The organism is Methylocapsa palsarum, assembly GCF_900114285.1.
Taxonomy (GTDB): Bacteria; Pseudomonadota; Alphaproteobacteria; order Rhizobiales; family Beijerinckiaceae; genus Methylocapsa; species Methylocapsa palsarum.
Window position 1 is genome coordinate 1 of the sequence record NZ_FOSN01000015.1, and the last position, 56,739, is coordinate 56,739.

52 protein-coding genes and 1 tRNA gene are annotated in these 56,739 nt (G+C 62.9%); 22 read left to right on the forward strand and 31 right to left on the reverse strand.

The annotated features are described in order from the left end of the window. Positions 1 to 683: 683 nt before the first annotated feature. Positions 684 to 1,718, reverse strand: coding sequence for an aspartate-semialdehyde dehydrogenase (locus BM177_RS14795; protein ID WP_091685214.1), 1,035 nt, complete (start codon positions 1,716 to 1,718; stop codon positions 684 to 686). Between the two features lie 288 nt (positions 1,719 to 2,006). Between BM177_RS14795 and BM177_RS14800 the strand changes: the two genes are divergently transcribed. From BM177_RS14800 to BM177_RS14820, 4 genes are all read left to right on the forward strand, one after another. Next, the gene (locus tag BM177_RS14800) at positions 2,007 to 2,828 is read left to right on the forward strand and encodes a hypothetical protein (RefSeq protein ID WP_139223644.1); all 822 of its coding nucleotides are present in this window, start codon (positions 2,007 to 2,009) and stop codon (positions 2,826 to 2,828) included. A 128-nt stretch (positions 2,829 to 2,956) separates the two neighbouring features. Beyond that, on the forward strand, positions 2,957 to 3,307 hold the full coding sequence (locus BM177_RS14805; RefSeq protein WP_091685049.1) for a hypothetical protein: 351 nt from the start codon (positions 2,957 to 2,959) through the stop codon (positions 3,305 to 3,307). A gap of 423 nt (positions 3,308 to 3,730) precedes the next feature. Continuing rightward, on the forward strand, positions 3,731 to 4,390 hold the full coding sequence (locus BM177_RS14815) for a phosphoribosyltransferase (protein WP_139223645.1): 660 nt from the start codon (positions 3,731 to 3,733) through the stop codon (positions 4,388 to 4,390). Next, on the forward strand, positions 4,381 to 5,061 hold the full coding sequence (locus BM177_RS14820; RefSeq protein ID WP_091685057.1) for a hypothetical protein: 681 nt from the start codon (positions 4,381 to 4,383) through the stop codon (positions 5,059 to 5,061). Before BM177_RS14815 ends, BM177_RS14820 begins: the two co-directional genes overlap by 10 nt. Before the next feature lie 196 nt (positions 5,062 to 5,257). Here the strand turns inward: BM177_RS14820 and leuB are convergent, their stop codons facing one another. The 3 genes from leuB to acnA form a co-directional block, all read right to left on the reverse strand. Beyond that, complete coding sequence (leuB, locus tag BM177_RS14825) at positions 5,258 to 6,370, reverse strand: 3-isopropylmalate dehydrogenase (protein ID WP_091685059.1); 1,113 nt, start codon at positions 6,368 to 6,370, stop codon at positions 5,258 to 5,260. Between the two features lie 351 nt (positions 6,371 to 6,721). Next, positions 6,722 to 8,155: a DUF1254 domain-containing protein gene (locus BM177_RS14835; protein WP_091685064.1), complete on the reverse strand. Its 1,434-nt coding sequence runs from the start codon at positions 8,153 to 8,155 to the stop codon at positions 6,722 to 6,724. A gap of 98 nt (positions 8,156 to 8,253) precedes the next feature. After that, positions 8,254 to 10,983, reverse strand: coding sequence for an aconitate hydratase AcnA (gene acnA / locus BM177_RS14840; protein ID WP_091685067.1), 2,730 nt, complete (start codon positions 10,981 to 10,983; stop codon positions 8,254 to 8,256). A 130-nt stretch (positions 10,984 to 11,113) separates the two neighbouring features. On the opposite strand from acnA, the gene ccmA reads away from it, so the two are divergent. The 13 genes from ccmA (at position 11,114) to BM177_RS14910 (ending at position 24,044) form a co-directional block, all read left to right on the forward strand. Beyond that, positions 11,114 to 11,719: a heme ABC exporter ATP-binding protein CcmA gene (gene ccmA / locus BM177_RS14845; protein WP_091685069.1), complete on the forward strand. Its 606-nt coding sequence runs from the start codon at positions 11,114 to 11,116 to the stop codon at positions 11,717 to 11,719. A gap of 26 nt (positions 11,720 to 11,745) precedes the next feature. Then, on the forward strand, positions 11,746 to 12,432 hold the full coding sequence (ccmB, locus tag BM177_RS14850; RefSeq protein WP_091685216.1) for a heme exporter protein CcmB: 687 nt from the start codon (positions 11,746 to 11,748) through the stop codon (positions 12,430 to 12,432). Positions 12,433 to 12,531: 99 nt separating this feature from the next. Beyond that, positions 12,532 to 13,332, forward strand: a complete 801-nt coding sequence (locus tag BM177_RS14855) for a DUF2092 domain-containing protein (RefSeq protein ID WP_091685072.1) — start codon at positions 12,532 to 12,534, stop codon at positions 13,330 to 13,332. A 68-nt stretch (positions 13,333 to 13,400) separates the two neighbouring features. Beyond that, positions 13,401 to 13,988: a hypothetical protein gene (locus BM177_RS14865; protein WP_139223646.1), complete on the forward strand. Its 588-nt coding sequence runs from the start codon at positions 13,401 to 13,403 to the stop codon at positions 13,986 to 13,988. Positions 13,989 to 14,221: 233 nt separating this feature from the next. Then, entirely contained in the window at positions 14,222 to 14,998 is a 777-nt protein-coding gene (locus BM177_RS14870; RefSeq protein ID WP_091685076.1) for a heme ABC transporter permease, read from the forward strand. After that, the gene (locus BM177_RS20100; RefSeq protein ID WP_175492627.1) at positions 14,995 to 15,210 is read left to right on the forward strand and encodes a heme exporter protein CcmD; all 216 of its coding nucleotides are present in this window, start codon (positions 14,995 to 14,997) and stop codon (positions 15,208 to 15,210) included. Before BM177_RS14870 ends, BM177_RS20100 begins: the two co-directional genes overlap by 4 nt. Before the next feature lie 17 nt (positions 15,211 to 15,227). Beyond that, on the forward strand, positions 15,228 to 15,815 hold the full coding sequence (locus BM177_RS14880; protein WP_091685217.1) for a DsbE family thiol:disulfide interchange protein: 588 nt from the start codon (positions 15,228 to 15,230) through the stop codon (positions 15,813 to 15,815). Between the two features lie 131 nt (positions 15,816 to 15,946). Beyond that, positions 15,947 to 18,595: a magnesium-translocating P-type ATPase gene (gene mgtA, locus BM177_RS14885; protein WP_091685078.1), complete on the forward strand. Its 2,649-nt coding sequence runs from the start codon at positions 15,947 to 15,949 to the stop codon at positions 18,593 to 18,595. 61 nt (positions 18,596 to 18,656) lie between these two features. Then, positions 18,657 to 18,980 carry an LPS translocon maturation chaperone LptM gene (lptM, locus tag BM177_RS14890; protein WP_139223647.1) on the forward strand — a complete coding sequence of 108 codons (324 nt, stop codon included), beginning with the start codon at positions 18,657 to 18,659 and terminating at the stop codon, positions 18,978 to 18,980. 23 nt (positions 18,981 to 19,003) lie between these two features. Then, positions 19,004 to 20,272, forward strand: a complete 1,269-nt coding sequence (lysA, locus tag BM177_RS14895; RefSeq protein WP_091685083.1) for a diaminopimelate decarboxylase — start codon at positions 19,004 to 19,006, stop codon at positions 20,270 to 20,272. A gap of 128 nt (positions 20,273 to 20,400) precedes the next feature. Then, positions 20,401 to 23,055 carry a TIGR02302 family protein gene (locus BM177_RS14900; RefSeq protein ID WP_244532364.1) on the forward strand — a complete coding sequence of 885 codons (2,655 nt, stop codon included), beginning with the start codon at positions 20,401 to 20,403 and terminating at the stop codon, positions 23,053 to 23,055. A 73-nt stretch (positions 23,056 to 23,128) separates the two neighbouring features. Next, complete coding sequence (locus BM177_RS14905) at positions 23,129 to 23,323, forward strand: twin transmembrane helix small protein (protein WP_091685085.1); 195 nt, start codon at positions 23,129 to 23,131, stop codon at positions 23,321 to 23,323. Positions 23,324 to 23,456: 133 nt separating this feature from the next. After that, positions 23,457 to 24,044 (forward strand): cob(I)yrinic acid a,c-diamide adenosyltransferase, encoded by a 588-nt coding sequence (locus BM177_RS14910; RefSeq protein WP_091685087.1) that lies wholly within the window; start codon positions 23,457 to 23,459, stop codon positions 24,042 to 24,044. On the opposite strand, the gene BM177_RS14915 is transcribed toward BM177_RS14910, so the two are convergent. The 4 genes from BM177_RS14915 to BM177_RS20725 form a co-directional block, all read right to left on the reverse strand. Further along, on the reverse strand, positions 24,045 to 25,634 hold the full coding sequence (locus BM177_RS14915; protein WP_091685089.1) for a peptide ABC transporter substrate-binding protein: 1,590 nt from the start codon (positions 25,632 to 25,634) through the stop codon (positions 24,045 to 24,047). Beyond that, positions 25,631 to 26,464: a carbon-nitrogen hydrolase family protein gene (locus BM177_RS14920; RefSeq protein WP_091685091.1), complete on the reverse strand. Its 834-nt coding sequence runs from the start codon at positions 26,462 to 26,464 to the stop codon at positions 25,631 to 25,633. Before BM177_RS14920 ends, BM177_RS14915 begins: the two co-directional genes overlap by 4 nt. A 92-nt stretch (positions 26,465 to 26,556) precedes the next feature. Beyond that, the gene (locus BM177_RS14925; RefSeq protein WP_091685093.1) at positions 26,557 to 27,081 is read right to left on the reverse strand and encodes a DinB family protein; all 525 of its coding nucleotides are present in this window, start codon (positions 27,079 to 27,081) and stop codon (positions 26,557 to 26,559) included. Next, entirely contained in the window at positions 27,078 to 27,242 is a 165-nt protein-coding gene (locus tag BM177_RS20725; protein ID WP_244532365.1) for a hypothetical protein, read from the reverse strand. The genes BM177_RS14925 and BM177_RS20725 overlap by 4 nt, the downstream gene beginning before the upstream one ends. 486 nt (positions 27,243 to 27,728) lie before the next feature. Between BM177_RS20725 and BM177_RS19600 the strand changes: the two genes are divergently transcribed. Next, positions 27,729 to 28,070 carry a hypothetical protein gene (locus BM177_RS19600; RefSeq protein WP_139223648.1) on the forward strand — a complete coding sequence of 114 codons (342 nt, stop codon included), beginning with the start codon at positions 27,729 to 27,731 and terminating at the stop codon, positions 28,068 to 28,070. Positions 28,071 to 28,199: 129 nt separating this feature from the next. On the opposite strand, the gene BM177_RS14940 is transcribed toward BM177_RS19600, so the two are convergent. Then, a complete protein-coding gene (locus tag BM177_RS14940; protein ID WP_091685221.1) occupies positions 28,200 to 28,811 on the reverse strand; it encodes an alpha-ketoglutarate-dependent dioxygenase AlkB family protein in 612 nt (203 codons plus the stop codon). A 61-nt stretch (positions 28,812 to 28,872) separates the two neighbouring features. After that, a complete protein-coding gene (locus tag BM177_RS14945) occupies positions 28,873 to 29,529 on the reverse strand; it encodes a 2,3-bisphosphoglycerate-dependent phosphoglycerate mutase (RefSeq protein ID WP_175492628.1) in 657 nt (218 codons plus the stop codon). Between the two features lie 113 nt (positions 29,530 to 29,642). On the opposite strand from BM177_RS14945, the gene BM177_RS14950 reads away from it, so the two are divergent. Together BM177_RS14950 and BM177_RS20730 are read left to right on the forward strand one after the other, a co-directional pair. Further along, the gene (locus BM177_RS14950) at positions 29,643 to 30,830 is read left to right on the forward strand and encodes an acetyl-CoA C-acyltransferase (RefSeq protein WP_091685101.1); all 1,188 of its coding nucleotides are present in this window, start codon (positions 29,643 to 29,645) and stop codon (positions 30,828 to 30,830) included. 87 nt (positions 30,831 to 30,917) lie between these two features. Beyond that, positions 30,918 to 31,352 carry a DUF6460 domain-containing protein gene (locus tag BM177_RS20730; RefSeq protein ID WP_244532366.1) on the forward strand — a complete coding sequence of 145 codons (435 nt, stop codon included), beginning with the start codon at positions 30,918 to 30,920 and terminating at the stop codon, positions 31,350 to 31,352. A 35-nt stretch (positions 31,353 to 31,387) separates the two neighbouring features. Here BM177_RS20730 and BM177_RS20105 read toward each other — a convergent pair whose 3' ends face one another. The 19 genes from BM177_RS20105 to BM177_RS15050 all read right to left on the reverse strand — a co-directional run bounded on the left by BM177_RS20105 (position 31,388) and on the right by BM177_RS15050 (position 53,975). Continuing rightward, positions 31,388 to 31,543 carry a hypothetical protein gene (locus BM177_RS20105; RefSeq protein WP_175492629.1) on the reverse strand — a complete coding sequence of 52 codons (156 nt, stop codon included), beginning with the start codon at positions 31,541 to 31,543 and terminating at the stop codon, positions 31,388 to 31,390. 305 nt (positions 31,544 to 31,848) lie between these two features. Then, positions 31,849 to 33,639 carry a cell division protein FtsZ gene (gene ftsZ, locus BM177_RS14960; RefSeq protein WP_091685103.1) on the reverse strand — a complete coding sequence of 597 codons (1,791 nt, stop codon included), beginning with the start codon at positions 33,637 to 33,639 and terminating at the stop codon, positions 31,849 to 31,851. Positions 33,640 to 33,749: 110 nt separating this feature from the next. Then, positions 33,750 to 35,066 carry a cell division protein FtsA gene (ftsA, locus tag BM177_RS14965; protein ID WP_091685108.1) on the reverse strand — a complete coding sequence of 439 codons (1,317 nt, stop codon included), beginning with the start codon at positions 35,064 to 35,066 and terminating at the stop codon, positions 33,750 to 33,752. Continuing rightward, the gene (locus BM177_RS14970; RefSeq protein ID WP_244532367.1) at positions 35,063 to 36,013 is read right to left on the reverse strand and encodes a cell division protein FtsQ/DivIB; all 951 of its coding nucleotides are present in this window, start codon (positions 36,011 to 36,013) and stop codon (positions 35,063 to 35,065) included. The genes ftsA and BM177_RS14970 overlap by 4 nt, the downstream gene beginning before the upstream one ends. 8 nt (positions 36,014 to 36,021) lie before the next feature. Beyond that, complete coding sequence (locus tag BM177_RS14975; protein WP_091685114.1) at positions 36,022 to 36,945, reverse strand: D-alanine--D-alanine ligase; 924 nt, start codon at positions 36,943 to 36,945, stop codon at positions 36,022 to 36,024. 124 nt (positions 36,946 to 37,069) lie between these two features. After that, positions 37,070 to 38,044 (reverse strand): UDP-N-acetylmuramate dehydrogenase, encoded by a 975-nt coding sequence (gene murB, locus BM177_RS14980; protein ID WP_091685224.1) that lies wholly within the window; start codon positions 38,042 to 38,044, stop codon positions 37,070 to 37,072. A gap of 38 nt (positions 38,045 to 38,082) precedes the next feature. Then, entirely contained in the window at positions 38,083 to 39,492 is a 1,410-nt protein-coding gene (murC, locus tag BM177_RS14985) for a UDP-N-acetylmuramate--L-alanine ligase (RefSeq protein WP_091685116.1), read from the reverse strand. Further along, entirely contained in the window at positions 39,489 to 40,598 is a 1,110-nt protein-coding gene (gene murG, locus BM177_RS14990; protein ID WP_091685118.1) for an undecaprenyldiphospho-muramoylpentapeptide beta-N-acetylglucosaminyltransferase, read from the reverse strand. Before murG ends, murC begins: the two co-directional genes overlap by 4 nt. After that, positions 40,598 to 41,740 carry an FtsW/RodA/SpoVE family cell cycle protein gene (locus BM177_RS14995; RefSeq protein WP_091685120.1) on the reverse strand — a complete coding sequence of 381 codons (1,143 nt, stop codon included), beginning with the start codon at positions 41,738 to 41,740 and terminating at the stop codon, positions 40,598 to 40,600. The genes murG and BM177_RS14995 overlap by 1 nt, the downstream gene beginning before the upstream one ends. 10 nt (positions 41,741 to 41,750) lie before the next feature. Next, positions 41,751 to 43,145 (reverse strand): UDP-N-acetylmuramoyl-L-alanine--D-glutamate ligase, encoded by a 1,395-nt coding sequence (gene murD / locus BM177_RS15000; protein WP_091685122.1) that lies wholly within the window; start codon positions 43,143 to 43,145, stop codon positions 41,751 to 41,753. A 3-nt stretch (positions 43,146 to 43,148) separates the two neighbouring features. Continuing rightward, the gene (mraY, locus tag BM177_RS15005) at positions 43,149 to 44,231 is read right to left on the reverse strand and encodes a phospho-N-acetylmuramoyl-pentapeptide-transferase (RefSeq protein ID WP_091685124.1); all 1,083 of its coding nucleotides are present in this window, start codon (positions 44,229 to 44,231) and stop codon (positions 43,149 to 43,151) included. A gap of 3 nt (positions 44,232 to 44,234) precedes the next feature. Continuing rightward, the gene (locus BM177_RS15010) at positions 44,235 to 45,692 is read right to left on the reverse strand and encodes a UDP-N-acetylmuramoylalanyl-D-glutamyl-2,6-diaminopimelate--D-alanyl-D-alanine ligase (RefSeq protein ID WP_244532368.1); all 1,458 of its coding nucleotides are present in this window, start codon (positions 45,690 to 45,692) and stop codon (positions 44,235 to 44,237) included. After that, positions 45,689 to 47,149, reverse strand: a complete 1,461-nt coding sequence (locus tag BM177_RS15015; RefSeq protein WP_091685128.1) for a UDP-N-acetylmuramoyl-L-alanyl-D-glutamate--2,6-diaminopimelate ligase — start codon at positions 47,147 to 47,149, stop codon at positions 45,689 to 45,691. Before BM177_RS15015 ends, BM177_RS15010 begins: the two co-directional genes overlap by 4 nt. After that, on the reverse strand, positions 47,146 to 48,957 hold the full coding sequence (locus BM177_RS15020) for a peptidoglycan D,D-transpeptidase FtsI family protein (RefSeq protein WP_175492630.1): 1,812 nt from the start codon (positions 48,955 to 48,957) through the stop codon (positions 47,146 to 47,148). Before BM177_RS15020 ends, BM177_RS15015 begins: the two co-directional genes overlap by 4 nt. Before the next feature lie 13 nt (positions 48,958 to 48,970). Continuing rightward, positions 48,971 to 49,381, reverse strand: a complete 411-nt coding sequence (ftsL, locus tag BM177_RS15025; protein ID WP_091685130.1) for a cell division protein FtsL — start codon at positions 49,379 to 49,381, stop codon at positions 48,971 to 48,973. Then, a complete protein-coding gene (rsmH, locus tag BM177_RS15030) occupies positions 49,365 to 50,423 on the reverse strand; it encodes a 16S rRNA (cytosine(1402)-N(4))-methyltransferase RsmH (RefSeq protein ID WP_091685133.1) in 1,059 nt (352 codons plus the stop codon). Before rsmH ends, ftsL begins: the two co-directional genes overlap by 17 nt. Beyond that, positions 50,420 to 50,911, reverse strand: a complete 492-nt coding sequence (locus BM177_RS15035) for a division/cell wall cluster transcriptional repressor MraZ (protein WP_091685135.1) — start codon at positions 50,909 to 50,911, stop codon at positions 50,420 to 50,422. The genes rsmH and BM177_RS15035 overlap by 4 nt, the downstream gene beginning before the upstream one ends. Positions 50,912 to 51,327: 416 nt before the next feature. Then, on the reverse strand, positions 51,328 to 51,501 hold the full coding sequence (locus tag BM177_RS20110) for a hypothetical protein (protein ID WP_175492631.1): 174 nt from the start codon (positions 51,499 to 51,501) through the stop codon (positions 51,328 to 51,330). A gap of 62 nt (positions 51,502 to 51,563) precedes the next feature. Then, entirely contained in the window at positions 51,564 to 53,975 is a 2,412-nt protein-coding gene (locus BM177_RS15050; protein ID WP_139223649.1) for a PAS domain-containing sensor histidine kinase, read from the reverse strand. 246 nt (positions 53,976 to 54,221) lie between these two features. On the opposite strand from BM177_RS15050, the gene BM177_RS15055 reads away from it, so the two are divergent. After that, positions 54,222 to 54,298 (forward strand) — tRNA-His (locus BM177_RS15055). 156 nt (positions 54,299 to 54,454) lie between these two features. Continuing rightward, complete coding sequence (locus BM177_RS15060) at positions 54,455 to 54,829, forward strand: response regulator (RefSeq protein ID WP_091685144.1); 375 nt, start codon at positions 54,455 to 54,457, stop codon at positions 54,827 to 54,829. A gap of 104 nt (positions 54,830 to 54,933) precedes the next feature. Here the strand turns inward: BM177_RS15060 and BM177_RS15065 are convergent, their stop codons facing one another. Both BM177_RS15065 and BM177_RS15070 read right to left on the reverse strand, forming a co-directional pair. Beyond that, positions 54,934 to 55,728, reverse strand: coding sequence for a hypothetical protein (locus BM177_RS15065; protein ID WP_091685146.1), 795 nt, complete (start codon positions 55,726 to 55,728; stop codon positions 54,934 to 54,936). Between the two features lie 230 nt (positions 55,729 to 55,958). Then, the gene (locus BM177_RS15070) at positions 55,959 to 56,570 is read right to left on the reverse strand and encodes a Pycsar system effector family protein (protein ID WP_139223650.1); all 612 of its coding nucleotides are present in this window, start codon (positions 56,568 to 56,570) and stop codon (positions 55,959 to 55,961) included. Positions 56,571 to 56,739: the final 169 nt, after the last annotated feature.

The window sequence follows — 56,739 nt, forward strand, 5'->3', positions numbered from 1 at the left end:
GCGACGTCGGCGGCCAAGGCCGCCTGTCCCCCCGGCAGGAGGGCCATGCCAGCGCACAGCGCCTGCAAAGCCAAAAATTTGCGCATTTTAGACATGTCTGTGCTCCTAGTGTTCGATCGGTTGGCGCCAGCACACGCCGCCAGAGGCGCGTTGCCCGAGCCTCGCTCCCACCGAGAAAGTCGATGCGGCTGTTTATTCCGCGATCTTCAAACTACAGGCGGAGGCTTGTGACTCGACTGATTGCCCGATGCCAGCTTCAACATTGCTGACGCAATCAAAGGGGATCAAGTGGAACTGTTCTAGTTTGGCGCTCGAAACAGCAATGATCTTCTCGGCGACACTTAAATGCAACACAGGGCAAGATTATCCGGGAGGCACTTCGCATATTTGCTATACAAAACGCGCCGCGAAGCGCCATTCGCACTGGTTTTTAATCAACAGGAGGGGGGAAGTTGTTCCGGCGGAGCGACCTTGGCGGACGCCTGTAGCGACGACTTACGCCTGCCGCGAGTCGCCGCGGCGAGGCAGGCGCCTCCGCCGTAAGCCTAGTTCACCGCCGCCCTGAGGCGAAGGCCTGTTCGAGGCTCTCCACGGCGGCCGGAACGCGCGCCGTCCGCAAATGAGCGCACAGCCGTTTCTTGGCGCCGTGGGAGCCGGACGAATGAAACCGCTATTTTTCGGGTTTACGCGGCCTTCTTTTTCGGCGCGATGAGTTTGCGGTTGATCAGCGCCTCCGCGATCTGGATCGCGTTCAGGGCCGCGCCTTTGCGAAGATTGTCTGCGACAACCCAGAGCACGAGGCCGTGCTCGACCGTGGCGTCCTCACGAATGCGGGAAATATAGGTCGCGTCCTCGCCGGCGGCCTCATGCGGCGTGATGTAGCCGCCGCGTTCGCGCTTGTCGATCACAAGGCAGCCCGGGGCTTCACGCAGAATGTCGCGCGCTTCGTCGGCGCTGATCGGATTTTCGAACTCGATATTGACCGCCTCGGAATGGCCGATGAAAACGGGCACCCGCACGCAGGTTGCGGTGAGCTTGATCTTTGGATCCAGAATTTTCTTCGTCTCGGCCATCATCTTCCATTCTTCCTTCGTAAAGCCGTCCTCCATGAAGACGTCGATTTCCGGAATGACGTTGAAGGCGATCCGCTTGGGAAAGTTCTTGGTTTCGACGGAATCCGACACGAAGATCGCGCGGGTCTGGGCGAAAAGCTCGTCCATCGCCTCCTTTCCGGCGCCCGACACCGATTGATAGGTCGACACCACGACCCGCAGAATCCTGGCCTTGTCGTGCAAGGGCTTCAGCGCGACGACAAGCTGCGCCGTCGAGCAATTCGGGTTGGCGATGATGTTCCTTTTGGAAAATCCGACAATAGCGTCGGCGTTGACCTCGGGCACGATGAGAGGAACGTCAGAATCATAGCGCCACGCGGACGAATTATCGATCACGACTGCGCCCGCGGCGCCGATTTTTGGCGACCATTCCTTGGATACGGCTCCGCCCGCAGACATCAGGCAGATATCGACGCCGCTGAAATCATAGGTCTCTAGCGATTTGCACTTCAAGATCTTGTCGCCGAACGAGACCTCCGTTCCAAGCGAGCGCGAGGAGGCGAGCGCGACGACTTCGTCGGCCGGAAAGCGGCGCTCCGCGAGAATATCCAGCATTTCGCGCCCGACATTGCCTGTCGCGCCGACGACGGCGACCTTGTAACCCATTTTGTTCTCCCTCCGGCCTCCCGGCCGTCCAGGTTGGCTTAACCAACAATCAGTTTTGACCTGAATAAGCCATGCAACTCCATGCCGCAACGCGCGGGTTGTCGTCTCGCCAGAGGGAATCATGCTTAACGCCAAAGCGCGCGGTTCTTAACGGGAAGCTTTTCCGTAAAGGCCGCGTTCAGGCTGTTTGCAATCGCCGCAGCTGGTTAAGGACCCGCGCAAGGTTCGCGGCATAGATTGTGTCGAAGTCTTTTGCGCTCGCGGGGCGCGGTGATCGGACGTGGCGGCATGACCTTCCAGACGCCTTTATTTGTCGCGGACATCCTCGAAAGGGGCGGCTTCGAGAGCGGTTTTGACGCCCGCTCTTTGCCCCCGTCGCGGGCGAAAAGGTCAAGGAGTTTCGCTTTCCGTCTGCTCCTCGTGAGCGGCGCGGGGCTTACCCTCGCGGCGGCGATCATGAGCGGCGCGCTGGATCGCGCCTCGACCGGCGGCGCCGTTCCCTCAGCCCCTTCGCCGCCGCCTCCGGCATGGGTGGAACTCGCGCCGGTTCCAGACATGTTCCGACTCGACGCCCCCGAGTTCCTCAGAGAACCAAGTCTCCGGGAAGCCAGGCGGCATCGAACCGGCGGCGGGCGGCAGGACATGTGGATTTTCGGGGACGCGAAGGGCGTCTCGCCGTTCTTTCGCCTGATGATTTACAAGGTCGGAGACGAAATCGCGCCCGCTGCGACCTTCTTCGTCGATCTCGCCCGAAGGGCCGCCGAAATGGGGCATGCGATCGCGAAATTCACCCAGCCGGCGGCGATGACGACGCGGTTTGGAAATTTCGAGGTCGCCGACCTTAATCTGATCCGGACCGGCGCGGTCGAGACGCCCTGCCTCGGGTTCCGTTTCGCGGCCGAAGCGCCAAACCTGCGGATCACCGGCTTTACGTGCGGGGGGGACGCCTCGACCGGCGCGAAGCTGATGTCCCGAGCCGCGCTCGCCTGCCTGATCGACCGCCTCGTCCTCGCAGCTCCGACCGAAAATCGCGAGTTTGACAGGCTTTTCGCGAGACCGTCCCGACGCGATCCCGCTTGCGGGCGCGGGAGCCCGCTCGCAGCGCGCTGAACCAGTTTTTCCGACGGTAAAGCCGGGTCATCCTTTGGGTTAAGTCGGCCTCTCGCGATTTTTTGGCAATTCGATTGAACCAAAGCGCGACCATTGCGTTGTGACAGGTGATAGCAAAGGATTTTCTCATGTTCGGTAAATCAATTTCGCTCAGTGTCGCCGCCGCGGCGTTAGCCGCCATGACCGTGACCGCAACGGCTCAGACCAAGCCGCAGCGCCATTATCGCCAGACACTGGCCCAGCAATATTCGGATGAGAGGCCTCCGCTGACCGTCAACCGACGCAGCTTTCTCGATCCGGGACCGGTCGTTCCGGTTGGCAGCATGTCGAATTACGTAACGGCGAACACGGTCTTCGTTCAGACGTCCGACCAGAACTACGCGCGCTCGAAATACGGCAACGCGGAGCTTCCGCGTCCGCTCGAGGTGCCGGGGCGCCCTCAGCCGGTTCTGGAGTTTGAAACACCGAGGCTCGACTGATCGCCTGATCGCCGTCCGGGCGATGGCTTGGAGCGCCCGTCTCAAGCCATTGCTTGATCGCAAGCTCTCTAATGATTGAGCGAAAAGACAATTGCCGAGAAGGCTTCGAAGCCGCGTTGTCCGCAACGCGGCTTTCCGCCGTTCAGACCCTTTGGCGCAGGCGGGCCCTGGCGCAAGCGGGTTTCCTGGCGGAGACGGACCTTCTTGGCTGAGACTTTCTGGCGGAGGCCGCCTTTCTCCTTGGGCAGGCTTTGCCTTGCGCGCTCCCATTTTTCGCGTTGCACAAAATATCACGCCTGATAACGCTAGCTTGGCGTATAAAGTGGCGCGCTCGCCTGCCCGGCGCTCAACGAAACGCTCGAATTCCGGGGCGGGTGCGGACCTCCCCATCCTTGAGGCTTGTTCAAGCACAGGAGCAAATGGATGCAGGATCTAGACGCGATGAATGCTCTGGACGAAAAGTACATTCGCGCCCCAAATCATACCCTTCACATGACGATCGAGGAAGCCGAGAACCTGTCGAGGCTGCTCGCCCGACGCATCAAGGAAACAGTCGGCCAGCCTGATCTCCTTGTCGGGATCGCCAACGGGGCCCTGATGACGACGAGCCTCTGCAGCGACGAGTTAGGAGCGCCCTCCCATATCGTACAGGTCCGGCGGGAGGGGAGCAGGTACAAGCGCCGGCTCCTCAAGATCAAGGAGTTCATCCCCATTCCGTCCTCATGGATCCTGTTCGGGCCGCTGAAGACGTTGTGGGGCAAGTTTCAGAACCGCTATAGCAAACTGGAGGTCGCGGAAGATTCATTCGGCCGGGATGTCGCCGGGTTGAACGTCGTCGTCATCGATGATTGCACCGTCACCGGAAACTCCATCATCTATGTCGCCGACCGGCTGAAGGCGCAGGGCGCGGGAAAGGTCTCGATGGCGGTGCTCTGCTGGACCGAAAAAGACGGCTCTATGGAGCGGCGTCCGGAAGTTTATCTTCATCGCAATATTCAATGGTACCCCTGGTCGAACAATAGCGAGTACTGGCCGGCCTATCTCAATTGGCTGAAACAGAGGAAGATCGAGCAATGGCTTTGAACAGCCATCTTCTCCTCCTCGATCTGGACGGCGTGGTTGTTCTGGAGAGCGGCCCGCCGCTTTGCGAGCAGCTTGAAATACTCGCGCTCCACAGTTCCATTGCGGACCAGATCGCCCGGCTCGACGCGCCGGTGGTCGTCCTCACCCATCGCTCAAGAGCCGAGGCGCGCCGGATTCTGGCCGCGGCGGGGCTGCAGAAGCCAATTCTCTCCGGACTCATGGCGGCCGAGGATCTGTTCCTTTCCGGCTTCAGGCACCGACGCGTGGGACGCCTGTTGCGGGGCGGCCTCCGAAAAAGCCTGATTCTTCCGGAAGTGGAGCGCCGTTATGGCCTCAAAAGAGACCGCATGGCGCTGATCGACGACCGCATCGACAATGTCGAGGACATGATCGGGGCCGGAATCGGGCTCGTGATGCACGCGCCCTCAGCCATCGGGCCGGATCAGAAGTCCATCGAAACGTTCGACTTTGCGTCGGCGCTTGATGTGTTCCGCGGATGGTCCCGCGAGGAACAAGGCGGTCTCGTGATAAATCTTCCGCCCGTCATGCTCTCCGCGGACGTCGTCCGGCGCACCGGCCTCAGCACCGCGCCCGACGCTGATCACTTTTTCAATCGCGCCCGGCGCATCGCCAGCGTTTTCCGGCGGCGTCTGACCAAAACGGAAGCCTGACCGCAACGAAACCTGACCGCCACGGAGAACGTCGGAATGGGGAGCGTCGGAACGATGTTCGGACGCTCCCCTGCTGCTCAAGTTAAAGCGCTTTCCGATCGCATGAAGTCATGCGATCGATCAGAAATCGCTCCAGAGTCAAAGGCTTGAGCATATTCTTCTCGATTGGATTGATTCAATCCGATCGGAATATGCTCTAGCTGTGCGCAGCCTTGAGCTCGGCGAGCACGGCGTCGCCCATCTGCGCCGTCGATAGGATCTGTTTCGCTCCGCCCGCAATATCTGCGGTCCGAAGCCCTTTCTCAAGCACGAGCGAAATGGCGCGTTCGATCCGGTCCGCGAGTTCGCCCATCTCAAATGAATAGCGCAACGCCATGGCAAGCGAGCCGATCATGGCGATCGGATTGGCCATCCCTTTGCCCGCGATGTCGGGCGCCGAACCGTGAACGGGCTCGTAAAGGGCTTTGCGCGATTCGCTCGCGGGGTCTTTTTCGCCCAGCGACGCCGACGGCAACATCCCGAGCGAGCCTGTCAGCATCGAAGCGACATCCGACAGCATGTCGCCGAACAGATTGTCGGTGACGATCACGTCGAATTGCTTGGGGCGCCGGACGAGCTGCATGCCGAGGGCGTCGGCAAGCTGGTGCTCAAGCTCGACGTCGGGGTACTCGCGAACGTGAAGGGCGGAAATGACCTCATGCCAGAGAAGCCCGGATTTCATCACGTTCCGCTTTTCGGACGACGTCACCTTGTTGCGGCGTTTGCGCGCCAGATCGAAGGCGACGCGTCCGATCCGCTCGATTTCGTAGGTGTCGTAGACCTGCGTGTCGATCGCCCGTTTCTGGCCGTTGCCGAGGTCGATGATCTGCTTCGGCTCGCCGAAATAGACGCCGCCGGTCAATTCGCGGACGATCATCAGGTCGAGGCCTTCGACGATCTCCCTCTTCAACGACGACGCGTCGGCGAGCGCGGGATAGCAGATCGCCGGCCGGAGATTGGCGAAAAGCGCGAGGTCCTTGCGCAGCCGCAGCAGGCCCGCCTCGGGACGAACGTCATAGGGAACGCCATCCCATTTAGGGCCGCCGACGGCCGCGAGCAGAACAGCGTCCGCGGCTTTGGCGCGCGCCATGTCGGCCTCGCTGATCGCCGCGCCATGGGCGTCAAACGCCGCCCCGCCGACGAGGCCCTTCTCGATTTCGAATCGCGCAACGCCTTCGCTGTTCAGCCAGGCGACGATTTTCTCGACCTCGGCCATGACCTCGGGGCCGATGCCGTCGCCGGGGAGAACAAAAAGCTTAATGATCGACATGTTTTTGATCGCCGTGTTTGATTGGCCGCAATGATTGGCGGTTTCGCGCGCAAAACGTCGCAATTCACGCTGACCGTCAATATCGAAAAGCAGGATCGCCGCCAAGCGCGATCATCGGCCACGAGCATCGGATTGATTGCTATGAAACGCCGTGCCGGCGCGGCGAAAGGCGCGGACAATCGGAAGCCCGCCTTTCGGGCGCCGCTCGAAGGCGACGCCCCGCCAACTGGCGCGGCGGATGATGCATAACGCCGCGGGTATAGGAATAGCCGCGCGACGGCGAAACCGCGCGGCGTCATCCGCGTCATCCGGCCCTGAAAAAGCCGGCCGGCTCCGGCTCGCTGGCTCTTCTCAATGCGCCTGTTTCGCCACCGGGATTATCCACGTCCCGTTGAGGATCGACGGCGAATGTTCCTTCGGCCAATACATTCGCAGCATGAGGACGAACTTGCCTGTTGGAGCGGGAAGCCAGTTGTTTTCCTTCTCGGCGCCTGGGGATTCATTCTGAATATAGAGGTCGATTGAACCATCCGCATTGGTCTTGAGGTTCTGCCTCGCGCTGATCGCGTAGCGATTGATCGGGTTGGCGACGAAGAAATAATTCGCGTCATACATCGTAATCGACCAAAAGCCGTTCACCGGCGGCAGCTGGCCCTTGGGGAAGTGCATGACGTACTTATTTTTCCCCTCATAGGCGTCGCCCTCGGAATCCTTGAGAGAGGTCGGATATACGGCGTCTTGCGGCCGGTTCGCGCCCAAACCGATCGCTGTAACGAAGGCGCGGTTGAGATAGTCGGTTCCATAAATTCCCGTCTCGGTATCGAACATCCAGCCGTTGACGTTCTTCACCGACTTGCCGACCTTGAACTGAAGCATGATGCGGTCAAAGCTGACCTGCGGAATGCGCTTGACGAAATCAGCATTGAGCTTGCTTGCGTCGAAGTCCTTCCCCGCGACCAGTCCAATCTTTGCGAACTTTGCGAGCTCCGGCGCGTCCGCGGCTGCGGGCGGGTTGCTTTTCATCAGTTGCGCCAGCAGCGTGAAATAGTCCACGGCGTCCAGGGCGTTGACCTGGTCGCGCACCGCCGTCTTCATATCTACGGCGGGATCGACCGTCCCCGCGGGCGGGGCATAAGGCTTGCCATAGGAGCTCAGCGGCGTGAGCGCGCATTGGTCCTGCACTGCATGGACCGCGGCATAATCCTCCGGCGTGCCGGTGCAGTAGATGCGCCCCAAGAGCCAGACGAGGTTGGTCGCCGACTTATATTCCTTGACCCCCGCTGGCAGCGCGCCTTTCCAGCCGGGACCTGTGATCGCGTAGGTCTGCGCCCCGTCGCCGGTCGTTCGCTTGCCGGGGGCCTGAAAAACATTGGTCCAGCCATCAAGCATCGGGAAGAGGAAGTAACGGTCCTTCATGTCCGGAAGATTCAGAACCCATGGCTCCTTGCCAACATCGAGCCAGGCCATCGTGTAAAGGGTGTCCGAGTTCGGCGCCGTCACATCGTGAAAGGACGCATCGGGATACTGGCGAAGCTTGATGAAGTGGCCCATCGGGCCGTGCGTGCCTTCCACTGCCGCCGCATTGGTCATCACCCGGCGCGTCATTTCCATCGTGACGAGCGGGTAGCCGTAAATATAGGCGTCGGATGCTATCCAGAATTCCTCGCCGCCCTCGATAAACTGCGCAATCGGCCCGTCAAATTCGGCATGCGCTCGTGAAAGAGCGAGCGTGGAGACGGCCGCGCCAATGCCGCATGCAAATGCACGCCGACGACTGAAGCCCATAGTCGCGATCCTTTGGAAAAATAGACTGAGCTGTTTGTTTGGGGAGGAACGCGCTCAAGCTCAGCGATTGAGCCCGTTCCCCCTGAACAAACCCGGCCCTACGCCGCCGCGAGCTGGCGCAGCACGTAATGAAGGATGCCGCCATTATTGAAATACTCGAGTTCGTCGAGCGTCGCGATGCGGCAGCGCAGCGGCACCTTTTTCACGCTCCCGTCCGAATATTTGATTTCCGCTTCCATCATCTGGCGCGGCTTCAGTCCCTGGCTGAGGCCGTGGATCGTCACCTGCTCGTCGCCCTTGAGCTTCAGGCTCGCCCAGGTGACTCCGGGCTCGAAGGTCAGCGGCAGAACGCCCATGCCGACGAGATTGGAGCGATGGATACGCTCGAAGGATTCGGCGATCACGGCGCGCACGCCAAGCAGCCGCGTGCCTTTGGCCGCCCAGTCCCGTGACGAGCCGTTGCCGTATTCGGCTCCGGCGAACACGACGAGGGGCGTTCCTTCGTCCTTGTATTTCATCGCCGCGTCGAAGATCGACATCTGTTCGCCGTCGGGCCAATGCTTGGTGAGGCCGCCTTCCGGCACGCTCAGATCATCCTTCTGAAGGATGAAGTTCTTGATCCGGATATTGGCGAAGGTGCCGCGCATCATGATTTCATGGTTGCCGCGCCGCGTGCCGTACTGGTTGAAGTCCGCCTGCGAAACCTGCCGCTCCAGCAGGTACTTGCCGGCTGGAGACGCGCCCTTGATCGAGCCCGCCGGAGAAATATGGTCGGTGGTGATCTTGTCGCCGAAAAGCGCCAGAATGCGCGCGTTTTCGATGTCCGTGATCGGCTCCGGCTCCATCTTGATCCCCTCGAAATAGGGGGGATTGCGGACATAGGTCGAGCCGATGTCCCAGGAATAGGTTTCGCCGACGGGAACCCTGACCTTGCGCCAGTTCACATCGCCGTCGAACACATTGGCGTAGCGGGATTTGAAAACCTTCTTGGTCACGAATTCCTCGATCAGGGCGGCGATTTCCTCGTCCTCGGGCCAGATGTCCCTGAGGTAGACGGGATTGCCCTTCTTGTCGTGGCCGAGCGGATCGGTCTCAAGGTCGATGGCGACAGTGCCCGCAAGCGCGTGGGCGACGACGAGCGGCGGCGAGGCGAGGTAATTCGCCTGCACGTCGGGGCTGATGCGGCCCTCGAAATTGCGGTTGCCGGACAGGACCGCCGAGGCGACGATTCCATTGTCGTTGATCGTTTTCGAAATTTCCGGGGCGAGCGGGCCGGAGTTTCCGATACAGGTGGTGCAGCCGAAGCCGATCAGATTGAAACCGAGCTTGTCGAGGGACTTTTGCAAACCCGACGCGGCCAGATATTCGGCGACGACCTGGCTCCCGGGCGCCAGCGAGGTCTTGACCCAGGGCTTAACGCTGATGCCCTTGGCGACGGCGTTGCGGGCGAGCAGGCCCGCGCCGATGAGGACGCTCGGATTCGACGTGTTGGTGCAGGAGGTGATCGCCGCGATCACCACATCGCCGTGGCCGAGATCGAAATTCTTGCCCGCGACCTTGAAGCGCTGGCCCGATGCGCCAGGCTTTTTATATTCGGTCTCCAGCGCGTTTTTGAAGCCCGCGCCGACCGAGCCGAGCGGAATTCGCCCTTCCGGCCGCTTCGGACCCGCCATTGAGGGCGCGACCGAGGCGAGATCGAGTTCGAGAGTTTCGGTGAAGACTGGATCGGGCGAGTTTTTTGTCCGGTAGAGCCCCTGCGCCCTGGCGAAGGCCTCGACGAGAGCGACTCTCGCCGGCGTGCGCGCCGACGTCGTCAGATAGGCGATCGTTTCGGAATCGACGGGAAAAAATCCGCAGGTCGCGCCATATTCGGGCGCCATGTTCGCAATCGTCGCACGATCCGCGAGCGAAAGATAATTGAGGCCGGAGCCGTAGAACTCGACGAATTTTCCGACGACGCCCTTCTGCCGCAGCATCTGGGTGACGGTCAGGACCAGATCGGTCGCCGTGATGCCCACGGGAAGCTTGCCGGTCAGCTTGAAGCCGACCACTTCCGGCAACAGCATTGAAAGCGGCTGGCCCAGCATGCACGCCTCGGCTTCGATGCCGCCGACGCCCCAGCCCAGAACCGAGAGCCCGTTGACCATGGTCGTATGCGAATCGGTGCCGACCAGAGAATCGGGATAGGCGACCTCGACGGTCTCCGGCTTCTTGCCTCGGGCCGCAAATTTTTCCTTACGGGTCCAGACCGTCTGGGCGAGGTATTCGAGGTTGACCTGATGGCAAATGCCGGTTCCGGGCGGCACGACACGGAAATTGTCGAACGATCCCTGCCCCCACTTCAGGAAGCGGTAGCGCTCGCCGTTGCGGCTGTATTCGAGATCGACGTTGGTCTTGAACGCCTTGCTGCTGCCGGCGGCGTCGACGATCACGGAATGATCGATGACGAGATCGACCGGGACGAGCGGATTGATCTTCTGCGGATCGCCCCCAAGACTCGTCATCGCGTCGCGCATCGCCGCGAGATCGACGACGGCGGGAACGCCGGTGAAATCCTGCATCAGGACGCGGCTTGGCCTGAACGCGATTTCCCGCTCCGTCTTGCCCTTGTTGACGAGCCAGGCGGCGACGGCCTCGATATCCTCCTTGACGACCGAGCGGCCATCCTCGAACCGCAGCAGATTTTCGAGCAGGACCTTCATCGAAAACGGCAGCTGCGATATGCCGGGAAGCCCGTTCTTCTCAGCTGCCTTCAGCGAGAAATAATGGTAGGTCTTGCGGCCTACGGTGAGCTTCTTGCGGCTTTTGAAACTGTCGAGAGAGGCCATGCAATCGTCCTGCGTACCGGATCGGGAGGAGGGAAACGTCTTGCGTTATAAATAGATTCTGCGCGGAGAGCTACACGCATGATAGACAATCTCGCATCGAACCATTTCGCTTAATCCTTGGTCATTCATCATGCGTCTTGAGGCATCGGAGCTGGCGGTCGAACGCGGCGGCCGGATCGTTTTCTCCAATGTGTCCTTCGCGATCCAGAGCGGCGAAAGTTTGATCGTGACAGGACGCAACGGGGCTGGAAAATCGACGCTCCTTCGAGCATTAGCAGGATTTCTGCCACTCCGGGGCGGCGAGGTCTCGCTCACGCCGCTGCTTGAGGATTCGATCGCCGAGAACATCCATTACATCGGGCATGCCGACGCCTTGAAAGGCGCGTTGACCGTCGCCGAAAACCTGAGTTTCTTCGGCGCCCTGCTGCGATCAGGACAAGGCGGCCTTTCGGTCGAAGACGCGCTCGCCGAAGTCGGCCTCGTGCCTCTGGCGGATCTTCCGGCCGCCTATCTTTCGGCCGGGCAGAAGCGGCGCGCCTCGCTGGCAAAACTGCGCATCGCCCTGCGGCCGGTCTGGCTCCTCGACGAACCGTCGAATGCGCTCGACGCCGCGGCCCAGCAGGCTATGGAGACGGTCATGGCGGCTCACCTCTCGGCGGGCGGCATGATCGTCGCGGCGACCCACGCGCGGCTGGAACTGGCGGGACGCGAACTCCGGCTCGGAGCGGCGACGTGACGTCAGGCGGTGGCGCGCGCGCCAAGATGACAGAATCCCCGATCATGGCCCCGCTTCGAGCGCTGTTCATCCGCGAATTGAAAATCGGCCAGCGCATCGGCGGCGGCGGCCCGCTCGGCGTCGTGTTTTTTCTGATTCTCGTGACCCTGACGCCCATCGCCGTCGGTCCGGACCTCGCTCTCCTCGCCAAAATCGCCCCGGCGATGCTCTGGATCGGCGCATTGCTGGCTTGTCTTCTCGGTCTCGACCGGTTGTTTCAGGCTGATTTCGAGGACGGTTCGCTCGATCTTTTTCTTTTGAGCGGAACCCCGCTCGAACTGATCGTTCTGACCAAATGTCTCGCTCACTGGGCGCTCACGGGACTGCCTCTCGTCGCCGCCGCGCCTTTCTTTGGATTGATGCTGGCCCTGCCCGCAAACGAACTCGGGAGCCTCACGCTTTCCCTGCTTGCGGGAACTCCGGCGCTGACCTTGATCGGAGCGATCGGAGCCGCGCTCACCGTCAGCCTGAGGCGCGGCGGGCTTTTGCTCTCAGTGCTGATCCTGCCTCTCTGCGTCCCCGTGCTAATCTTCGGAACCGCCGCGGCGGGAGCGGCGCCCGGATCGATGATCCCGTTTGCAACGCCGTTTTTGATCGAGTGCGCGCTGACGCTTTTCGCCCTTGTCGGCGCGCCGATCGCCGCCGCCGCCGCATTGCGTCAGATGAGCGAATGACGGGCGGGCTCGCGCCAGCCGGATCGTTTACACTCCTTGAAAAGCTCTTTAGAAGAGCAAAGAAGATGATTCTTTAAGCATTCGGGCGCTGGAGCCATCATGAAAAAGGTTGCGGTCTTATTTTTTGCCTCTGCGTTCGCTTGCGCCGTCGCCGCGACGCCCGCCACGGCCGAATCTACGCCGGCGCCGCAGTCCGGCGACACGTCGCATCCCGCCGTCGACCCGGCCGCTCTTTCCATACTCAAGGCGACGAGCGAAAAGCTGGCTGCGGCGAAAACCATCTCCTTCCATGCGCTCGGAGCGTTCGACGTTCCCGCCCGCAATGGACAGCCGCTGTTTTACTACAACCGTTCAGAGGTGCTGCTCGCGCGCCCGAACAAGCTCCGCGTCATCGTTCCGGGCGACGGCGCTCCATCCGAGTTCTATTTCGACGGCTCGACGGTCGCTGTTTTCCGGCCGAGCGAAGATTTGATCGCGGTCGCGAACGTTCCGGGCAATCTCGATGAAATGCTCGAGAAGATGTACCAAAAGGCCGGCATCTATTTTCCCTTCGTCGATTTTCTTGTTTCCGATCCGTACAAAGCCTTGACCAATGGATTGACGAGCGCATTCGTGATCGGCAAGTCGAAACTTGTCGGCGGCGTGACCACCGACGTCGTTTCTATCTCGGACGAACACGTCCATTTGCAGATCTGGATCGGAGAGCAGGACAAACTGCCCCGCCTGATCTGGGCGAGCGCCGCAGAGGCGGGCGACAGACCGCGTCACATGGTCGAGTTCTCGAACTGGAAGCTCAACGGCTCCGTCGCCAAGGAAACCTTCGCCGCCAGGCGGACGCCGAAGACCAAGGAAATTCCTTTCGCCCGGCCGGAGGAAGCCAGTTCCGCAAAGAAGCCTTGACCCGTACGCGCCGCGACGGCGACGCTTTATTTATGCTGGACGTCAAGCTCGACATTGAGGGTTGAAACATGAACCGCACTCTGCTCACCGGCGCAGCCTTGCTGACCCTTTCTTTCGCAATGACCGCGCCGCAGACCGCTGACGCCTTCCGCGGAGGCGGTTTCGGCGGCGGCGGCGGCTTCCACGCCGGCGGATTTGGCGGAGGCGGAGGCGCCTGGCACGCGGGCGGCGTCGATGGCGGCTGGCATGCGGGCGGCGTGACGGGCGGGGGCACGGCCTGGCATGCGGGCGGCGTCGCGGGCGACGGCTGGCACGGAACCGCCGTCCATGACGGCGACGTTTATCATGCCGGCGGCGCCGCCGGCACCTGGCACGGAGACGGCTGGCACGCGGGCGGATATTACGGCGGAGGATTCCACGGGCCGACCGTCGTTAACAGCTATTATGGCGGCGGATGCTGGGGCTGCGGCGCTGCGGCCGTCGGCGTCGCGGCCGCGGCGTCCGCCGTCGCGATCGGCGCCCTCGTCGCGACAGTTCCCGCCGGCTGCCCGTACCAATATGTCAACGGAGCCAATTATTATGTCTGCGCCGGAACCTGGTATCAACCCTATTACGGCGCGAACGGCCTCTATTACCGCGTGGTTCCGCCGCTCTGACCAAACGCCCTCCTGATTAGAGCGCTTTCCGATCGCATGCAGTCATGCGATCGATCAGAAATCGCTCCAGAGTCAAAAGCTTGAGCGTATTCTTGTCGATTGGAGTGATTCACTCCAATCGGAATATGCTCCAGCGACCGGAGAGACGCGGTCCGCGCTCGCCTTGAAATTTCGCCGCTTTGCGCGGGGGATCGGGCAGGATTGGGATTGAGTTCGCGGACGCGTCGGCCTAGATGACTTTCATGGGCAACTACGCCAACCCGACGAACTTTCTCCGTCTCGCCCGCGTCCTTATCCCGGGTTTGGCGGCGCTGACCTGCGTTCTTCTGACGGTAGGCCTTTATCTCGCTTTTTTTGTCGCGCCCGCCGATTATCAGCAGGGCGAGACGGTCCGGATCATGTATCTCCACGTCCCCGCGGCCTGGCTTGCTCTTTTTGTGTATATGGACATGACGGCGGCGGCGCTCGGCACGCTCGTCTGGCGCCACCCGCTCGCTGACGCCGCCCAGAAGGCGGCCGCGCCTCTTGGAGCAGGGTTCACCTTCCTTTGTCTCGTCACAGGTTCGCTCTGGGGCAAGCCGATGTGGGGAGCGTGGTGGGTCTGGGACGCGAGGCTGACCTCCGTCCTGGTGCTGTTTTTGATCTATCTCGGCCTGCTGGCGCTCTGGCGGACCATCGAAGACCAGGGCAAGGCCGCGCGGGCGGCCGCCATTTTCACCCTGGTCGGCGCCGTAAACATTCCGATCATCAAGTTTTCGGTGGAATGGTGGAACACCTTGCACCAGCCGGCGTCGGTTTTTCGCATCGGCGGCCCCTCGATCTCGGCCTCGATGCTGTGGCCGCTCGTCGTCATGGCGGCGGCGTTTACTTTTTTGTTTGCGACGCTTCATCTCATGGCGATCCGGAACGAGATTTTGAGGCGTCGCCTGCGCCGTCTCTCGATCCTGGCCGCGGACGCCGACGAAGTTTCATTGCGATCCACGCCACCCTCCCTGGAAACGGCGCGTTGACAGAGGATCCGCATTTTGGCTTCGTCGTCGCGGCCTATCTCGTCGGGTTCCTCGTCGTGGGAGGAATGACGGCCGCGGTCATGAAGGATTACGCGAACCTCAAGCGCGCGCTCCAGAAGTTTGCGCCAGGCGCGGACGCCGATCGAAGCCCGGATGGGCCCCGCCCCGCGCAGGGCGCAAACAACGCCGGCGAAAGCTCTCCCCGAACATGACGCAGGCCGGCCCCCCGATGGACGTTAGCGAAACAAAAGAAGCTCAGCGCCGCTCGTTTCTGGTCTATGTTCCTCTGCTTCTGTTCGGTTTTCTGGTCATTCTGTTTCTGTTCCGGCTGTTTGCGGGCGACGCGTCGCGCCTGCCCTCGGCGCTGATCGGCAAACAGGTTCCGGAATTCGCGTTGCAGCCGATCGCGGGCCTTTCGGACAAACCCGGATTGTCGAGCGCGGACCTTCGAGCGGGCCGCGTCACCATCTTGAATATTTTCGCCTCCTGGTGCGTGCCCTGTCATCAGGAGCATGACACGATCCTGCGGCTGTCAAAGGACGCGAAACTCGCGAGCCTCGGCGTGCGCATCGCCGGAATCGCCTACAAGGACGAACCCGCCAATATCCGCCGGTTCCTCGGCGAGGACGGCGATCCCTATGCGCTGGTCGGAGACGACCGGAGCGGACGCGCCGCGATCGATCTGGGCGTTTACGGCGTTCCCGAAACCTTCGTCATAAAAGGAGACGGGAAAATTGTTTACAGGTTCGTCGGACCGATGAGCGAAGAGGCCTACCGCGACACGATTTTCCCTGAAATCGAAAAGGCGCTGCGGTAGCGCGAGAGCTCCGCGGCGATCGCTTGGGTTTGGCGCTGGGGTTTGGCGCCTGATCAATGGACTGATCCCTCGCCTGCCGCGAGCGAAGATGAGCGATATAAGCGGCGGAACACCAAGGATTGGCGCGGCTCATGACGGTCGAACATGTCCCGCGCAAGGCCCATGCCGCGGCGGACGGAGCGGACCTCGCTTTGTCGCGCGAAGTTCTCGCCATCAGCCGCGCCGATCCGGGCGCGATCTGGACATTGCTGCAGACCCGTCCGGAGGGTCTTGACCCCGCCGAGGCCCGGGCGAAACTGGCGTTGGTCGGCCCCAATCTGATCGCCAGGGAGAGCCGCCATAGCGTTCTGAAAGAACTCTGGGGCTGCGCCAGCAGTCCTTTGAACGCGCTGCTGCTTTCGCTCGCCGCCGTGTCCTACGCGCTCGGCGATCTTCGGGCCGCCGTCGTCATCGTGCTGATGGTCGCGCTCGCGATTTCCACCGCCTTTGTCCAGGAACACCGCTCCAATGACGCCGCTGCGAAGCTGCGCGCCATGGTCAAGACAATGGCCAGCGTCAAGCGGCGCGGATTCGTCCCGGCGGACGGAGACGAATCCGGCGGGTTCGGTGAAATACCCATGGAGGAGCTCGTTCCCGGCGATATCGTGCGGCTTTCCGCCGGCGACATGATCCCCGCCGATCTCCGTCTGCTCAGCGCCAAGGACCTTTTCGTCAATCAGGCTGCGCTCACCGGCGAGGCCATGCCCTCCGAAAAGTCGGCGGCGACGCATGCCGGCGACATCGCCGATCCGTTCGAATTGGCGAACTTCTGCTTCATGGGAGCGAGCGTCGTCAGCGGCTTCGGGACGGGCGTGATCGCCCATACCGGAAGAAGGACTTTCTTTGGCCAGCTCGCCGACGAGATCGCCGGAAAACGCGAGCTGACGAGTTTCGATCAGGGCGTCAATCGCTTCACGTGGCTGATGATCAAATTCATGGCCGTGATGGTCCCGGCGGTGTTCCTGATCAATGGAATCACCAAAGGCGACTGGTTCGAGGCCCTCTTGTTCGCCGTCGCGGTCGCGGTGGGCCTCACGCCGGAAATGCTGCCGATGATCGTCACCGTGAACCTCGCCAAGGGCGGGATCGCGATGTCGAAGAAGCGCGTCATCGTCAAGCGGCTGCAGGCCATCCAGAATTTCGGCGCGATGGATGTCTTGTGCACCGACAAGACGGGAACGCTGACGCAGGACCGCATCATCCTAAAGCGTTCTCTCGACATTCGCGGCGACGAGAGCGAACGGGTTCTGGAATTCGCCTATCTGAACAGTCATTATCAGTCGGGTCTGAAAAACCTGCTCGACATCGCGGTGCTCGAGCACGCCGACATCGGCAAGAACCTGCATTTGAAGCACCGCTATGAAAAAGTGGACGAAATCCCGTTCGACTTTGTCCGGCGCCGCCTTTCTGTGGTTCTGTCGCGCGAGGACGGCTCGCACGTCCTCATTTGCAAGGGCGCCGTGGAGGAGGTTTTTTCCGTCTGCAGGCGTTACGAGCTGAATGACAGTTGCGGGTTTCTTGACTCGAGCCATCTGGCCCAGGCGCAGGCGGAAACAAAAGAGCTGAACGAGGACGGCTTTCGCGTCGTCGCCGTCGCCTACAAGGAAATTCCCGATCTCAGCCAGGGCTTTTCGATCGCCGACGAGAGCGATCTGACGCTGCTCGGCTACATCGCCTTTCTCGACCCGCCGAAAGAAACCGCGCGCCCCGCCATCGCCGCGCTGAACCAATCCGGCGTATCGGTCAAGATCCTCACCGGCGACAATGAAATCATCACCCGCAAGATCTGCCGCGAGGTCGGTTTTGACGTCGGCCGCATCGTCCTTGGCGCCGAGATCGAAAAGCTGAGTGAGCCGGCGTTGGCCGGGCTCGCCGAAACCGCCGCCGTGTTCGCCAAGGTGACTCCGGCGCAAAAGGCGCGTGTGATCCGCGCGCTTCACGCCAGCGGCCACGTCGTCGGCTTTCTCGGCGACGGCATCAACGACAGCCCGGCGCTGAAGGCCGCCGACGTCGGCGTTTCAGTCGATACGGCCGTCGACATCGCCAAGGAATCGGCCGACATCATCTTGCTCGAGAAGAGCCTGATGGTGCTTCAGGAAGGCGTCATCGAGGGACGCAAGGTTTTCTGCAACATCACCAAATACATCAAGATGGGCGGGAGCTCGAACTTCGGCAACATGTTCAGCGTCCTCGGCGCCAGCATGTTCCTGCCGTTTCTGCCAATGCTCCCCATTCAGGTGCTGACCAACAATCTGCTTTACGATTTTTCGCAAACCGCGATTCCGACCGACAATGTCGACGCGGAATATCTCGTGGCCCCTCGCAAATGGGACATCGGCAATATCTTCAAGTTCATGATTTTCATCGGTCCGATCAGCTCGATCTTCGACTACGCCACGTTTTTCCTCATGCTTTATGTCTTCGACAGCTGGGCCAATCCGACGCTGTTCCAGACCGGCTGGTTCGTCGAATCCCTGCTGACGCAGACGCTCATCATTCACATCATCCGAACCGCCAGGATCCCCTTCATCCAGAGCCGCGCCAGCGGCGCCCTGATCACGACGTCGCTGATCGTCTGCGCCATCGGCGTCGCCCTGCCCAACATGGCCTGGAGCCGGGAGGCGCTCAAATTCACGCCCTTGCCGACTCTTTACTGGTTTTTCATCGCCGGATTTCTTTTGTCCTACGCCGTACTGACGCACCTCGTGAAAACCTGGTTCGTCCGGCGCTGGGGCATCTGAGCCGGTTTCGACTCGCCGCCGCGGCTGGGCTATAATGCGAGTCGTTCTCCTGGAGCCGCTCTTGCCTCTCTTGCCTTGCTTTTCCCGCCCGCTGCGCCTCGCGCTCACCGCCGCCATTTTTCTGGCGGTCGGCGGCTGCGGACGGCGCGGACCGCTTGAGCCCCCGCCCGGTTCGCCAACGTCGCTCGCGCCGCTGTCGGGCGCTCCCGACCAGTACGCCGCGCCTCGCAGCGTCGCCGATCTGCCGGGAGAGAACGCGGCGGGCGCCGTCGTCACGCAGGGAGCGGCGCCTGGTCAGACCCCGCCGCAGCCAAAGGGCGACAACCCCGTCCCGGTTCAGGCCCCGCGCCCGCCAAGGCCGTTCCTCCTCGATCCGCTGCTCTAGAAGTCCAGAAGTTTCCCCAACCCATGCATCATTTCGAGATCAAGAACGGCGTCCTGCATGCCGAAAACGTCGATCTTCGCGCGCTCGCCCGCGAGGTCGGAACGCCTTTCTATTGCTATTCAAGCGCGACGCTGACCCGTCATTTCGAGGTTTTCAAGGCGGCTTTCGCCGGCGTCGACTGTCTCATTTGCTATGCCGTCAAGGCCAATTCCAATCAGGCGGTGCTCTCGACCCTCGCCCGGCTCGGCGCGGGCATGGACGTCGTTTCCGAGGGCGAGTTCCGCCGCGCCCTCGCCGCAGGCGTTCCAGGCTCGGCGATCACGTTTTCAGGCGTCGGCAAGACAAAGGCGGAAATGGCCCACGCCCTCGACGAGGGAATTCACTGCTTCAACGTGGAATCGGAGCCCGAACTCCACGCCCTGTCGAGCGTCGCGGCGGCGAAAGGCCGGATCGCGCCCGTCGCGCTGCGCGTCAATCCGGACGTCGACGCGAAAACCCACGCCAAGATTTCGACCGGCAAGTCGGAAAACAAGTTCGGCGTTCCGATCAGCGGGGCCAGGGCCGTGTTCAGGCAGGCGGCGCGCCTGCCCGGGATCAAGGTTACGGGCGTCGATCTGCACATCGGCTCCCAGATCACGGACCTTGGGCCTTTCGACGACGCCTTCGCTATCACGGCCGAGTTCGTGGAGAGCCTGCGCGCCGACGGCCACGCCATCGACCATATCGATCTCGGCGGAGGGCTCGGCATCCCCTATCGCGAGGGCGAAGACCCCGAAAGCTACCATCCCGAACGCTACGCCGAAATCGTCAAGGCCCGCCTCGGCCGCCTTGGCTGCCGCCTCATCTTCGAACCCGGCCGGCTCATCGCGGGCAACGCCGGGATTTTGGTGACCAGCGTCCTCTACGTCAAAAAGGGCGAAGCCAAGACCTTCGTGATCGTCGATGCGGCCATGAACGACCTCATCCGCCCGACCCTCTACGACGCCTATCACGAGATCCTGCCGGTTTGCGCCGCGCCCGGCCGTCCCGCGATCGTCGCCGACGTCGTCGGTCCGGTTTGCGAGACGGGGGACTATCTGGCTCTCGGGCGAGCGATGCCGGAGCCGCTCGAGGGCGATCTCCTTGCGGTGATGTCGGCCGGAGCCTATGGCGCGGTCCAGGCGGGAACCTATAATGCGCGGCTTCTCGTTCCCGAGGTTCTGGTGCGGGGCGAAGACTACGCCGTCGTGCGCCCGCGCGGGACATACGAGGAATTGATCGGCCTCGACAAAATTCCGGCTTGGTTGCGATAGAGATTAGCCCCTCGCCTCTGGCGCCGCGGGGCGATCATGCTACCTTTGCGCAGGTGCGGCCATGGCCCGACCGGCTCCCGCGGACGCGGCCGGTTCTTTCCAGCTGACCTCCGCCTCTGGAGACGAGATTGTTCAAGTTTCGACGTCCCGTCGTCTGGCGGAAAGGGAGAAGCAATTCGCCGGCCGGCGCCGCGCCCAAAGCGCCTATCTCCGGGCCGCCGACGCACCGCAGACTTGAGCAGCTTATCCTTCAGGCGCGCGCGATCCTCCTTTTCGAGCGGCTTTGGCGTCTGCTGGCGCCGCCTCTGATGGTGATCGGAGCCTTCGTTTGCCTCTCGTGGACGGGATTCTGGTTCGAAGTCCCGCATTGGGCGCGCGCGGCCGGAACGCTCTGCCTGGCCGTGGGCGTTCTCGCCGCGCTCCTCCCCGCGCTGAAATTCCGTTTTCCCTCGCGCAAGGAGGCGCTCGCGCGCCTTGATCGCGTGTCGGACCATGCGCTGCGCCCGGCGGCCGTACTGGAAGATCGCCCCGCCAACGCCGGCGGCGATCCGACGACGAGAGCCTTTTGGAACCTTCACCGCCGCCGCGCGGAGCGGTCCATCGCCGCCTTGCGGACCGGCGCTCCATCGCCTCGTCTCGCCGATCTCGACCGTTACGCATTGCGCGCCTCTATCATCGTCGGACTTGTCGCGACCGCCTTTTTGGCCGGACCGGAACGATACGCACGGCTCGCCGCGGCTTTTGATTGGCGTCTCGATGGATTTTCCGGCGGCGGACATCGGCTCGACGCCTGGATCGATCCTCCCGCCTATACCGGCAAGACGCCGATCATCCTGCGCGCCGACGCCAGCGCCTCCGGCAGCCCGCAAAGGATCGAGGCTCCAACGGGCTCGATCGTCGTGATCCGCTGGTCCGGAGGACCGCCCGCCATTGAAGTCGAGGGGGCTCTGGAGACGCCCAAAGAAAATCCGGAGACTCCCGCGAAAGCGAAGGACGTCCCGGCGACGCAATTGGTCCTGCGCGGGGACGCCCGCCTGAAACTTGGCGCCTATGGCGCCGGGCCGGCCGTCGCCTTCGATTTCATCGGCGTTCCTGACAAGCCGCCATCGATCGAGCTGACCGATGAGCCCGCGGCCAACGCGCGTGGTTCGCTGACGCTGAAATACCGCATGGCCGATGATTACGGCGTGATCAGCGCCGAAGCGGTTTTCTCCAATCCCTCGGACCGGGACGGAAAACCGTTCAAACGCTCGCTGGTCGATCCTCCGCAGGCGGCGCTCGTTCTGCCTGCCGGCGCCGGCGGCGGCGAGGCGCAGACGATCGTCGACCTTTCGGAACATCCCTGGGCGGGCGCTCGCGTCCAATTGACGCTGGCGGCGCACGATGAAGGCGGAAACGAAGGCAAGAGCCCTCCGATCGAAGTCGTCCTGCCTGAAAAGCCCTTCGCCAAGCCGCTCGCCCGAGCGCTCGTTGAACAGCGCCGCAATCTCGTCCTTTCGCCGGATGACAAGGCGAGAGTCGCGACCGCGCTGGACGCCCTCATGATCGCTCCCGACGCATTCGGCACCAGCGCCGGCGTCTATCTCGGATTGCAGGTCGCCTCGCAGCGCCTCGCCTCAGCCAAAAAGGACGCCGATCTCATCGAGATCGCGGATTATCTTTGGGCGATGGCCCTCCAGATCGAGAACGGCGACCTTTCGGAGGCCGAACGCGATCTGCGCGCCGCCGAACAGCAATTGCGGGAAGCGCTGCAACGCGATGCGCCGGCGGAGGAAATCCAGAAACTCAGCGAAAATCTGCGGGCCGCGATGGACAAATTCGTTCGTGAATTCGCCCAGCAGCAGAAACAAAATGGCGAGCCCGATTCCCCGCAAATGAAAGGCCGCGGCCGCGCGATCAGTCCCAAAGACCTGCAGGCGATGCTCGACAAGATGCAGGCGCTGGCGCGGGCGGGCGATTCCGCCGAAGCTCAGAAAATGCTCGAACAGCTGCAAAACATCCTCGAAAATCTTCGAATGGCGCGGCCGCGCAAGTCCGATCCGCGAGCGCGCGAGTTAAGCCGCGCGATCGACGAACTCGGCCAGATGAGCAAGGAACAGCAGGACTTGCGGGACGACACCTACCAGAGCGGCGAATCCGAAAGGCGGCGACAGCGGCGCCAGCGCGGTGAAATGGGCGCCTCTCGCCTGCCCTTCGAAGATCCGGAGGACAGCCTCGACGACAATTCCGAGGGCGACAACGAGGCGACGCCCCCCAATGCGCCGAATGCGCAGGAGCTCGCCCGGCGTCAGCAGGCGCTCCAGGACAAGCTGGACCGATTGAACAAACAGCTGAAGCAGATGGGTCAGGGGGAGCCCGGACTGAACGACGCGCAAGACGCCATGGGCGAGGCCCAGCGCGCGTTGGGTCAGGGCTCCCGCGGCGCCGGGACTGCGGTCGAGGCCCAGGGTCGGGCATTGGAATCGTTAAGGCAGGGCGCGCAAAAGCTCGGGGAAAACATGCGCAAGCAGGGCGAGGGAGAGCCTTCCGAGTCCGCTCAAGATGAGGGCGAGGGAGAGGGCCAGGCCGAGGACGGCCAAAGCGGCCAGGAAGGAAGCGGCGATCCTCTCGGCCGCAACCGCTCGGGAGGGGAGCGCAACCAGGGCGCCCGCTATAATCCTCTCGGCGTTCCGGCCGCGCAGCGCGTTCATCGCGTGCTGGAAGAGTTGCGACGCCGCCTCGGCGATCCCGCTCGTCCGCGCGAGGAGCTCGAATACCTCGAACGCCTCCTGCGCCATTATTGACGTCAGTCCGTCGCGCCGGCTCGCCAAGCGCGCCTCGACGGCTTCCCCGCACTGCTTGAGGATCGCCAAACCCATGACCAATTTCGGCAATTTGTTCGTCGGGCTAGCGACCGGCGCCGTGGCTCTTGTGCTCGTGCTCGGCCTGATCAACTTGTTGCGCGGGGGCAGTCCGGATCTCTCGCAAAAACTGATGCGCTGGCGAATTGGTTTGCAGCTTTTCGCCATCATCGTAATTATGGGCGTTTTGTGGTTTCGGGCCCGAACGTGAGGGCGAAAGGTGCAATCCGGTTTTTTGACCGGCATCACGCTCTATCTTATCAGTAAGCGACTTTGGATCTCGGAGGGAGCCGCCCAGCTGTTCCGTCCGAGCCTTTGGCTCTAGGCATGATTGTAGGCTTTTCATGGTGGTCTTGAACAAGATCTATACGCGAACGGGCGACGCCGGGACGACGGCGCTCGGCACTGGCGAACGCCGGGTCAAGAACGATTTGCGGATCGAAGCCTACGGCACCATCGACGAGGCCAATTGCGCCATCGGGCTCGCCCGCGTCTCGACCGCGGTCGACCCTGAATGCGCAAGGGTCGACGCCATGCTGCTCTGCGTCCAAAATGATCTGTTCGATCTCGGCGCGGATCTCTGCATGCCCGAACCGGACAAAAAGCCGGAAAAGGACGAGCTTCGCATCGTTCAGTCCCAGGTCGACCGGCTGGAGCGCAAGATCGACGAATTGAATTCTGATCTCACGCCTTTGCTGTCGTTCGTCCTGCCCGGCGGGACGCCCGCGGCGGCGGCGCTGCATCTTGGCCGCACCGTGACGCGCCGGGCCGAACGTTTGATGGTCGCGCTGGCCAACACGCCGGGCGAAAAAGTCGGCGAGCCCGCCCTGAAATATGTCAACCGGCTGTCCGATTTCCTGTTCGTCGCCGCGCGCTATGTGAACCGAAAAGGCGAAGGCGATATTCTCTGGGTGCCGGGACAGAACCGGTAGTCACTTTGGCGCGATCGAGATGTAACGCCCATAATGGTTGGCGAGGGCGTTCGGCTCCCAACCGCGCAGTTTCGGCGACACGAGGTTGCTTGACCGGTAGCTCATTAGCACGGCGTAAGGCGATTCCTCGAGGAGGAGCGCCTCCGCCCGATGCAGGATCTCCGACCGCTTTTGCGGCGCGCGCTCCCTGCCGGCCTCCTCCATCAATGCGTCATAGGCCGCGCTGGAAAAATTCGGGACGTCGAGGCCCTTGTTGGCGGTCTCGGCGAGAAAGAGAAAATTTTCCGCATCCGGAAAATCCGCGAGCCAGCTCGAGCGCGCAACGTCGAAAGCGGTTTTCTCGCGCAGAAAAGCGTAAAAGCTCGTGCCGTCCGTCCCGACGAGACGCGTCTCGACGCCAAGCGCGCGCCACATCGCGGCGACGGCGACGGCGGTCGCGCGGTGGTTCTCCGAATTGTTGAACCTGATCTCGATTTCAAGCTTCTTGCCGCCCTCGCCATAGCCCGCCTCGGCGAGCAGTTTCTTCGCCTGATCCTCCCGCTCGAACAGCGTCATGGCGGCCCATGGCGCTTGCGCGGGCGCGCCGTAGCTCGGAATATCGGGCGGCGCGAAACTCATGCTCGGGGCCATAGCGCCGCCCCAGATGCGCCCGGCCAGAAAATCGCGGTCGATCGCCATCGACAAGGCCTGCCGGACCCGTTTGTCGTCGAAAGGCGGATGGCGGGTGTCGAAGGCGTAATAATAAATCCCGAGGCTCGGCGTGATCTTCAGCGAATCGGGCAGCATCTTCCGAACGAAGGCGAGCTGCTCGGCGGGAACGTCGTCATAGGACTGGATCTCGCCCGCCATGAACCGCAGCAAGGCCGCCGACCTGTCTTCCAGTGAAATGAAGATTTCCTGATCGAGGGCCACCTGCGCGGCCTCGTAATAGAGCGGGTTCTTGACGAGCACGACGCGTTCGTTCGGGGTGAACTCCCGCAGCTTGAACGGGCCGTTGGTCACAAGATGCGCGGGCCGCACGAAATCAGATCCGAACGCCTCGATGGACGCCTGGTGGAGCGGCATCGCCGTGAAATGGGTCAGCTGCTCGAGAAAATAAGGCGCTGGCCGTTCCAGCGCGATTTCCAGAGACGTTTCGCTCAACGCGCGCGCGCCCAGGGCCTCGAGAGGCAATTCGCCCTTGTTGACCCGCGCCGCGTTCTTCAGCGTGTAGAGAATATTGGCGTAGGGCGCGCCGGTCGCAGGCGACATCAGGCGGCGGAACGCATAGACGAAATCGTTGGGCGTGACCCTGTCTCCGTTCGACCATCTGACGCCGGGCCTGAACTTGAACGCATACACGAGGCCATCGTCGGTGGCACTCCAGCTTTCGGCGACGCCCGCAACCAGTTCGCCGCGCGCGTTGCGGGTGAGCAAGCCCTCAAAAAGCTCGGACAGCACATTGCTTTCGATCTGCGTCTGCGCCTTGTGCGGATCGAGCGAGCCAGGATCGCCCGCCGCGCCGCGAAGCCAGACCATCTCAGCGCGCAGGGGCGCGGCGCTCATCAAAGCCAGCGCAACAGCGGCGAGGATCAGATTGAGGCGCGTCATAACGAAGGCGTATCGAACCGGACCTTGTGCCGCGCCACCGGGATTTGCGCGCGGACTTTCCTGACCAGATCTTCGTCGATGCGAGCCGACGCCATTCCGACTCCGTCGGAGGCCTTGGCGATGATATGGCCCCACGGGTCGGCGACGAGCGAATGGCCATACGTGCGGCGCAGCGCGCCCGCCGCCATATGGACGCCGGTCTGCGCGGGCGCGGCGAAATAGGTTTGCGTCTCGATCGCGCGCGCCCGGCACAGCACCTCCCAATGGTCGGCGCCGGTCTGCTGGGTGAACGCCGCGGGCAGAACGATCATCTGCGCGCCTTTGGCCACGAGCGCCTGAAACAAGGCCGGGAAACGAAGATCGTAGCAGATCGCGCAGCCGATGGTCAGGCCTTCGCAGGAATAGGTCACGACCTCGCCGCCCGGCGCGAAGGCGGCGCTTTCACGATATTCCGTCCCGTCCGGCGCGGTGATGTCGAACATGTGGATCTTGCGGTATCGCGCGATTTCGGCGCCGGTCCGGTCGAACACGATTGTGGTGTTGCGGATACGGTCCTCGCCCTCGACCTTCTCGAGGATCGACCCGGCGTGGATGAAGACGCCATGGCGTCTCGCCAGCTCCTGCATGGCGCAATAGGCGGGCCCGCCGGGCAGGCTCTCCGCGGCCGCCATCTTGTCCGTGCGGGCGCCGCCGAGAAAATCGAAACATTCAGGCAGGCCGATCCAGTCGGGCTTCTCCTCCGCACAAGCCTGCTCGACGAGGCGGACGGCGGCGGAAATGTTTTCCGCCTTGTCGCTGACGGAATTCATCTGGATCAAAGAGATTTTCATGGTGGGCCGTGGGTGGAGGATAAAGCCGGATCATAATGGATTTCGGGCCGGGAGGCTTCACTCCGGAAAAAAAGGCGCCGCTGCGCGCAATATCAAGACTCCAAAAACACCCCCGCCGAGGGCGGCGCGAACGGCAGATCGGTGTCTTCCGGCCGTGCGCCGGCTGCGGTGAGCATGGCGTGAACCTGCCCGCGATGATGCGTCTGGTGGTTGAACATATGAACCACGATCAGCCAGCGCGGATTGACGAGGTCTTTGTTCAAGGCGCCGGAACGCCAGCTCAGATCTCCAGCCAGCCAGGCCTCGTCGAGGCCGTCGGCCCAGGCGACAAGACGCTGGTCGGCTTCGGCGCGCGCCTGCTTCAACGCGTTCCAGTCCGCGCAGAACTCGGGCGATTGCGAAAGGCTCCGGTCCGGCTTAAGCCCGTCGGAGACGCGGCTCATCCACATGGCGTCCGCCCAGAGGATATGGTTGAGGGTTCCGAAGATCGACTTGAAAAACGCGCCCCGATCCTTGCGGCGCTCCACGTCCGAGAGCCCGTCCGCCGCCGTATAAAGGCTGCGGTTCTGCCAGCGATTGTAGCGCGCCAGCGTCTGTGCGAAAGCCGGATGGATCATTCTGCGACCTTGTTGTAGCGCGCCGCCGTATCAAAAGACGCCGATGCGCGGGTTCCGTGTCCGCGCGTTTTCGCGCAAGCCTGTTCGACGGGGAGGACGGCGGCGGCGATGTTCGCCGCCTTGTCGCTGACGGAGTTCATCTGGATCAAAGAGATTTTCATGGCGCGCCGGAGGTGAGGGCTGGGTGCGGTCAGGTTATTGTATATTTCGCAGCGCGTTTGCACACTTGGCTGAGCCAAAAGCGGAACTTACGCGCCAGAGTAGTTTGAGGAAATTTCTATTAAATTTACACCGCAAGAGCTTTCTACGGGACTGATGCTATTCAGCCGCATTCGCAGGCCGGAAAAATCCATGCACTCAGGCGAGAAGATGATAGATTAAAGCCAAATGCTAAATTTTTTTGGGCTTGCGTTAAATCTAATTGGTGTTTTGATTCTCTTTCGATGGGGAATGCCGTTTCGGGTTCCCCACGACGGAGCCATTATCCGTATCCTCGCACAGCGGGACCCCAAAGAAGTTATGCGAGATCGAAAATTTAAGCTTTTCGGCTATGTCGGATTAGTATTGCTGATATTTGGCACATTACGTCAAATGTTTGCATTGTTCGTTTGAAAACAAATAATGACTAGAAAAAGGGAAGCTACCAAGTGAAGCGTCGAGTTGGGATTTTATTATTAACTTCAATGATTTCTATCTCGCATGCAAGTGCGGATATGACCGTTTCTGAATTTATTAAATTGCTTAATGGAAAAAATAGAATTCAAGCGCTTTTATATATAAATGGAATTGGAACTGGGTATATTTTTGCGAATTCGAAACAAAAATCAGAAAGTCGTCCGATGTTATTTTGCCAACCGAACAATTTGGCGTTAGGCCCAGAGCAATATATAAATTTCGTTCAAACAGCGGTGCAGCGCGCTCCAACACTACGCAACGAATCGCTTGGAATGGTGCTACTATTTGAGTTAGCGGATGCCTTCCCCTGTTAAGGAGACGGTTAAACGCTATGCCAGCGTGAATAAGAAACGCAAAGAATGCTAAATTTATTGCTTGGAAAATGCTTCGGCTTTTGCTCTCATACTTACATGTTGAAGAATTACTCAAGGTAACGACATTCACTAAGCCCTCCCCACACGCCGCAGCGTCAGATTGATCCGTCCGCCGCCCGGCGCCAGTCGAGATGAGCCGCCCAACACCTTGTCGACGCCGTGAAAAATCAGCCGCGAGGCGCCGCCCAGCACCACAACGTCGCCAGACACTAGCTCCAGCTTTTTGCTTGGATCGCGGCGGCGCTCGCCGCCATAGCGGAAGACGCATGTATCGCCGAGAGAGATCGAGACGACGGGAGCGGAAAAATCCTCCTCGTCGCGGTCCTGATGCGCGCCCATTCGCGCTGCGCCGTCATAAAAATTCACGAGGCAGGCCTGCGGCGGACGCGGATGACCGCTGAGTTCATCCCAGACCTTGAGAACGCTGGCCGGAATCGGCGGCCACGGCCTGCCCGTCTCCGGGTGCGCGACCTGATAGCGGTAGCCTCCGGCCTGATCGGAGACCCAGCCGAGTTCGCCGCAATTGGTCATCCTGACCGAAAACGCCCGTCCCGTCCGGGGCATACGCGGGACGAACCACGGCGCTTGCGCCACGACAGAGGCGATGTCCGCCGCCATGTCCCGCTGCGCCGCCGCGTCGAGAAAGCCAGGCGCGTAAACAAGGCCCGGGGCCAGCAACATTCGAGCGCCCGCGGCCCTTGTCCGGTCTCCGAAAGCTTCGCTCATTCCATGTCGACAGGGTTCAATCCGGCGGGCGGGTGGCTTCCGGCTCCGCCAGATGCGGAATCACCACCTCCTTGCTCGCCACGGTCGAATCCGCGTTGAGCCGGTAGATGATCGGAATTCCGGTGTCGATCTCGACGTCCGGCACGGTTTGCGGCGTCAACCCATCGAGAGCCATGACCAGCGAGCGCAGCGAATTGCCGTGCGCAGCGACGACGACCCGTTCGCCGCGAAGCACCGCCGGCAGGATCGATTGCAGATAATAGGGCAGCACGCGGGCGACAGTGTCCCGCAGGCTCTCGCCGCCGGGCGGCGGCACGTCATAGGATCGCCGCCAGAGATAGACCTGCTCATCGCCCCATTTTTTACGGGCGTATTCCTTGTCGAGGCCGGAAAGATCGCCATAATCGCGCTCGTTCAAGGCCAGATTGACCGTCGTCGGAAGATCCGGCGCGCCGAAATCCTCGAGGATCAGCTTCAGCGTGTGCTGCGCGCGGGTCAGCGTCGAGGTGAAGGCGCGGTCGAAGCCGATGCCGCGCTCCTTAAGGCTTTTCGCCGCCGCGTGCGCCTGTTCGACCCCCAGTTCGGTCAGGAGGGGATCTTTCCAGCCGGTGAACAGGTTCTTGAAATTCCAATCGCTCTGGCCGTGACGAACGAGCACGAGAATACGGTCCATAATTTCCCTCGTAATGCCAACGAACGCGCCACTGATAAAAAAATCATCCCGGCTTAAATTTATAGTTCCGACTTATGGCGCAACGCTGACGCTCCCCGCAATGAGGTTTCCAAATGACCGCACAGGATCAGGTGGTGATCGCCGCCGCCGCCCGCACACCAATAGGCGGCTTTCAGGGAGAATTCAAAGAGCTTGCGGCCTCCGACCTCGGCGCCGTCTCGATCCGCTCCGTCCTTGAACGTTCGGGAATAGCTGGAGCGGAGATCGACGAAGTGATCATGGGCTGCGTCCTCAGCGCCGGGCAAGGTCAGGCGCCCGCGCGTCAGGCCGCCCTCAAGGCCGGACTTCATGACGGCGCGGGCTGCACCACAATCAACAAAATGTGCGGCTCCGGCATGAAGGCCATCATGCTTGGCCACGACCTCCTGCGCGCGGACAGCGCCGCGATCGTCGTCGCGGGCGGCATGGAGAGCATGACCAGGGCTCCCTATCTCCTAGAAAAGGCGCGGTCCGGCTACCGGATGGGCCATGGCAGGCTGATCGATCATATGTTCCTCGACGGACTTGAGGACGCCTATGGCGAACGCTCGCCCATGGGAGCCTTCGCCGAGGATTGCGCGCACGCCTTCCAGTTCACGAGGGCGGCTCAGGACGAATTCGCCATCCGCTCGCTGGAGCGGGCGCAAAAAGCGATTTCGGACGGAAGCTTTCGCGCCGAAATCGCGACGGTCGAGGCCCCTGCCGGCAAATCGACGCAGACCGTTTGCGACGACGAGCAGCCGCTCAAGGCGAAAATGGACAAAATTCCCCATCTGAAGCCCGCGTTCCGCGCGGACGGAACGGTCACCGCGGCGAATTCGAGTTCGATTTCGGACGGCGCGGCCGCCCTCCTCCTGATGCGGCGCTCCGAGGCGGAGAGACGTGGCGCCGCGCCGCTGGCGGCAATCTGCGGTCACGCCACGCATGCGCAGGCGCCGGGAGACTTCGCGACCGCTCCCATCGGCGCCTTGCGAAAACTGATGGCGAAAACCGGCTGGTCCGCGAGCGGCGTCGATCTTTTTGAAATCAACGAGGCTTTCGCGGTCGTCGCGATGGCGGCGATGCGGGAGCTGGGACTGCCGCCCGAGAAGGTCAACATTCATGGCGGCGCCTGCGCGCTCGGGCATCCGATCGGCGCGTCGGGAGCGAGAATTGTCGTGACCCTGATCGCGGCTCTGCGTCAATACGGCCTCAAACGCGGCATGGCCGCGTTGTGCATCGGCGGCGGAGAGGCGACCGCTCTCGCCGTCGAACTGGCGTGAAGCGGTCGCGGCGGTTGCGCCGGGATGAACGGAACCTGTAAGCGAAGACCTTGAGAGCGAAGACCTCGAGAGCGAAGGATGACGAGCATGAGCGACGATCAAGGTTTCGACAGGGATTCCGACAAAAGTTTCACTCACGGCGTCGATCCGACGCCTCACGTCGAAAAACCTTCCTTGCGGTCAGCAGAACCTTCCTCGCGCTCAGAGACCGAGCGAGCCCGGCCAGCGCAATCGGCGCCACTCCTTTTGCCCGGAGACGACGCCCTGACCCGGTTTCTCGGCGGCTCCCCTGGCGCCGTGTTCTGGCGGCTTCTGTTCGCGTCCTTGATCGTCGGCGCCTTCCTGATGTGGCTCGACATCAGGCCCGCCGACATTTTCAACGGCCTAATGCAGCTCGTGAACCGCATCTGGGGACTTGGGTTCGACGCAATCCGCGAGGTCGCGGACTATATCCTCGTCGGGGCCGCGCTGGTCATTCCCGTCTGGCTCGCTCTGCGTCTGTTGAGCATGCGCGGACGCTGAACGCCGGGGCGATGTGTTGAAATGCGGGTACTTGTTCAGGGGTGGAGAAACAAATGAAGTTCAACGGCGCTCTTTTCCTTGCGGCCGCGCTGCTGGTCGCTCCGGCTGCGGCCAATGCGCATCAGCACGCCCGCCATCATCGCCACCACGGCAAGAGTCTCTCCGCTCAGGACAGGGCGCGCTTCGATCATTCCGGCACGCGGGGACGCATGGCCTCGGCGCCAACTCGAGGCGGCTCGAGGGGCCCGGCAACTTCTCTTCGCCCCGTTAGAGCGCTTTCCTGACCGGATGGAATCTTCGGTCGATGAGAAATCGCCCCCGATTCAAAGGCCTGAGCATATCCTGATTGATCAGATCGAACCGGAACATGCTGTAATCCGTCCCCGGCGACATCATGGTTGTCGTCGGGGGACATCTCCTACGCCCGCGAGGTGGAGGAAGCGTCACGAGGATCTTGCCGCAAAGCCGCAAGTCCCCGTGTTTCGCCTGTAACGCCTCAGCTTGACTGCCTGCGCAGGAACGCGGGGATTTCCAGGTGATCCTCTTCGCGCGGCTGATAGGCGGGCCTGCCATACTCAGCCGGAGGCTGGGAAGGCCGCTGCGGGGCCGAGGGCTGCTGCGGCCGCTTGCCATATTCGGCATGGACGGCGTTGGGCGCCTGCGGACGCTGAACCGAAGGCGGGGACGCCGGATGCCGGCTCTGCTGCTGCGGCCTCTCCTGCTGGGCATGCCTTTCTTGCTGGGCGTGCCTGTCCTGCTGGGAATGCCGGTCCTGAACCGGATAATCCTGCGTCGCGTCGTCATGGCGGCTGCTGCCGAAGGACGCCAGCCTTTCGAGGAGAGAGCGGCGCTTGACTTCGGGATGCGCCTGCGCCGCGATTTCTCCGCGTTGCGCGCGAATCTGGTTCTGGCCCGGGAGCGGCAAATCGTCGATCTGCGGCATCCGCTTCTGCCGGATGACGGGCGATTCGGCGGCGCCAGGAATGAACGGTCCGCGCTCGAAATGATCGTCGTGACGCATCTCGGGCTGCGGCGATTCCGCGTAATGATGTGATTGGGGCGCGGACTCCTGGACGTACACGCCCTGCTGCGAGCCATTATGAAGCTGAACCGGCGCCGCGGGTGCCTGCGGCGTGCGTGGCTCTGCATAGGCCGTCTCGGCATAGGCCGTCTCGGAATGGGTCTGCGCGTAGCTCTGCGGCGCGGCGTTGGAATAAGCGCCCTGACCCGTTTCGATCGGGCGGCCCGAGGTCTGCGCGCGCAGCCGGTTGGCGACCTCGGTGATGCGGGCTTCGGCGCCGTTCATCTCGAAGATGCCGGCGGGATGATCGATGCCGGTGGCGACGACCGAGACGCGCACGATCCCGTCGAGGCTTTGATCGAATGTCGCGCCGAGAATGATGTTGGCGTCCTCGTCGACCTCCTGGCGGATGCGGCCCGCCGCTTCGTCGACCTCATAGAGCGTGAGGTCGTTGCCGCCGGTGATCGAAATCAAAAGCCCGCGGGCGCCCTTCATCGACACTTCGTCGAGCAGCGGATTGGCGATCGCCGCTTCCGCGGCGAGGATCGCGCGGCGGTCGCCCGACGCTTCGCCGGTGCCCATCATGGCTTTGCCCATTTCCCGCATGATCGCGCGGACGTCGGCGAAATCGAGGTTGATGAGGCCTTCCTTCACCATCAGATCGGTGATGCAGGCGACGCCGGAGTAAAGCACCTGATCGGCCATCGCGAAGGCGTCGGCGAAGGTGGTTTTCTCTGTCGCGATCCGGAACAGATTCTGGTTTGGAATGATGATCAGCGTGTCGACCGCTTTTTGCAGTTCGTTGATGCCCGCCTCGGCGACGCGCATCCGCTTTGCGCCCTCGAACTGGAAGGGTTTGGTGACGACGCCGACGGTGAGGATTCCCATGTCGCGGGCGGCCCGCGCAATCACCGGAGCGGCGCCGGTTCCGGTGCCGCCGCCCATGCCGGCCGTCACAAAGCACATGTGAGCGCCCGTGAGGTGATCGCGGATTTCCTCAATCGCCTCTTCCGCCGCGGCGCGTCCAACTTCAGGCTGCGATCCAGCGCCGAGGCCTTCGGTCACCTGGAGGCCCATCTGGATGATCCGCTCGGCTTTCGAGGCCGTGAGCGCCTGCGCGTCCGTATTGGCGGCGATGAAATCGACCCCAATCAGACCCGACACGATCATGTTGTTGACGGCGTTGCCGCCTGCTCCGCCAATGCCGCATACCATGATGCGGGGCTTCAGTTCCCGCAATTCGGGAGCTTTGAGATTGATGGTCATCGTCTGGCCTCTCGACGTTGGAGCGCCGATCAGGGACGCCCAGGTTTCATTTCATGTGATTCGCGTCTTGTTGGAAAGGGCCGCCACCCTTTTCAACACCTACGCGGCCGTCAAAAACTGCTCTTAAACCATCTTCCGACCCGGCCAATGTAGCCGTTCGAGCCAGCCGCCGAGACGGCGTCCTGCCGCGACGGTCGGAAATGTTCGTTGCCGCTTACTTGTGGATAAACCAAAAGTCCGAGCGACGCAGAAAACGCCGGGTTCTTCGCCGATTCGGGCAGCCCCTGGATTCCGAGCGGACGCCCGATCCGGACCTGGCCCGTGACGATTCGCTTGGCCGCCTCCTGCATCCCGGTGAGCTGGCTCGCCCCTCCGGTCAGCACCAGCCTGCGGCCAGCATGCGCGGGAAATCCGGCGCTTTTCAGCCGATCGCGCACCAGTTCGAGAATTTCCTCGACGCGCGGTTTGATGATCTTGATCAGATGCGCCTTGGGCACATGCGCGGGATGGTCGCCGTCTTCGCCAACCTGCACCACAGAGACCGTCTCCCGCTCGTCGGACGCTGAGGCGAGGCAGGCGCCGTAAAGCGTCTTCAGGCGTTCGGCGTCGTCGAGCCTGATGCTCAGGCCGCGGGCGATGTCCATGGTCACGTGATTGCCGCCAAGGGCGACAGCGTCGACATGGGTGAGATTGCCGCCCGAAAACACGCTGACCGACGTCGTGCCGCCGCCCATGTCGATCAAGGCGGCGCCGAGTTCGGCTTCATCGTCGGCGAGCGTCGACAATCCGGCCGCGTAAGGCGTCGCGACCATCGCGTCGACCTTGAGATGGCAACGTTCGACCGCCAGCATTAGGTTGCGCGCGGCGGCGGCGTCGCAGCTCAGAACATGCATGGACGCGCTGAGCGAATCGCCGATCATCCCGTCGGGATCGCTGATATGGCGGACCTCGCCGATCGAAAAACCGATCGGCAGCGAGTGCAACACGGCGCGACCGTCGCGCCCGCCCCGCGCGGTGCAGGCTTCGAGAACGCGATGGACGTCGGCTTGCGAAACGGCCCGGCCGGCGAGATCCACCTTGGCGTCGAACAGCTGCGAGGCGAGCCTGCCCCCCGTCACATTGACGATCACGCTTTCGACCTGGACGCCGGCCATCCGCTCAGCGGCGTCGACCGCAAGCCTGATGGCGTGTTCGACGGCCTCCATATCGACCACCGCGCCGCCCTTGATCCCGCGCGAGCGCTGATGGCCGATGCCGAGAATGCGGCAGCGATGCGTGCGGCCGCGCAGGGTTTGCGACGGATCGGTGGGATTGAGCCTGGCGACGAGGCAGACGATTTTGGAGGTGCCTATGTCAAGCACGGAGAGGATCGCGCTCTTTCGCACCGGAAGGGGACGCAGACGATGTGGCAAGGTCCGCGAATTCATATCTGACCGCCTTTCGTCTTGGTCTTGTGGGCGAAGGTCTCGGCGCGGGCCGCGGCGGAATCCTCGGTGAGGCGCGCGATCATGCGGTCGGGCTGGCGCAGATCGAGCGACAGCACGTCTTTCTCAAGCACATGCGAGTCGCGCTGAAGCCGAACGAGGCTCGCCATCGCCGCCGCCGGATTGAATTCGGGAAGATAGACGTCGATCCCGTTCGTCATCTTCAGCGTCCAGCGCCGGCCGGACACCAGGATCCCGGCCTGTATCTTGTCCCTCATGTCTCCGGCGGCTTCGAGCAGGGCGAGGTATTCCCCGAGCTTTTCGTTGGCGCCCGGACCGACGACGAGCGGCAGGCGAACAAAACGCTGGTCGCGCATGAGGTCGAGCGGCGTGCCGTCCGACGCGACGATGTTCACGTGGCCGTCCTTCTGCCAGAGCGCGAAGGGCTGGCGCTCCTCGATTTCGATCAGGAGCCGGTCGGGATATAATTTCGTGACGCTCGCTTCCTTGACGAGCGCGAGCTTCTCCAGCCGCTCCCTGACCTTGGCCACATCAAGAAACGGCAGCGAACTGCGCGGGCCGATTTCGGCGACGCCCAGCACTTCGGCCTCGCTGAGTTCGGTCTGGCCGGTGATCGTGACCGCCTCGATCCCGAACCCGAAGACCCTCGCCGCGATGTCGGCGGGGGCGCCGTTCTCCGCGATGAACGCGTCATATTCGCCGCCCCGCACCGCGCCATAGGCGCCGGCGCCGAGAAAAACAGCCGAGATGAAAACGAATGTCGCCGCCGGGTTGCTCAACGCCACGACGGCGCGACGCCAGAGGCCGGATCTGACCCTTCGCGCGCGCGGGCGCGCCTTGGCGCGAGGCGCGGTGAACGCCAGCGCCGCTGAGGCCCCGCGCGGCCCAGAACCCGCCGATGAAAACGGAACCGGCGCAAAGCCGGGCACCGCCGTTCTCAACGATCGCAGGAGGCGTCTTCGACCATCCATCGGACAAGCTCACCAAATGACAGGCCGGCGTAAGCGGCGATTTCGGGCACGAGGGACGTCTCGGTCATACCGGGCTGGCTGTTGACTTCAAGAACCACGAGTTCCGCGGTTCCCCCCGGAAGATCGTCGTAACGGAAGTCCGTCCGGCTTACGCCGCGGCAACCGAGCGCCCTGTGCGCCACAAGAGCTAACTCTTGTACATTTTGGTAAATAATTCCTTTAAGATTCGCCGGAAGCTCGTGGATCGAGCCTCCCGGCGCATATTTCGCGTCGTAGTCGTACCAGCCGCCGCCCGCCGCCTTGATCTCGATGACGGCGGGGGCCTTGTCGCCGATGACCGCGCAGGTCAGCTCGCGTCCCGCCACATAGCTTTCGATCAGGACCGTCTCGCCGTAGGACCAGTCCGCGCGGGTCAGCTCCTGCGGCGGGTGCTCCTGATCGGCCCGCACGATGATCACCCCGAAGGACGATCCCTCGCTCAGCGGCTTCACGACATAAGGCGGCGGCAGGACATGTTTTTTGGCGGCTTCGAGCCGGCTGACCGTGACGCCCTTGGCCACCGGGACGCCCGCGGCGCGCAGCACGTCCCTGGCCTTGTCCTTCTGCATGGCGAGCGCGGAGGCCAGCACGCCCGAATGGGTGTAGGGAATCCTTAACATTTCGAGGATTCCCTGAATGATTCCGTCCTCGCCGAATCGCCCGTGCAAGGCGTTGAAGGCGACGTCGGGACGCAGATCGGACAGGGTCTGGGAAACATGACGGTCAACGTCGAGGCGCGTGACCTTGAATCCCTCGGCCTCGAGCGCCTTGGCGCAGGCCTCGCCGGATCGCAAGGAGACGTCCCGCTCCGCCGAAAGCCCGCCCATCAGCACGGCGACGTGTCTGGTCATGCGAAAAGTCCTGTAAGAAGAATAAGAGAAGCCGCACCGCATCCTTCGAGACGCGCCCTTCTGGCGCTCCTCTGGATGAGGGTCGGCATCGCACAAACCCCGCCCGTGTCTGGCCGCGCCATGCTCAAGCCCCATCGTTCTGAGGAGCCGACACGGCAGGCGTTTCGAAGAACGAAGCGGCGCCGCGCGGAACCCCTACCCGTTTGATTTCCCATTCGAGCGTAACCCCGCTCGTCTCCAGCACGCGGGCGCGAACGGTTTCGCCGAGTGCCTCGAGGTCAGCGGCGCTCGCCGTGCCGCGATTGATGAGGAAATTGCAATGAAGCTCCGACACCTGCGCGTCGCCGATGGCCAACCCCCGGCACCCGGCCTTGTCGATCAGCTCCCAGGCCTTCGCGCCAGGCGGGTTCTTGAAGGTCGAGCCGCCGGTGCGGGTGTTGACCGGCTGGGTTTGCGCGCGGGTCCGCGTGATTTCGGCCATCTCGGCCAAGATCGCCGATTTGTCGCCCGCCTCGCCCGAGAAAACGGCGTTGGTGAAAATGACGTCCGCCGGGGCTCCGCAATGGCGGTAGGAAAAGTCCATGTCTCGGCCGGAAAACGTGACGAACTCGCCATTGCGCCGCACGCCGCGGCAGGAGACGAACACATCCTTGATCTCGGCGCCATAGGCGCCCGCGTTCATCCGCAGCGCGCCGCCGATTGCGCCGGGAACGCCGCGCAGGAACGCAAGACCCGCAAGGCCCGCCTCGGCGGCGGCGGAGGCGGCCTTGACATCCGGCGCGCCAGCGCCCGCCCGGATCAGCGGACCTTGAACAGCGATCTCCTGAAACGGTTTGCCAAGCCGGACCACGACCCCCTCGAGGCCGCCGTCGCGCACCAGCATGTTGGAGCCAAGGCCGATCGTCAGCACCCTAATCGCCGGGTCGAGGCGCGTGAGAAAATAGGCGAGATCCAGTTCGTCCGCGGGTTCGAACAGGGCTTGCGCGGGGCCGCCGGTCCGAAACCACGACATTCCCGCCAGCGGCGCGTTGGGGCTGAGCTTCCCGCGCAGATCCGGCATCGCCACGCGAAAAGCGGGCGTGAGGTCGGGAAAGCTCACGGAAGCCTCTTGGCCGCGCAAAGATCCGGGGCTGGCGCTCATGCGGCACCCCCCGCCGCGAGCTGACCCGGCAGCGCATAGGCCCATTGGGTGATATTTCCGGCGCCCAGAAAGACGACATAATCGCCGGGCCTTGCGAGCGTGCGGATGAGGCCCGGCAGATCCTCGGGATTATTCAGCGCCAGAGCCTGCCTGTGCCCGCGCGCCTTCAGGGCGGCGACGAGATGATCACGGTCGGCGCCCTCGATCGGCGCTTCCCCGGCGGTGTAGACGTCGGCGACGATCACGACGTCAGCGTCGTTGAAACAGCCGGCGAATTCGCTGAACAGCGAATGGAGCCTTGTGTAGCGATGCGGCTGCACGATGGCGATGACGCGCGCCGAGGTCGAGGCGCGCGCGGCGCGCAGCACCGCGGCGATCTCGACGGGGTGGTGGCCATAATCGTCGAAGATCAGGGCGCCGTTCCACTCGCCGGTGCGGGTGAACCGGCGCTTGACGCCGCCAAATCCCTTCAGCGCCGCGCGGATTCCATCGGCGCTGACGCCGAGTTCGTGGGCGACCGCAAGCGCCGCCGTCGCGTTTAGCGCGTTATGGTGGCCGGGCATTGGCATCAGTATGTTTTCGAGCGCGGTTTCCGCGCCGCTCTTGCGATCGCGGATGATCGCGGTGAAGCGCGACACCCCGCCGTTGAGATCGACGTCGACGAGCCTGACGTCGGCATGGGGATTTTCGCCATAGGTGACGATGCGGCGGTCCTCGATCTTGCCGACCAGCTCCTGGACGGTCGGATGGTCAAGGCACATCACCGCGAATCCGTAGAAGGGGATGTTCTCGATGAAGGCGCGGAACGCCTCCTTGATGGCGTCGAAGGTGCCGAAATGATCGAGATGTTCGGGATCGATGTTGGTGACGACCGCGACGTCCGCCGGAAGCTTCAGGAAGGTGCCGTCGCTTTCGTCGGCCTCGACCACCATCCAGTCGCCGGCGCCAAGCCGCGCATTGGTTCCGTAGGCGTTGATGATGCCGCCGTTGATGACGGTCGGATCGAAATGACCCGCTTCCAGAAGCGCGGCGACGAGCGAGGTCGTCGTCGTCTTGCCGTGCGTCCCGGCGATCGCGACGCATTGCTTCAGGCGCATCAGTTCGGCGAGCATCTCGGCGCGGCGCACCACGGGCAGGCGCTTTTCGCGCGCGAAGACAAGCTCGAAATTGTCGCGCTTGATCGCGGTCGAGACCACGACGACCTCCGCGGCGCCGATATTCTCCGCGCGGTGGCCGACATGCACGATCGCGCCTTTCGAGCGAAGCCGCTGGACGTTGGCGTTCTCGCTGGCGTCAGATCCTTGAACCCGGTAGCCGAGATTCATCAACACTTCGGCGATGCCGGACATGCCGATGCCGCCGATCCCGATGAAATGGATCGGGCCAAGTTCGTGCGGCAGTTTCATCGCGCCTTCTCCGCTTGCGCTGCAATGGTCAAGACAAGATCCGCGAGCCGCTCGGCCGCGTCCGGGACGCCGGCCGCTTTCGCGGCGGCGGCGCGTTTGGCGAGTCCCGGCCTGTCGGCGTCGGTTTCGGTGAGGACGTTCGCGAGCCATTGCGGCGTAAAATCATGCTGCGCGACGACGACCGCGGCGCCCCGCGCGGCGAATTGCCTGGCGTTCGCGGCCTGGTCCTGATCGAGCGCATGCGGCAACGGAACGAAAATGGCCGGGCGGCCGATCACCCCGAGTTCGGACACCGTGGACGCGCCTGCGCGCGCGATGACGAGATGCGCCTGCGCGATCCGCAATGGCAGGTCCGAAAAAAACGGCTTCACTTCAGCCTCGACGCCGAGCCTTTGATAGACGGCGCGCACCCGCGCCTCGTCCTCGTCGCGGGCCTGCTGCACGATCACGAGAGTGCGGCGGACGGTTTCCGGCAGGAGTTCGATCGCGGCGGGAACGATGTCCGACATGATCCGCGCGCCTTGCGATCCGCCGGTGATCAGCAGCCGCAATTTGCCATCGGCGTGGCCGGGATAGGCCGCCCTGGCGGCGTCGAGCGCCATCGGCCGAACGGGATTGCCGGTGAGATGGGTCTTGAGGCCAATTTTCGCGCTGACGCCGCCAAGCGTCTCGAACCCCTTGGCGATGGCGTCGGCCCTCGGCGCAAGAAAATGATTGGCGCGTCCGATGACGGCGTTGCCTTCGTGCAGGATCGCCGGCACCCGCAATTGCGTCGCCGCCAGAACCGGAGGCACGGTCGGATAGCCGCCAAACCCGACGACCGCGCAAGGCCGCAGGCGTTTGACGAGACGGCGCGCGTTCCAGGTCGCGCGCGCCAGCGTCAGGATCGCGCGGGCGCGCGACAAAAATGCGCCATTGCGCGGCGTCGCCGCCGCCAGCAGATGAACCGCCTTCGCGGGAAACGACGCTCCATATTTGGCGGCGCGTTCATCGGTGACGAGCTCCACCTCGACGCCGCGGGCTGCAAGCGCTCTCGCTAAAGCCTCCGCCGGGAACAGATGTCCGCCCGTGCCGCCCGCCGCGATGAGGATAAGGCGCTCGTTCATCACGTATAGGCTCCCGCGGACGACCCTGCGAGCAATGCGGCGCCGGGACGTTTGCGCAGGACGGCGATCAGGAAGCCCATGGCGAGGGCGAGGGAAATCAGCGAGGATCCGCCGTAGGAAATGAACGGCAGGGTCATGCCCTTGGCGGGCATCAGGTTCAGGTTGACGGCCATGTTGATCGCGCTCTGGACGCCAAACAGCATCACCAGTCCCGCCGCCGCGAACCGGCAGAACGGATCCTCGTTGCGCGAAGCCAGAAGGAGGCCGCGAAGAACGACAAAGGCGAAAATCGAAACAATCACGAGACAGGCGACGATGCCGAATTCCTCGCCCGTGACCGCGAAAATGAAATCGGTGTGGGCGTCCGGCAGAATGCGTTTGACAATCCCCTCGCCCGGCCCCTTGCCGAACCAGCCGCCGGACAAAAAGCTCCCCATCGCGGTGTCGACCTGGAACGTGTCGACGATGCCGCCGCCTGCGCCCGGATCGAGGAATTTGAGGACGCGCGCGCGCACATGCGGCACGAACTTATAGGCGAGCAGGACGCCGGAAAATCCGGCGCCGCCAATGCCGACGACCCAGAACCAGTGCAGCCCGGCCATGAAGAAAAGCGCCGCCCAGACCAACGAGATCAGCATCGTCTGGCCGAAATCCGGCTGCAGGATGAGGGGAATGATGGTTATCGGCAGCAACAGCAACGCGACCAGATTGGCGGGGACGTCGCGCCGCTTGCCGCCCTCGGAAAACGCCCAGGCGGCGAGTATGACGAAGGCTGGCTTCAAGAACTCAGAAGGCTGAATCCCGAGGATCCAGCGCCGCGACCCCTTGACCTCCTGGCCGAATACGAGCGCGACGAGGATCAGCGCCATCGACACGAGAAAAACGACGAGGGCCGTCCGGCGCACCTGGCGCGGCGTCAGGCAGGAGGCGGCGATGAGGACCGCCGCCGAAGGGATCAGATAGAGCGCCTGCCTGTGCACGAAATGAAAGGTCGAGAGGCCGAGCCGTTCGGCCACGGGCGGACTGCCGGCCATCGCCAGCACAAGCCCCATCAGCATCAGGGCGACGGCGGCCGCAAGAACCCATCGATCGATCGTCCACCACCAGTCCGCAAGGACCGAGCGCTCCGCACGAGACACCATTTTAGCCCCCTCAAACCTTCATTTCAGCCGCGAGCAACGCCGCTACGATCTCGCGGAACCGGTCGCCGCGCTTTTCGAAATCAGGGAACTGATCGAACGAGGCGCAGGCCGGCGACAGCAAGACGACGGATTGTTCGAGCGCGCTGTCCTGCGCGTCGCGCGCCGCTTTCGGAATCGCCGTTTCGAGATCGCCGCAGAACTCAAAGGGAAACGCCCCGCCGATCGTCGTCGCGAAAGCCTCGCTCGCTTCCCCGATCAGATAGCCCTTGGCGACCTTCGGAAACAACGAGCGCAAGGGCTCGATCCCGCCCTGCTTCGCCCTGCCGCCAAGAATCCAGAACACCTTGTCAAAGGAGAGCAGCGCCTTTTCCGCGGCGTCGGCGTTGGTCGCTTTCGAATCGTTGATGAACAGCACCTTTCCGCACTGGCCGATCTCTTCCAGCCGGTGGACAAGGCCCGGAAAACTGCGCAGACCTTTTTCGACGCTTTCGAGGTCCTCGCCGAGCGGCCCGAGCGCGGCGACGGCGGCGGCGGCGTTCTGGCCGTTGTGCGCGCCCCGCAACGAGTGGATTCCGGCAAGATCCGCGATCGGCGTCGAGCGTCCGTGAACCCTGCGAACGAGCCGGGTTCCTTCGAGAACGACGCCGTTTTCGATCTGCGGCCGCGTCACGGAGACGAGAGTCGTCTGGCGGCCCTCCTTCGCGATCTCGTCCGCGATCCCCCGGGTGATGTCGTCGTCAACGCCGATCACGGAATGGTCGGCGCCGCGCGCCAGCCTGGCCTTGATCGCGGCGTAATTGCCCATGTCTCCGTGTCGGTCGAGATGATCGGGCGTGACGTTGAGCAGGACGCCGACCAGCGGATCGATCGATGGCGACAGGTCGATCTGAAACGACGAGCATTCGACGACGTGGACGCGATTGTCCTGCGGCGGCGGCAAGGCCAGAACCGGCGTGCCGATATTGCCTCCGACTTCCACCTGAAAACCGAAGCTGCGGTAGAGGTGCGCCACGAGCGCGGTCGTCGTCGATTTGCCGTTGGTTCCGGTGATTGCGACGAACGGCGATTTCGACGCGGTCTTGCGGCGCTGCCGGCAGAACAATTCGATGTCGCCGATGATTTCAATGCCGGCTTTTTTGGCCTCGACGACCGTCCAGTGCGGCTGCGGATGGGTCAACGGCACGCCGGGGGCGAGGACCAGCGCGGCGAATCCATTCCAGTCGGCGCGCTTCAGATCGACGATGTCGAGCCCCGCCGCGCGGGCTTTTTCGCGCGAGGCCTCAACGTCATCCCAGCAGGAGACGCGGGCGCCGCCCGTCTTCAGGGCCTGCGCGCTGACGAGGCCAGAACCGCCAAGGCCGAAAACCGCGACGTCGCGACCGCTAAAGACGGTGACGGGCGTCATGCGTCACCTCAGTTTCAGGGTTGAAAGACCAATCAGCGCAAGCACGAAGGCGATGATCCAGAACCGCACGACGACCTGCGGCTCCGACCAGCCGAGCTGCTCGAAATGGTGATGTATCGGCGCCATCTTGAAGACGCGCTTGCCGGTCAGCTGATACGAGACGACCTGGACGATCACCGAGAGCGTCTCGAGCACGAACAGGCCGCCGACAATTCCAAGAACGATCTCGTGCTTCACCGCGACGGCGATCGCGCCGAGCAATCCGCCCAGCGCCAGAGACCCCGTGTCGCCCATGAAGATTTGGGCGGGCGGCGCGTTGAACCACAGAAAGCCAAGACCCGCGCCGATCATCGCGCCGCAAACGATCGCGAGCTCTCCGGCTCCTGGAACGAAATTGATCCCGAGATAGGTCGAAAAAATTGCGTTGCCGGCGAGGTAGGCGATGATCCCGAAGGTCCCCGAAGCGATCATGACCGGGACGATGGCGAGGCCGTCAAGCCCGTCGGTCAGATTGACCGCATTTCCGGACGCGACGATCACGAAGGGGCCGAACACCAGGAAAAACAGTCCAAGGTCCGCGGCGAAACCGTTGATGGCCGGCAGCGAAAGCGCCGTCGTATGGGGCGTCCCGAGCTTCATCATGGCGAGGCAGGCGATGAACGCGATGGCGACTTCCAGACTGAGCCGGAGCCGCCCGGAAAAACCGCCGTGGGTCTGCTTGGTGACTTTCAGGTAATCGTCATAAAAGCCGATCGCTCCGAAGCCGGCCGTGACGAATAGGACAATCCAGACGTAGTGATTGCGCAGGTTCGCCCAAAGCAGGGTCGAGACAAGCAGACCTGACAGGATCATCAGGCCCCCCATGGTCGGAGTTCCCTTCTTGGTCAGGAGGTGCGACTGCGGGCCGTCGGTCCGGATCGGCTGGCCTTTTCCCTGTTTGAGGCGAAGCGCCTGAATGATTCTCGGGCCGAAAAAGAACACGAAAAACAGCGCGGTCGCTGTGGCGCCGCCGGTTCGGAAGGTAATGTAGCGAAACAGGTTGAGAGGCCCGAAGACGCTCGAATATTCGGCAAGCCAGGTCAGCATCGTTTATGTCTTTCGTCCGGCGTCCGCCGCCATGGCCGAATTGGAGAATTCTTTAAGAGCGCCCACAAGCGCGCTCATCCTGCTGCCGTTGGAGCCCTTGACGACGACGATGTCGCCGGCCCTGACCGCCTCGCGAAGGTCAGGCTCCAGATCGAAGGCTCGCTCCCGCCATGCGCCTCTCAAGGCGGCCGGCAAGGCGTCGAAGAGATGCTTCATCAACGGACCGGCGGCGAAGACGAGATCGATCCCGTTGGCGGCGAGGTCGGCGGCGAGATCCGCGTGCATCGCCGGGGCGGCCGGGCCAAGTTCGAGCATGTCGCCGAGAACCGCGACGCGGCGCCCGCCCTCCCGCACCGGCAGGGCGCCCGCGAGGGCGAACGCGGCCCGCATCGATTCTGAATTCGCGTTGTAGCTTTCGTCGAGCAGCGTGTAGGGCCCGTCCGCGGCCTCAAGCGTCAGCCGCTCGCCGCGGCCCGGCTGCGGCTTGAACCCGGCGAGCGACGCGGCGGCCGACTCAAGATCAACTCCAAAGGCCCTGGCGGCGAGAAGCACGGCGAGCGAATTCAGCGCAAGATGCCGGCCCGGCGCTCCGAGCGGATAGGTGAGGCGCCGGCCGCAGATTTCAGCCTCCACCACCGAATGGTCGGCCGCGAGCGTCACGCCGATGAGGCGCGCGTCCGCGCGCTCATGCGCCCCGAAGGAGGCGACATGGCCCGCCGGCGAATTTTTCGCGTGGGCGCGCAGCCGTTCGTAATGAACGATGTCGCGATGAACGATGGCGACTCCTCCGGGAACGAGACCGGAGAAAATCTCTCCCTTGGCGTCGGCGATGTCCTCGACGCCGGCGAAGTTTTCAAGATGCACGGGCGCCACCGTCGTCACGATGGCGACATGAGGCCGGACCATGGCGGTCAGCGGCTCGATCTCGCCCGGGTGATTCATCCCGATCTCGAACACCCCGAAGGATGTCTCCCTCGGCATGCGCGCGAGCGTCAAGGGCACGCCCCAGTGGTTATTATAGGAGGCGACCGACGCGTGGACGGCGCCCGCTTCGGCCAGGACCAGTCGCAAGGCTTCCTTTGTCGACGTCTTGCCGACTGATCCCGTGACGGCCGCGATGCGGGCCCGGGTGCGCCCGCGCGCGGCGATTCCGAGGCGCTCCAGCGCCAGGAGGACGTCCCGCACCACAAACAGCGGGCCCGCGCCCGCAAGCTGTCCGGCGTGTTCTTCATCGATGACGGCCGCGAACGCGCCCTTGGCGAAAGCCGCCGCGACGTAATCGTGGCCGTCGCTCTCAACGCCGCGGATCGCGAAAAACAGATCGTTTTCCTGCAAGGTCCGCGTGTCGATCGAAATGCCGAGGGCGCCGCCCTGAGGCGCGCCGCCGCAGACTCGCGCCCCGAGCGGGGCGACGAGACCAAGACCCGACCACAAAGCGTTTCTTGGAGCGGCGATGTTCAAGCGGCCTCGTCTTTCAGCGCAGCCAGGGCGCAGTCGAAATCGGAAAACGGCAGCGTCTCGCTTCCGACGATCTGGCCTGTTTCATGACCCTTTCCGGCGATAACAAGGCCATCGCCAGGTTCGAGCATACCGACAGCGGTCGCGATCGCGTTGGCGCGATCCGCGATCTCGCGAATTTTTGGGGATTCCCCGGCGCCGACCAGAATGGCGCGGCGGATCACGGCGGGATCCTCCGTGCGCGGATTGTCGTCAGTGACGATCACGAGGTCGGCGAGCCGGGCCGCAATTTCGCCCATCATCGGACGCTTGCCCGCGTCGCGGTCTCCGCCGCAGCCGAAAACGACGATCAACCGCCTCGAAACATAGGGCCGGAGCGTGCGCAGCACATTGTCGAGCGCGTCGGGCTTGTGCGCGTAATCGACAAACACCGGAGCGCCGTTGCGGCGTCCCGCAAGCTCGAGACGGCCAGGCGCGCCCTTGAGCCGTTCAAGCGCGCCGAACACGGCGGCGGCGGGCCCCCCCAACGCGATGCAAAGTCCTGCGGCGACAAGGGCGTTCGAGACCTGGAACGCCCCGGCGAGAGGCAGCCGGGGGGCATAGACATGGCCCTCATAGGCGATGCGCAGATCGGTTCCGAAATCGTTCGCGCGCGCCCCGGCGAGACGCAGGCTTGCGCCCTTCGCTCCTGTGGTGAGGACGCGCAATCCCCGCGTCTCGCAAGCGGAAACGACCGCCGGCGCGGCGTCGCTGTCGGCGTCGACGACGGCCGCGGCGCCGGGTTCGAGCAGCCGGTCGAACAGCTCCAACTTTGCGGCGAGATAGGCTTCCATGGTCCCGTGATAGTCAAGGTGATCGCGGGAAAGATTGGTGAAGGCGCCCGCCATGAGACGCACGCCGTCGAGGCGGCGCTGAACGATCCCATGGGAGGAAGCCTCGAGCGCCAGATGGGTGATTCCGTCGCGCGCGAGTTGATCGAGCGTTTTGTGCAGGCTCACCGGGTCGGGCGTCGTCAGCGAACCATAGACGCTGGCCGAAGGAGCGACAACGCCAAGGGTTCCGATCGAGGCGGCTTTCAGGCCGAGCGCCGCCCAGATCTGACGAACGAACGCCGCCACCGACGTCTTGCCGCTGGTGCCGGTCACTGCGGCGATGGTTCCCGGCTGGCGGGGATACATGGCGGCGGCGGCGCGCGCCATCGCGCCGCGAACGTCCGCGACCTTGATTAAGAGGGCGCGCTCGAGCGGCGGATCGAGATCACGCTCGGCGACGATCGCAAAAGCGCCGCTGTCGACGGCCTGAGCCGCAAAATCGAGGCCGTCCGCCTTGGTTCCTGGCACCGCGAAGAACACGCCGCCCTCGGCGACGGCGCGGCTGTCGCAGGTCACGCTTTCGACCTCGCGCGCCGCAAACGCCTCGGGAATGTCCACGCCCGGAAACAGGTCGGCGAGGCGCGTCAATGGCCGCCTCCGCCAGTGGCCGGAACATTGGCGATTCCATAACCGAGTTTCGCCAGGAGCGGAAACGGCTGCGGCGGCGGCTCGAAGCGCGGCGCGATGCCGAGCAAGGGGCCGGTCCGCTCGATGATCTTGCCGGTCACCGAACCCGAATTCCACGCCGCAGTGCGATAGCCGCCGGTCTCCGGCAGGCCCTGCGGCTCGTCCATCAAAGTGAGATAAAGGTATTTCGGCTTGTCGGCCGGCAGGATCGCCATGAACGTCGTGAACACCCGGTCCTTGGAATAATGGCCATGGACGATCTTGTCCGCGGTCCCTGTCTTGCCGCCGATGAAATAGCCCTTGATGTCGGCCATTTTCGCTGAGCCAATCTCCGCGTTGAGCCGCATCAGGTAACGCATCGATTCCGATGTTTCGGGCTTGACGACGCGCGGCGCGTTCGCCTTGGCGTCGCCCTCGTCCCGACGCAGAAAGGTCGGATTGACGAGAACGCCGCCGTTCGCGAGCGCCCCGACCGCCATCATCGCCTGCATTGGAGCGACATTGAGGCCTTGCCCGAACGCGATCGTCATCGTGTTGAGTTCGCCCCAGTTCTTGGGAACGAGCGGGTCCGCGGTCTCCGGCAATTCGGTGTGCAGGCGGGTGAGCTGTCCCATTTTGCGAAGGAAAGCCTTGTGGCCTTCGACCCCGACCATCAAGGCCATCCGGGCGGCGCCGATGTTCGATGAATAGGTGAAGACCTCCGGAACCGTCAGGAGGCGGTGCTGCGCATGGAAGTCATGGATCGTGAAACGGCCGTAGCGCATGTTGTCGCGCGCGTCGATTCGCGAATGCAGGTTCACCTTGCCGGCGTCGAGCGCCATGGCGATGGAAATCGCCTTGAACGTCGAGCCCATTTCGTAGACGCCGACGGAAAGTCTGTTGATGTGGTTCGGATCGAGCGCGTCGGCGGGCGTGTTCGGATCATAATCCGGCAGTGAGGCCATCGCGATGACTTCGCCCGTATTGACGTCGAGGATCGCCGCGGCGCCGGCTTTCGCCTTGAATTTGGCGATGCCTTTGGCGAGTTCCTCGCGGACCGCAAAGGTCGCCTTGAGATCAAGCGAGGTGGTGATCGGCTTCAGATCGTCGGGCGTGAGGCTGAAACCCGCGCCATGCAGATCGCCGAGGCCCTGGCCGTCGATAAATTTTTCAAGACCAGAGACGCCGACGCCGTCGAGATTGGCGAACCCGAGCACATGCGCCGCGACCGGCCCGTTCGGATAGACGCGTTTGTTCTCGGGCAGAAAACCGACGCCGGGCAGCCCGAGGCGATGGACCTCCTGCTGCTGTTTCGCCGTGATCGCCCGCTTGACCCACACAAATCCTTTTCGGGAGCCAAGCCGCTGGCGCAGATCGCGCGCGTCGACGTCCGGCAGCACGGCGGTCAGCAATTCGACGGCTTCGTCCTTGTCGATGATGCGCCTTGGTTCAGCGAAAACCGACATCACCTTGATGTCGGTCGCCAGGATTTCGCCATTGCGGTCGAGGATATCGGGCCGCGCGACGGCGATCGTGTCGGCGGCGGCGCGTTTGACGCTTTGCTGGGTATCCGGACGCAGGCCGAAATAAACCAGCTTGCCCGCGATGGCGCCGAAAACCGCGAGGAACACGAGGGCGACCAGCTTGATCCGGCCGCCGCTCTTGTCGAGCTTGGTCACAAACAGATCGGCGAGAGCCGCCATGATCATGCTGCGACGGCTTTTCGCCGCCGGCGCTCCGGCGCCCGGCGGGGGGGCGTCGTTCCGCTTTGAATCGGATCCATCGCTCATGTTGGCAACATCGTCATCTTGCCCGGATTTTGTCGGCGGGATTGGAAGGGGTCGTTACGCTTGCAGGCTCGCCGTCGCGGGGCGTATTCGTTGGCTCCGCCATCCCGAGGGATTCGAGCTTGAGCCCGATCGAGTCGGATTTCGGCCCGCGCGCCGGAAGGACGTCCGCCTTGACGATCTGCTGCAAGGCGACGGGCTTCAGATCGGGGAGGAGCTTGTCGGCGAGGCCCTGAATTCTTTCAGGCCGCGTCACATGCGCCCATTCGGCGCGCAGCATTCCGATCTGGTCCTGCTTCGCCTTGATCTCATGCTTCAGCTTGACGATTTTCTCGGCGTGAAAAATCGTCTCGTATTTCACCGTGTAGGCGTAGATGGCGGAGCCGATCAGCGCGACGATCGCAAGGAGGTTAAGAATTCGCACCATGTAGGCGCCCTTTCAGATCGCGATGAGGAAGTCGTGCGAGAGCCAGCAATTTCTCGTCAAGCCCACGCGAGGCGGCGCTTGTGCGCGCGCCATGCCGAAGCTTGGCCGACCGCGCTCGCGGATTGACCCGGATTTCCTGCGCCGAGGGCAGCACAGGCTGTTTTCCTTGCAGCGTGAAGGTCGGCTGCGGCCGCGCCGCCTCCCCCGGCAAAGGTCGGGAGGCGGCCTCGCCCCGGCCGGAACGCGCGGCGAAGAATTGTTTGACGATGCGGTCCTCGAGCGAATGAAAAGTCACCACCACGAGCCGGCCGCCTGGTTTCAGAACCGATTCCGCCGCCGCGAGCGCGCGGACAAGCTCGCCAAGCTCGTCATTGACTGCAATGCGGAGCGCCTGGAACGTTCTCGTCGCCGCATGTATCTCGCCGGGCTTTGCGGGGGCGACCCGCGCAATCATCCCCGCCAGCGCCGCAGTCGAGACGAAGGGCGCCTTGGCGCGATCCATGACCATCGCCCGGGCGATCCGGCGGGAGGCGCGCTCCTCGCCGAAGTAATAAAGGATATCGGCGAGCGTCTCTTCCTCCGCATGGTTGACGAGATCGGCGGCGCTCTCGCCCTCGCTTTCCATTCGCATGTCGAGCGGGCCTTCCGAACGGAAGGAAAAGCCGCGATGGGCCTCGTCAATCTGCATTGACGAGAGGCCGACATCGAGCACGACGGCGTCGAAATCCGTCAGCCCAAGCCGCCTCGCCGCCTCGGCCAGTCTTGAAAATCGTTCCTGAACCAGAAACAGCCTACCGCCGGAATCGCGGACAAGCTGTTCGCCCGCCCGTACGGCGGCAGGATCGCGGTCGAGCGCCAGGACGCGCGCGTTGGCCGGCGCAAGAAGCGCCGCCGTATAACCGCCTGCGCCAAAGGTCGCGTCGAGGTAAAGCCCCCCTTCGCAGGGCGCGGCTATGCGCATGACGTCCTCACGAAGCACGGGAACGTGCCGGGCCGGTCCGCCAGCGGCGAGATGATCCTCATCGCCGCGGCCCGACTTCATTCCCGTGCTCCATGTGGTTGCAGCGGCGGCTGCGCCGCTGCGTGTCTGGAACTGAGCTGTTTTCGAAGATCGCGCACCCGGCTTCTGGCCTCGTCCAAATGCACGCGAAAACGTCCCGGCTCCCAGATCTGAAACTTGTGGCCATGCCCGACAAACGTAACTTCCGTTGTGATCGCAGCATTGGCTTTCAGGCTTTCCGTCAGCATGACCCGGCCCTCCGAGTCGACTTTCAAAATCTCGCTGGTGCCAAGCAGCGCGGTCGAAAACAGATCGCGTTCCTCGGAATAGGGCGATAGCGCGCCAAGGAGGTCGTGAATCTCCCGCAACAACGCGTGGCCGCCGCAATCAAGCGCCTCCTGATCGAGCGAGGGGTGGACGTAGAGACCTTCGAACCCATCCCTCGCCAATACAGATCGAAACGCGGCTGGAATCGAAACGCGTCCCTTGGCGTCAAGCCGGTTGGTGCAGTGCGAGACAAATCCGTCCACTCCCTCAACCTCGGCTTGTTCGGCGCGCTCCCCCCGCGGGCCTCAATTGGCGCCGCTTCCCCCAAGGTTAATCAATCGTGCGGGACAATTTGGGATAACATGGGATAAATTGGGGGTCAATGTGAATAGGACCCGTTTGACACAGATTTCCACGGGTCTCGGACGCGCTTCGGCGCCGCCCTCTGGAACAGGACTGACGGCTCACGCACGGGAGGGGAAAGGCGAGGCGGCGGCGCAATCGCAATCGGCCAGCCTTCAACGCGAAATGGGTCTTCAATGCGAAACGGGTCCGCCAAGGGCGCCGCGAAATCGCCGTTTGGAAATCGCTCCGGGAAAGCAAAGCGCGCTGGCGAACCAGCGCGCTTTACACGTTTTCACCATTGCTTAGAGACGCGAAAGACCTCCTGGAATATGCTCTAGTTCTTTCGCGCCGGTCGTGGTTGGCGCTGAGGATCGCCCGCCTTGACGTCGTTCTGAGTGATCGAAGGCGGGTCACTCGCCGGAAACGAATCCTTGAGCTCGCGCTCGAGTTCGTCGCCCGAGTCTTTTGGCGAGGGCTCTTTGGTTTTGATCTTTACTTTTTCTGTCATCGACGAAGCCTCGGATTGGGTGAAGTCAAAACCCCAACCGCCGCAGGCGCAAAGCGTTCCGTTCAATCGGCCAGCGCCTTCGCGGGCGGAAAGGCGATCTCGATCAAAGTCCCCTCGTCGCGCTCGCTCTTGATCGAAAACGACGCTCGGTTGGCTTCGACCAGGGCTTTGGTCAATGGAAGACCAAGACCCGTCCCGCCCGAAACGCGGGACGCCGCAACCTGACGGAACGGCTCGAGAGCGACTTTGATGTCGGCGGCCGACATGCCGACCCCGGTGTCGCGGATGCGAAGCGCCGCCTGCCCCGCCTCGGTGACGGCGGTGGCGACGCTGACGTGACCGCCGGGGACATTGAACTTCACGGCGTTCGAGAGCAGGTTCAGGACGATCTGCCGGACCGAGCGTTCGTCGGCGAAGACCTGCGGAAGCCGAGGGGCCAGAGACAAGCGGATTACGATTCCGGCGCGGCTCGCCTGCGGCTGCATGATCGAGACGCATTCGGCGATGATCCGGTTGGCGTCGACGGCCGTGAAATCAAGCTCCATTTTGCCGGCTTCGATCTTCGACAGATCGAGCAGATCGTTGACGAGGCTCATGACCAGAGCGCCGGAGCTGTGGACGTCCTTCAAATAGTCCTTGTAGCGGGCGTTGCCGATCGGTCCGAACCGCTCCTCAAGGATGACCTCCGCAAAGCCGAGGATGGCGTTGAGAGGCGTCCGGATCTCGTGGCTGACCTTGGCGAGAAATTCCGATTTCAACGCGCTCGCGCGCTCCGCCTCCTTCCGGGCGTCGTCGAGTTCGCGTTCGATCTTTTTCCAGTGGGTCATATCGCGCAGAAGGGCGCACCAGCGGACCTCCCGCTCGTCCGCGCCAGGATACGAGTTGGCGTCGATGCGCCCCAGGGTCATGAAAATGGGGATCGTTCCTCCCTGGCGAGCCAGCGCCGTGACCTCTCGCCCGTCGTTCAGGAGGCTCATCATCCCGTCGGAGATCAGACCTTCGAAATAATCCTGCGTGCGCGCCCTGCTCTCGGGCGCGATCAAGACCGTGAACGGCAGGCCGGCGACGTCGCTTTCGTCGTAGCCAAAGAGCGCCTCCCCCGAGCGGTTCAGGCTGACGATGTTTCCTTTCGAGTCGAGGATCGCGACGCCGTCCATCGCCGTATCAAGGATGGCGTTCAGTTCGCGCGCCTCGTTTCGAACCCGGCGCAACTCGCTCTCAAGATCAGCCGGCCCGGCCTCGGCCGGCGATTGGAACATCGCCAGCGCGGCTTTCTTTCCCCGCCATTCGATCGTCTTGGCGCTGGCCCGCAGGCGGACGGAGCGTCCGTCGCCAGCGCGCAGTTCAACGATTTCGCTCCGGCGCGAGAGGCGCGGAAGCGCCTCAAGCAGCGGCTCCAGCGCGCCGGCGTCAAGAGCGGCGGCGAGGTCTCGATAGCGCAGCGCGTCCAGGAAAGACCTATTGACGAAAACAGGACTCCGCCCCTCAAAGACGAGCGCCCCAACAGGCAGGACGGCGAGGATCTCGCGGCCGTCGACAGGAACTGAACCCGATCCGGCGCCCGCCGGCGCGGTTTGAGGTGAGGCGCGCCCGGCAAGAGGCTCGGCCGCGGGCGGACGCGGCGCGTCATCAGCACGCGCGGCTGGGGCCGATTGCACGATTCCAAAACCGCTGTAGCCCTCGAAGCGGCGATCCTGGTCGAACTTCGGCATGCCCGCAAGCATCACCGGCGCAAAGGCGGCAAGTTTTGGAGCAAGTCCTGGAGCAAGTCCTTCAGCAAGCCCCCCGGTTGAGAAGCCCGTGACGCAACGCCAGGTCTCCCGGAGCGCCAGATGACGCGCGAGGGCGGCGGCCTGCGCCGGATCGCCGTTGTCGATCACGTCGAGCAAGGGGCGTCCGATGAAATGCGAAAATGGCGGCCCGGCCTCGGCGATGCGGCCGGAGGCGTCGGTGCGCCACAAAAACCGGATCAAATCGTTTCCCGGCGAGGTCGACCGAGACCCCCCGCCATGTTCTTCAGGCCGAGCCAACGGCGACGCCTTCGCGTTCGGCGCGCCCGCCCGCTTTCGGGAAGGAGAGCGGGCGACGCCATTGCGGCAGTCGACAACCGCAGCGACAACAATCTCCCGCCCGTCCCTCAGCCGAACGAGGCGGCGATCGAACGTCAGGCTTCGCGTCGCGCCGCCAAGATTGAAGCGAACCCGCTCGAGGCTGGGCGGCCCGCCTAGAACGAGCTTCGCGCCCGGACGGGTGAGCCGGATCGCGCCCGCTTCCCGGAGGCGATCGGAGAAATCCTGAAGATTTCTAGCTTCCAGGAGTTCGAGAAGACTCATGCTGGCGAAGACCGCCGTCCGCGGATTTTCACGGCTCCAGGCGGCGACAGGCTCCTCGCCGGTCAGCGCGGGCGCCAGCATAGCCAGCGCTTCGACGGCGTCTTGACTGGCCGTCCCCGGAGCAAGGCAAAAAGTGTTCATATCGCCGTCGGTCTTTTCCCCGCGAGCGCGGCAAGGTCCGCCGCAGGCCCATAAAACGTAACCGCGATCGCGCGGAAGGTCCACCGATAGGCCCTATTCGCCGATGAAATGATTAATGAATTCTTAACCTTGATCGTTAACCAGAGGCCTTCGGCGAACCGCGCTTCGCCAGCGGACGCCGACGCGGCCTTTCGGGGCCTTGCATTCGCGCGGCGTTCCTCTTAGTTTCCCGCCGAATAAGCCCGCGCCGCCATAGCTCAGTTGGTTAGAGCGCTAGATTGTGGATCTAGAGGTCCCCCGTTCGAGCCGGGGTGGCGGTACCAAGCGCTTGAAGGACTTAGGCGGCGGCGCGTCGTCCTACTATGAACCGGGGTTCCGTCTTAGCCACTTAATGGCTTGGTCCAGCAGTCCGGAGCGATGGCGTTCGAGGGCGATCCCGAGCGCAACTCTCCCAGCAACCCCAAAGCGAAAGCTCGAACATGCCGGACAAGCGCGTCGTTCTCGTCGTAGAGGATGATCCCGTGATAAAGGATTTGCTGGCGCACGAGCTTGAACTGTCGGGCTATTTCGTCGTCACAGCCATCAATGGAGAAGACGCCGCGCAGATTTTGCCGGCGACGCCCCGGATTGATCTGCTTGTGACGGACATCAGAATGCCTGGACGGATCGACGGCTGGACGCTGGCCAGATTGGCGCGTGAAAAAAGTCCCCAATTGCCGGTAATTTACACCAGCGGATATTCGCCGCTGCAAGGAATGGAAGTGGAAAACAGCGTCTTTCTCCGCAAGCCTTATCGCACTTCGGACATCTTGAAGTCGATCGATCAGGTGATGGGTCCTGATCAGGGACATTGACCCGCCTGGGATTGCTTCGGCTTAGGCAAGTCGGGACTGGCGCAAGTCTGAACTTGGCGCAAGTCGGAACTGGCGAAAATCTCGCCGGCCGCGTTGGAAGCAGCTCAGTTAACCGGAATAAGACTCTGATCCGCGTTTCTTTTGAGATTGAAATAGTCCTGCAGCTTGCTCGCCTCGGCGTAGTAGACGACTTCCTTGGCCTTTAGCTCCATGAGCCGCTGCTCGAAGGTTGTCCTGTACAAGGACGCGTTGACATAGACGTCGCCGGAGATCGTCTGGGCGATCTTCAAATCGTCGAGAAAAAGCTTCGGATTGTCCGGCCTGCCGTTTCCATCGAGATGGTTTCGCACCGTCTTGATGGCGTCGTTGAGCTGAATGAAACAATGCGACATGCCGATGTGCCAGGTCTTCACCGACAATCTGTCGAGTTCACGGATCTGGTCGCCATGCGCATTGCGAAAGAACGCGTTGTGGCAATCGATCTTTGAGATGTCGCGCAAACTGACGGGCACGGAATTGCCGAGCGCGCTGTCTACGGCCATATCGATGCGGCTCAGAAACGTGGCGTCGACAAGATTCCATCTTGTCAGCACGTCATCGTAAATTTTCGCCGCGTCCTTTAGCCGGTCATCATGTCCTGGCCGCGGCGACGCGGTTTGCGAAAGCTCGTCGAGCAACCGGAAACTGCGGTACCATCGCTCATGCGCGAGCGCGATTGCATCGAGATGGATCTGTTCCGCGTTCTTGATATTCTCTTCCAGCCGGGCGAGACGCTTGTCACGCACCCATGTCGCGAAGCCGAACATTCCGGAAAGCACAGACCCGAGAACGCCCACCGTCAGCAGCTTCACGATATCGGGTTTGATGGTCTGCCACAGTCCTTTCGACTCCTCGGTCATGATCGCCTCCGGTCCGCGTCTTGCTCATCGTGATGATCCGCTCTCGCGCGTCGAGGCGACTCCGAGCCCGACCACGAGAAGCGCCGACTTCCAGATCGGAAGGGATGACAACGCAAGCGCCCAGTTCATTCTTTAGCTTCCAACTGATACGGCATTGGCCGTGTAAACACACGACATGTGAACACAGGCGTATGCGCAGGTCATGGCGATGCAGGTCATGACGATGCAGATCAGGGCAACGCCCTCGCCAGTTCGGCCAGGACCAAAAGTACAAACCCCGCGAGCGCGAAGTTCATGGCGTGTCCAAGATGCGCATATTTAGTGCGGCAAATGCCCGCGAGCGCATGAAGGTGGCGGAGCTTTTCGTCATGCGCCGAGCGCAGGTCCATCGCATGCATCCGCGCGATATAGCTTTCCACCGGCAGCCTGAACGCCGGAGCCTCCCAAAAAATATGATCATCGACATGTTCGCGCTGAATGCGGGGCTTGATCGTCGCAAATGAGAAGGCGCAACTGATCAGACAGCTCGCCGCGGCGCCGATGTAGCCGACCGTCTCGCCCAGTGAAGCCCAATCTGCAATCCGGTGCGGCTCCGGGGCAAGATTGACGCCGTTCAGGCAGAAAATAACAACCGCTCCGGTAAAGGTGAGCAGGATGCCCGACTTTGCGTCGCAGAGGGTGATATTGTCTTGCAAAACCGCCCGTTCGAAGTCCGCGAAAGTTTCGTGAAGGAACTCATCTTCGAAAATCTCGAAGCGCTCGAGGTCGCCGCCCTGACGCGAAAAGTCCTGGGGCCGCCGGGGCGTGCGCCCTATCGGGCCGCCATTTGCTTGAGCTTTCATGCCGTTCCGTTGATCCAGGCGGCCGGGAAGGCGGATCGCCCCCGTTCCTGCGTTATTCAGCAAGAACGGGACCTTTACCACGGGCCGCGGCCGCGGCGAAACCGGGCGAGTGCGGCCATTCACCAAAGCTTTACGGCGCAATGGACGGATTCGCGCGCAAACGCCGCGC

Excerpts from the sequence above, each read along its gene's own strand:
- ccmA (WP_091685069.1), top strand. The coding sequence starts at position 11,114 with ATGCGTCTTGAGGCATCGGAGCTGGCGGTCGAACGCGGCGGCCGGATC.
- ftsZ (WP_091685103.1), bottom strand. The coding sequence starts at position 33,639 with ATGACCATCAATCTCAAAGCTCCCGAATTGCGGGAACTGAAGCCCCGC.
- BM177_RS14870 (WP_091685076.1), top strand. The coding sequence starts at position 14,222 with ATGACTTTCATGGGCAACTACGCCAACCCGACGAACTTTCTCCGTCTC.
- BM177_RS15070 (WP_139223650.1), bottom strand. The coding sequence starts at position 56,570 with ATGAAAGCTCAAGCAAATGGCGGCCCGATAGGGCGCACGCCCCGGCGG.
- ftsL (WP_091685130.1), bottom strand. The coding sequence starts at position 49,381 with ATGGTGCGAATTCTTAACCTCCTTGCGATCGTCGCGCTGATCGGCTCC.
- BM177_RS15020 (WP_175492630.1), bottom strand. The coding sequence starts at position 48,957 with ATGAGCGATGGATCCGATTCAAAGCGGAACGACGCCCCCCCGCCGGGC.
- BM177_RS14805 (WP_091685049.1), top strand. The coding sequence starts at position 2,957 with ATGTTCGGTAAATCAATTTCGCTCAGTGTCGCCGCCGCGGCGTTAGCC.
- BM177_RS14905 (WP_091685085.1), top strand. The coding sequence starts at position 23,129 with ATGACCAATTTCGGCAATTTGTTCGTCGGGCTAGCGACCGGCGCCGTG.
- BM177_RS14835 (WP_091685064.1), bottom strand. The coding sequence starts at position 8,155 with ATGGGCTTCAGTCGTCGGCGTGCATTTGCATGCGGCATTGGCGCGGCC.
- mgtA (WP_091685078.1), top strand. The coding sequence starts at position 15,947 with ATGACGGTCGAACATGTCCCGCGCAAGGCCCATGCCGCGGCGGACGGA.
- BM177_RS14865 (WP_139223646.1), top strand. The coding sequence starts at position 13,401 with ATGAACCGCACTCTGCTCACCGGCGCAGCCTTGCTGACCCTTTCTTTC.
- BM177_RS14975 (WP_091685114.1), bottom strand. The coding sequence starts at position 36,945 with ATGACCAGACACGTCGCCGTGCTGATGGGCGGGCTTTCGGCGGAGCGG.
- ftsA (WP_091685108.1), bottom strand. The coding sequence starts at position 35,066 with ATGAATTCGCGGACCTTGCCACATCGTCTGCGTCCCCTTCCGGTGCGA.
- BM177_RS14815 (WP_139223645.1), top strand. The coding sequence starts at position 3,731 with ATGCAGGATCTAGACGCGATGAATGCTCTGGACGAAAAGTACATTCGC.
- murD (WP_091685122.1), bottom strand. The coding sequence starts at position 43,145 with ATGACGCCCGTCACCGTCTTTAGCGGTCGCGACGTCGCGGTTTTCGGC.
- BM177_RS14795 (WP_091685214.1), bottom strand. The coding sequence starts at position 1,718 with ATGGGTTACAAGGTCGCCGTCGTCGGCGCGACAGGCAATGTCGGGCGC.
- leuB (WP_091685059.1), bottom strand. The coding sequence starts at position 6,370 with ATGTCGATCATTAAGCTTTTTGTTCTCCCCGGCGACGGCATCGGCCCC.
- murG (WP_091685118.1), bottom strand. The coding sequence starts at position 40,598 with ATGAACGAGCGCCTTATCCTCATCGCGGCGGGCGGCACGGGCGGACAT.
- BM177_RS14915 (WP_091685089.1), bottom strand. The coding sequence starts at position 25,634 with ATGACGCGCCTCAATCTGATCCTCGCCGCTGTTGCGCTGGCTTTGATG.
- BM177_RS15065 (WP_091685146.1), bottom strand. The coding sequence starts at position 55,728 with ATGACCGAGGAGTCGAAAGGACTGTGGCAGACCATCAAACCCGATATC.
- BM177_RS14945 (WP_175492628.1), bottom strand. The coding sequence starts at position 29,529 with ATGGACCGTATTCTCGTGCTCGTTCGTCACGGCCAGAGCGATTGGAAT.
- BM177_RS14855 (WP_091685072.1), top strand. The coding sequence starts at position 12,532 with ATGAAAAAGGTTGCGGTCTTATTTTTTGCCTCTGCGTTCGCTTGCGCC.
- ccmB (WP_091685216.1), top strand. The coding sequence starts at position 11,746 with ATGACAGAATCCCCGATCATGGCCCCGCTTCGAGCGCTGTTCATCCGC.
- mraY (WP_091685124.1), bottom strand. The coding sequence starts at position 44,231 with ATGCTGACCTGGCTTGCCGAATATTCGAGCGTCTTCGGGCCTCTCAAC.
- BM177_RS14800 (WP_139223644.1), top strand. The coding sequence starts at position 2,007 with ATGACCTTCCAGACGCCTTTATTTGTCGCGGACATCCTCGAAAGGGGC.
- BM177_RS14995 (WP_091685120.1), bottom strand. The coding sequence starts at position 41,740 with ATGGTGTCTCGTGCGGAGCGCTCGGTCCTTGCGGACTGGTGGTGGACG.
- BM177_RS14820 (WP_091685057.1), top strand. The coding sequence starts at position 4,381 with ATGGCTTTGAACAGCCATCTTCTCCTCCTCGATCTGGACGGCGTGGTT.
- BM177_RS14910 (WP_091685087.1), top strand. The coding sequence starts at position 23,457 with ATGGTGGTCTTGAACAAGATCTATACGCGAACGGGCGACGCCGGGACG.
- rsmH (WP_091685133.1), bottom strand. The coding sequence starts at position 50,423 with ATGAAGTCGGGCCGCGGCGATGAGGATCATCTCGCCGCTGGCGGACCG.
- BM177_RS20730 (WP_244532366.1), top strand. The coding sequence starts at position 30,918 with ATGAGCGACGATCAAGGTTTCGACAGGGATTCCGACAAAAGTTTCACT.
- BM177_RS15060 (WP_091685144.1), top strand. The coding sequence starts at position 54,455 with ATGCCGGACAAGCGCGTCGTTCTCGTCGTAGAGGATGATCCCGTGATA.
- murC (WP_091685116.1), bottom strand. The coding sequence starts at position 39,492 with ATGAAACTGCCGCACGAACTTGGCCCGATCCATTTCATCGGGATCGGC.
- BM177_RS14940 (WP_091685221.1), bottom strand. The coding sequence starts at position 28,811 with ATGTTGCTGGCCCCGGGCCTTGTTTACGCGCCTGGCTTTCTCGACGCG.
- BM177_RS20110 (WP_175492631.1), bottom strand. The coding sequence starts at position 51,501 with ATGACAGAAAAAGTAAAGATCAAAACCAAAGAGCCCTCGCCAAAAGAC.
- BM177_RS14950 (WP_091685101.1), top strand. The coding sequence starts at position 29,643 with ATGACCGCACAGGATCAGGTGGTGATCGCCGCCGCCGCCCGCACACCA.
- BM177_RS20105 (WP_175492629.1), bottom strand. The coding sequence starts at position 31,543 with ATGATCGAAGCGCGCCCTGTCCTGAGCGGAGAGACTCTTGCCGTGGTG.
- BM177_RS20725 (WP_244532365.1), bottom strand. The coding sequence starts at position 27,242 with ATGAAAATCTCTTTGATCCAGATGAACTCCGTCAGCGACAAGGCGGCG.
- BM177_RS15050 (WP_139223649.1), bottom strand. The coding sequence starts at position 53,975 with ATGAACACTTTTTGCCTTGCTCCGGGGACGGCCAGTCAAGACGCCGTC.
- lysA (WP_091685083.1), top strand. The coding sequence starts at position 19,004 with ATGCATCATTTCGAGATCAAGAACGGCGTCCTGCATGCCGAAAACGTC.
- BM177_RS14880 (WP_091685217.1), top strand. The coding sequence starts at position 15,228 with ATGGACGTTAGCGAAACAAAAGAAGCTCAGCGCCGCTCGTTTCTGGTC.
- BM177_RS14920 (WP_091685091.1), bottom strand. The coding sequence starts at position 26,464 with ATGAAAATCTCTTTGATCCAGATGAATTCCGTCAGCGACAAGGCGGAA.
- BM177_RS14925 (WP_091685093.1), bottom strand. The coding sequence starts at position 27,081 with ATGATCCATCCGGCTTTCGCACAGACGCTGGCGCGCTACAATCGCTGG.
- acnA (WP_091685067.1), bottom strand. The coding sequence starts at position 10,983 with ATGGCCTCTCTCGACAGTTTCAAAAGCCGCAAGAAGCTCACCGTAGGC.